Annotated in this window: 48 protein-coding genes and 1 pseudogene (1 of these 49 running past the window's edge); 24 read left to right on the forward strand and 25 right to left on the reverse strand. The window is 74.1% G+C overall.

Annotated elements, in window-relative coordinates:
* The 4 genes from C2142_RS32390 to C2142_RS32405 all read right to left on the reverse strand — a co-directional run.
* Positions 1-437: the 5' portion of a DinB family protein gene (locus C2142_RS32390; RefSeq protein ID WP_148646369.1), read on the reverse strand. Its footprint begins 70 nt before the window's first position; the window shows 437 of its 507 coding nt (coding positions 1-437); it begins with the start codon at positions 435-437; the stop codon falls past the left edge of the window.
* A gap of 197 nt (positions 438-634) precedes the next feature.
* Positions 635-2,038, reverse strand: a complete 1,404-nt coding sequence (locus C2142_RS32395) for a DUF692 family multinuclear iron-containing protein (protein ID WP_148646370.1) — start codon at positions 2,036-2,038, stop codon at positions 635-637.
* Between the two features lie 6 nt (positions 2,039-2,044).
* Positions 2,045-2,299 (reverse strand): hypothetical protein, encoded by a 255-nt coding sequence (locus C2142_RS32400; RefSeq protein ID WP_148646371.1) that lies wholly within the window; start codon positions 2,297-2,299, stop codon positions 2,045-2,047.
* A 311-nt stretch (positions 2,300-2,610) separates the two neighbouring features.
* Entirely contained in the window at positions 2,611-3,294 is a 684-nt protein-coding gene (locus C2142_RS32405) for a Tat pathway signal sequence domain protein (protein WP_148646372.1), read from the reverse strand.
* Positions 3,295-3,583: 289 nt separating this feature from the next.
* Here C2142_RS32405 and C2142_RS32410 point away from each other — a divergent pair, with 289 nt between their 5' ends.
* The gene (locus C2142_RS32410) at positions 3,584-4,393 is read left to right on the forward strand and encodes a class I SAM-dependent methyltransferase (protein ID WP_148646373.1); all 810 of its coding nucleotides are present in this window, start codon (positions 3,584-3,586) and stop codon (positions 4,391-4,393) included.
* 189 nt (positions 4,394-4,582) lie between these two features.
* On the opposite strand, the gene C2142_RS32415 is transcribed toward C2142_RS32410, so the two are convergent.
* The 5 genes from C2142_RS32415 to C2142_RS32435 form a co-directional block, all read right to left on the reverse strand.
* Entirely contained in the window at positions 4,583-5,230 is a 648-nt protein-coding gene (locus C2142_RS32415; RefSeq protein ID WP_148646374.1) for a hypothetical protein, read from the reverse strand.
* Positions 5,231-5,258: 28 nt separating this feature from the next.
* Positions 5,259-5,654: a hypothetical protein gene (locus C2142_RS32420; RefSeq protein WP_148646375.1), complete on the reverse strand. Its 396-nt coding sequence runs from the start codon at positions 5,652-5,654 to the stop codon at positions 5,259-5,261.
* A 212-nt stretch (positions 5,655-5,866) separates the two neighbouring features.
* Positions 5,867-6,985 carry an alpha/beta hydrolase-fold protein gene (locus C2142_RS32425; protein ID WP_148646376.1) on the reverse strand — a complete coding sequence of 373 codons (1,119 nt, stop codon included), beginning with the start codon at positions 6,983-6,985 and terminating at the stop codon, positions 5,867-5,869.
* 142 nt (positions 6,986-7,127) lie between these two features.
* Positions 7,128-7,949 carry a trypsin-like peptidase domain-containing protein gene (locus tag C2142_RS32430; RefSeq protein ID WP_194235826.1) on the reverse strand — a complete coding sequence of 274 codons (822 nt, stop codon included), beginning with the start codon at positions 7,947-7,949 and terminating at the stop codon, positions 7,128-7,130.
* 103 nt (positions 7,950-8,052) lie between these two features.
* Positions 8,053-8,280 (reverse strand): hypothetical protein, encoded by a 228-nt coding sequence (locus tag C2142_RS32435; RefSeq protein WP_148646377.1) that lies wholly within the window; start codon positions 8,278-8,280, stop codon positions 8,053-8,055.
* Between the two features lie 154 nt (positions 8,281-8,434).
* Between C2142_RS32435 and C2142_RS32440 the strand changes: the two genes are divergently transcribed.
* The 5 genes from C2142_RS32440 (at position 8,435) to C2142_RS32460 (ending at position 16,305) form a co-directional block, all read left to right on the forward strand.
* Positions 8,435-11,302, forward strand: a complete 2,868-nt coding sequence (locus C2142_RS32440) for a helix-turn-helix domain-containing protein (protein ID WP_148646378.1) — start codon at positions 8,435-8,437, stop codon at positions 11,300-11,302.
* Between the two features lie 413 nt (positions 11,303-11,715).
* Positions 11,716-12,162, forward strand: a complete 447-nt coding sequence (locus C2142_RS32445) for an NUDIX domain-containing protein (protein ID WP_148646379.1) — start codon at positions 11,716-11,718, stop codon at positions 12,160-12,162.
* Between the two features lie 310 nt (positions 12,163-12,472).
* Entirely contained in the window at positions 12,473-13,384 is a 912-nt protein-coding gene (locus C2142_RS32450; RefSeq protein ID WP_148646380.1) for an NUDIX hydrolase, read from the forward strand.
* 221 nt (positions 13,385-13,605) lie between these two features.
* Positions 13,606-15,015, forward strand: a complete 1,410-nt coding sequence (locus C2142_RS32455; protein ID WP_148646381.1) for a condensation domain-containing protein — start codon at positions 13,606-13,608, stop codon at positions 15,013-15,015.
* Positions 15,016-15,471: 456 nt separating this feature from the next.
* Positions 15,472-16,305 (forward strand): AAC(3) family N-acetyltransferase, encoded by an 834-nt coding sequence (locus C2142_RS32460; RefSeq protein WP_174315801.1) that lies wholly within the window; start codon positions 15,472-15,474, stop codon positions 16,303-16,305.
* A gap of 56 nt (positions 16,306-16,361) precedes the next feature.
* Here the strand turns inward: C2142_RS32460 and C2142_RS32465 are convergent, their stop codons facing one another.
* The 7 genes from C2142_RS32465 to C2142_RS32495 form a co-directional block, all read right to left on the reverse strand.
* Positions 16,362-17,888: a M1 family metallopeptidase gene (locus C2142_RS32465; protein WP_148646383.1), complete on the reverse strand. Its 1,527-nt coding sequence runs from the start codon at positions 17,886-17,888 to the stop codon at positions 16,362-16,364.
* A gap of 226 nt (positions 17,889-18,114) precedes the next feature.
* Entirely contained in the window at positions 18,115-18,987 is an 873-nt protein-coding gene (locus tag C2142_RS32470) for a sulfurtransferase (RefSeq protein WP_148646384.1), read from the reverse strand.
* Between the two features lie 185 nt (positions 18,988-19,172).
* Entirely contained in the window at positions 19,173-20,252 is a 1,080-nt protein-coding gene (locus C2142_RS32475) for a methyltransferase domain-containing protein (RefSeq protein WP_148646385.1), read from the reverse strand.
* Between the two features lie 94 nt (positions 20,253-20,346).
* Positions 20,347-20,718: a family 20 glycosylhydrolase gene (locus C2142_RS32480; protein WP_148646683.1), complete on the reverse strand. Its 372-nt coding sequence runs from the start codon at positions 20,716-20,718 to the stop codon at positions 20,347-20,349.
* Positions 20,719-20,720: 2 nt separating this feature from the next.
* Complete coding sequence (locus C2142_RS32485) at positions 20,721-21,044, reverse strand: hypothetical protein (protein WP_148646386.1); 324 nt, start codon at positions 21,042-21,044, stop codon at positions 20,721-20,723.
* Between the two features lie 80 nt (positions 21,045-21,124).
* Positions 21,125-21,451 carry a hypothetical protein gene (locus C2142_RS32490; RefSeq protein WP_148646387.1) on the reverse strand — a complete coding sequence of 109 codons (327 nt, stop codon included), beginning with the start codon at positions 21,449-21,451 and terminating at the stop codon, positions 21,125-21,127.
* A 159-nt stretch (positions 21,452-21,610) separates the two neighbouring features.
* Positions 21,611-22,480 carry a polysaccharide deacetylase family protein gene (locus C2142_RS32495; RefSeq protein ID WP_148646388.1) on the reverse strand — a complete coding sequence of 290 codons (870 nt, stop codon included), beginning with the start codon at positions 22,478-22,480 and terminating at the stop codon, positions 21,611-21,613.
* A gap of 227 nt (positions 22,481-22,707) precedes the next feature.
* Between C2142_RS32495 and C2142_RS32500 the strand changes: the two genes are divergently transcribed.
* Positions 22,708-23,562 (forward strand): SAM-dependent methyltransferase, encoded by an 855-nt coding sequence (locus C2142_RS32500; RefSeq protein WP_148646389.1) that lies wholly within the window; start codon positions 22,708-22,710, stop codon positions 23,560-23,562.
* 95 nt (positions 23,563-23,657) lie between these two features.
* Here the strand turns inward: C2142_RS32500 and C2142_RS32505 are convergent, their stop codons facing one another.
* Positions 23,658-24,527 (reverse strand): DNA-formamidopyrimidine glycosylase family protein, encoded by an 870-nt coding sequence (locus C2142_RS32505; RefSeq protein WP_148646390.1) that lies wholly within the window; start codon positions 24,525-24,527, stop codon positions 23,658-23,660.
* Between the two features lie 184 nt (positions 24,528-24,711).
* On the opposite strand from C2142_RS32505, the gene C2142_RS32510 reads away from it, so the two are divergent.
* From C2142_RS32510 to C2142_RS32530, 5 genes are all read left to right on the forward strand, one after another.
* Positions 24,712-25,185 carry an SRPBCC family protein gene (locus tag C2142_RS32510; RefSeq protein ID WP_148646391.1) on the forward strand — a complete coding sequence of 158 codons (474 nt, stop codon included), beginning with the start codon at positions 24,712-24,714 and terminating at the stop codon, positions 25,183-25,185.
* 87 nt (positions 25,186-25,272) lie between these two features.
* Positions 25,273-25,932, forward strand: coding sequence for a hypothetical protein (locus C2142_RS32515; protein ID WP_148646392.1), 660 nt, complete (start codon positions 25,273-25,275; stop codon positions 25,930-25,932).
* 109 nt (positions 25,933-26,041) lie between these two features.
* Positions 26,042-26,914 (forward strand): thioredoxin domain-containing protein, encoded by an 873-nt coding sequence (locus C2142_RS32520; RefSeq protein ID WP_148646393.1) that lies wholly within the window; start codon positions 26,042-26,044, stop codon positions 26,912-26,914.
* Complete coding sequence (locus C2142_RS32525) at positions 26,911-27,525, forward strand: vitamin K epoxide reductase family protein (RefSeq protein WP_148646394.1); 615 nt, start codon at positions 26,911-26,913, stop codon at positions 27,523-27,525. Before C2142_RS32520 ends, C2142_RS32525 begins: the two co-directional genes overlap by 4 nt.
* Before the next feature lie 62 nt (positions 27,526-27,587).
* Positions 27,588-28,196: a dihydrofolate reductase family protein gene (locus tag C2142_RS32530; protein WP_148646395.1), complete on the forward strand. Its 609-nt coding sequence runs from the start codon at positions 27,588-27,590 to the stop codon at positions 28,194-28,196.
* On the opposite strand, the gene C2142_RS32535 is transcribed toward C2142_RS32530, so the two are convergent.
* The 3 genes and pseudogenes from C2142_RS32535 to C2142_RS32545 all read right to left on the reverse strand — a co-directional run bounded on the left by C2142_RS32535 (position 28,169) and on the right by C2142_RS32545 (position 30,689).
* Positions 28,169-29,170, reverse strand: coding sequence for an adenosine deaminase (locus C2142_RS32535; RefSeq protein WP_148646396.1), 1,002 nt, complete (start codon positions 29,168-29,170; stop codon positions 28,169-28,171). The genes C2142_RS32530 and C2142_RS32535 overlap by 28 nt on opposite strands.
* A gap of 514 nt (positions 29,171-29,684) precedes the next feature.
* Positions 29,685-30,023, reverse strand: a pseudogene (locus C2142_RS42055) (MFS transporter); the annotation flags it as partial.
* Positions 30,024-30,083: 60 nt separating this feature from the next.
* A complete protein-coding gene (locus C2142_RS32545; RefSeq protein ID WP_148646397.1) occupies positions 30,084-30,689 on the reverse strand; it encodes a metalloregulator ArsR/SmtB family transcription factor in 606 nt (201 codons plus the stop codon).
* Between the two features lie 146 nt (positions 30,690-30,835).
* On the opposite strand from C2142_RS32545, the gene C2142_RS32550 reads away from it, so the two are divergent.
* Positions 30,836-31,117 carry a DUF6158 family protein gene (locus C2142_RS32550; RefSeq protein ID WP_241002909.1) on the forward strand — a complete coding sequence of 94 codons (282 nt, stop codon included), beginning with the start codon at positions 30,836-30,838 and terminating at the stop codon, positions 31,115-31,117.
* 123 nt (positions 31,118-31,240) lie between these two features.
* Positions 31,241-32,629, forward strand: a complete 1,389-nt coding sequence (locus C2142_RS32555) for an NADP-dependent succinic semialdehyde dehydrogenase (RefSeq protein ID WP_148646398.1) — start codon at positions 31,241-31,243, stop codon at positions 32,627-32,629.
* Positions 32,630-32,712: 83 nt separating this feature from the next.
* Here C2142_RS32555 and C2142_RS32560 read toward each other — a convergent pair whose 3' ends face one another.
* Together C2142_RS32560 and C2142_RS32565 are read right to left on the reverse strand one after the other, a co-directional pair.
* A complete protein-coding gene (locus C2142_RS32560) occupies positions 32,713-32,991 on the reverse strand; it encodes a hypothetical protein (protein ID WP_148646399.1) in 279 nt (92 codons plus the stop codon).
* A gap of 43 nt (positions 32,992-33,034) precedes the next feature.
* Complete coding sequence (locus C2142_RS32565) at positions 33,035-34,102, reverse strand: Ku protein (protein ID WP_148646400.1); 1,068 nt, start codon at positions 34,100-34,102, stop codon at positions 33,035-33,037.
* 210 nt (positions 34,103-34,312) lie between these two features.
* Between C2142_RS32565 and C2142_RS32570 the strand changes: the two genes are divergently transcribed.
* Both C2142_RS32570 and C2142_RS32575 read left to right on the forward strand, forming a co-directional pair.
* On the forward strand, positions 34,313-34,582 hold the full coding sequence (locus tag C2142_RS32570) for a hypothetical protein (protein ID WP_148646401.1): 270 nt from the start codon (positions 34,313-34,315) through the stop codon (positions 34,580-34,582).
* Positions 34,583-34,670: 88 nt separating this feature from the next.
* On the forward strand, positions 34,671-36,902 hold the full coding sequence (locus C2142_RS32575; protein ID WP_148646402.1) for an MMPL family transporter: 2,232 nt from the start codon (positions 34,671-34,673) through the stop codon (positions 36,900-36,902).
* A gap of 12 nt (positions 36,903-36,914) precedes the next feature.
* Here C2142_RS32575 and C2142_RS32580 read toward each other — a convergent pair whose 3' ends face one another.
* The gene (locus C2142_RS32580; RefSeq protein ID WP_174315802.1) at positions 36,915-38,114 is read right to left on the reverse strand and encodes a metallophosphoesterase; all 1,200 of its coding nucleotides are present in this window, start codon (positions 38,112-38,114) and stop codon (positions 36,915-36,917) included.
* A 277-nt stretch (positions 38,115-38,391) separates the two neighbouring features.
* Here C2142_RS32580 and C2142_RS32585 point away from each other — a divergent pair, with 277 nt between their 5' ends.
* The 3 genes from C2142_RS32585 to C2142_RS32595 all read left to right on the forward strand — a co-directional run bounded on the left by C2142_RS32585 (position 38,392) and on the right by C2142_RS32595 (position 42,362).
* Positions 38,392-39,867, forward strand: coding sequence for an amino acid permease (locus tag C2142_RS32585; RefSeq protein WP_148646404.1), 1,476 nt, complete (start codon positions 38,392-38,394; stop codon positions 39,865-39,867).
* Positions 39,868-40,061: 194 nt separating this feature from the next.
* Complete coding sequence (locus tag C2142_RS32590; protein WP_148646405.1) at positions 40,062-41,060, forward strand: EI24 domain-containing protein; 999 nt, start codon at positions 40,062-40,064, stop codon at positions 41,058-41,060.
* A 564-nt stretch (positions 41,061-41,624) separates the two neighbouring features.
* A complete protein-coding gene (locus C2142_RS32595) occupies positions 41,625-42,362 on the forward strand; it encodes a transglycosylase SLT domain-containing protein (RefSeq protein WP_148646406.1) in 738 nt (245 codons plus the stop codon).
* A gap of 95 nt (positions 42,363-42,457) precedes the next feature.
* On the opposite strand, the gene C2142_RS32600 is transcribed toward C2142_RS32595, so the two are convergent.
* Positions 42,458-43,072 (reverse strand): TetR family transcriptional regulator, encoded by a 615-nt coding sequence (locus C2142_RS32600; RefSeq protein ID WP_148646685.1) that lies wholly within the window; start codon positions 43,070-43,072, stop codon positions 42,458-42,460.
* Between the two features lie 107 nt (positions 43,073-43,179).
* Here C2142_RS32600 and C2142_RS32605 point away from each other — a divergent pair, with 107 nt between their 5' ends.
* The gene (locus C2142_RS32605) at positions 43,180-44,730 is read left to right on the forward strand and encodes an MFS transporter (RefSeq protein ID WP_148646407.1); all 1,551 of its coding nucleotides are present in this window, start codon (positions 43,180-43,182) and stop codon (positions 44,728-44,730) included.
* A 284-nt stretch (positions 44,731-45,014) separates the two neighbouring features.
* Entirely contained in the window at positions 45,015-46,037 is a 1,023-nt protein-coding gene (locus C2142_RS32610) for a glycosyltransferase family A protein (protein WP_148646408.1), read from the forward strand.
* A gap of 53 nt (positions 46,038-46,090) precedes the next feature.
* Here C2142_RS32610 and C2142_RS32615 read toward each other — a convergent pair whose 3' ends face one another.
* Positions 46,091-46,735, reverse strand: coding sequence for a hypothetical protein (locus C2142_RS32615; protein WP_148646409.1), 645 nt, complete (start codon positions 46,733-46,735; stop codon positions 46,091-46,093).
* A 123-nt stretch (positions 46,736-46,858) separates the two neighbouring features.
* Between C2142_RS32615 and C2142_RS32620 the strand changes: the two genes are divergently transcribed.
* From C2142_RS32620 to fxsT, 3 genes are all read left to right on the forward strand, one after another.
* Positions 46,859-49,747 carry an FAD-binding and (Fe-S)-binding domain-containing protein gene (locus C2142_RS32620; protein WP_148646410.1) on the forward strand — a complete coding sequence of 963 codons (2,889 nt, stop codon included), beginning with the start codon at positions 46,859-46,861 and terminating at the stop codon, positions 49,745-49,747.
* A 111-nt stretch (positions 49,748-49,858) separates the two neighbouring features.
* Positions 49,859-50,344, forward strand: a complete 486-nt coding sequence (locus C2142_RS32625; RefSeq protein ID WP_148646411.1) for a hypothetical protein — start codon at positions 49,859-49,861, stop codon at positions 50,342-50,344.
* Positions 50,345-50,388: 44 nt separating this feature from the next.
* On the forward strand, positions 50,389-53,053 hold a 2,665-nt coding region (gene fxsT, locus C2142_RS32630; protein ID WP_241002910.1), incomplete at its 3' end, for an FxSxx-COOH system tetratricopeptide repeat protein.

The raw sequence follows: 53,053 nt of genomic DNA on the forward strand, positions 1-53,053 counted from the left end.
TGGATCAGGTGCAGCATCACCAGGCGCAGCGACACGTCGGCCTCCCACTTCGGCATGTAGCCCGTCACGTCCAGCGACTCCGCCTCCCGCTCGATCCGGCGGGCGTGCTCGACCTCCTCCTCCCAGGCCGCGAACGCCTGCGCCCGGTCGGCGTCGCGCGCGTCGTAGGCGGCCTGGAAGTCGCGCTCCGGGGACCAGACGAACGCGATGTCCTCCTTGTTGATCACCCGGCGGAACCACGTCCGCTCGACCTCGGCCATGTGGCGGACCAGCCCGAGCAGGGAGAGCGTGGACGGCGGGCTCGACTGCCGCCGCAGCTCGTCGTCGGTCAGCCCGTCGCACTTCATCGCCAGCGTCGCCCGGTGGTAGTCCAGGAAGGCGCGCAGCATCTCCCGCTCGCCCCCGGTCAGCGGCGGCGCGATCCGTTCGGTGGCCATGGTGGTCTCCCCTGTTCATGGTCGGCGGGCCCGCTCCGGCCCCGCCGCCCCGTCGGAGCCCCAGTCTCCCGCAGCCCCGGACGGCACCCTCCACGGGGAGCGGCCACGCGGCGGGCCCGCCGGCGGCCGCCGGCCGGTGGTCCGCCTCCCCGGCGGACCGTCAGGCGGACCACCCGGAACGACCGTCAGGCGGACCGTCAGGCCGTCAGCCGGACCAGGAAACTGCCCCGGCCGGGGTCGACGGGCAGCCGGCCGGCGCCGAGCGCGGCCAGCAGGTCGTTCGGGTCGGTGCCGAGACGGACCGTCCGCGGGGTGTCGTCGAGCCGCACCCGGACGAGGCCGAGGTCCAGCTCCAGCACGTCGGCCAGCCAGGGGACGCGCGGACGGGTGCGCCGCAGGTGGCCGGCGAACGCCGCCGCCTCGTCCGTGGCGAACAGCTCCGGCGGGTGGGAGCGGGTGTAGTCGTCCAGCAGGTCGCGCACCCCGGCCTCGCCGAGGGTGAGCAACAGCAGCCGGACGGTGTGCACGAGCGTGCCGGCCAGCGCGCTCGCCCGGGACTCCGTGACCAGCTCCCGCAGCAGCGCGACCGCCGGGTCCGCCGCCAGCTCGCGGGCGAACGGGCTGTCCACCACCCGGCCGATCGTCAGCGCACCCAGCACGTGCTCCCACTCCTCGGGGCCCGGTCCGGTGTCCGGGCCGGCGGGAGGCGCACCGGCGGCAGGCCGCTCCCGCGGCACCGGCGCCATCGGCTCCTGCGGCCGCCACTGCTCGCGGACGCGGACCAGCAGGTCCCGGACGGCCTGCGGGTCGAGACCCGGCACGGCGGAGCCCGTCACCTCGAACAGGACCGCCCGCAGGGCCGGCAGCCTCGGCAGCACCCGTTCCGCCAGGGCGAGCAACTCCTCGTCCGGCAGCCCGCTGTGCGCGTCCAGCCAGTAGCCGCGGTGCTCGAAGCCGCCGGCCAGGTGCACCTCCCAGACCCGGTCCAGCGGGAGTTCGTCGAGCAGCCGGGCGACCGGTGCCCTGCCGTTGCGTTCGTTCGCGAGGACGTTGTGCAGGTCGAGCAGCAGCCCGCAGCCCGCGCCCTCGGCCACGCCCGCGGCGAACCGGCCGTCGGACAGCTCGTCGGCGCGCGGCCGCAGGTAGTTGGCGCCGATCTCCACGGCGAGCGGGACCGGCACAGCGTCGGCCATGGCCCGGACGGAGGCGACGCTGCGCCGCACACCCTCGGGGGTCTGCCGCGGCGGGAGCATGAAGCCGGTGCGGAAGCCCTCGTCGCCGCGGCCGGTGTGGTTGAACGCCAGGTGTTCGCTGACCCAGGGCGCCCGCAGCCGCCCGGCCAGCTCGCCGACGAGGGCGGTGTGCCGGGGGTCGGGTGGCCGGCAGCCGCCGACCGGGTTGCCGACGCCGTGCAGCAGCCGGGCCCCGGGAAGGTCCGCGAGGCGCCGCAGCGCCTCCTCGTCGCAGCCGGTCGTGCCGTCCGGCCGCGCGCGCCAGAGCGCCTGCGGTTCGATCTCGACGACCTCCAGCAGGTCCGCGCAGGCCTCAAGGATCGGCTCGGCGCCGGGGACGTGGGTGAGGCCGACGCCGAGCCCGGTCACGTCGGTCTAACCCACGAACGGCTGGGCGATGCCCGGGGCGACGTCGCCCTTGGGGGAGACCACGAAGTCCAGCGACTGCCGGAACCTCAGGTCGAACCCGGAGTGACAGGTCGGACAGCCGAGCTGGGTCAGCACGCTCCTGAGCACCCCGCTCATCCGGTCGAGGTCACCCGCCACCGTCGCGGGCACGGTGACGTTGACCTCGCGCCCGGTCAGCCACGGGTCCGGCACCGGTCCCCTCGTGGTCCCGTTGTTCGACATCGCGCCTCCTCGCTCCACGCCGCGGCCCCGTACCGGCGGTCACCGGCACGTCCTGAGCCCCGGACGGGGCACAGCATTCCGCCCCGCCGAGCGGGCCGAGGAGGTACGCGCCCGAACTGTCACCCGGACTGGCTAGACCGGGGCCGGCACCGTCCCCGCCGCTCCGCAGCCCCCCGCCACGAGCCGCCCGCCCGGCCGCGCGGGGCGGTCCCGTCCGCCACTGCGCGCGCCCGCCCGACCGGGCCGGGTACCAGGGCTCGGTACCAGGGCTCGGTGCCGCGCTCGGTGCGTGACCGGGCCTGCCGGGTCGGTCAGTTGACGTCGACCACGGGGCTGCCCGCCCGGCTGGTGTCGGCGACGGGCCCGTAGGTGGCGGAGAAGTAGCCGTCGGCGGGGCACAGGCCCGATCCGCCGCTCTTGACGAAGTGCTCGTTGCGGAAGACCAGGCTGTGGGCGGCGTTGTCGGCATTCCCCGTGAAGGCGCCGCTGAGCTGGTAGCTGCAGGTGAGGGTGCCGAACCACGAGTTCAGCACGGCCGTGGCCTGGATCGGCCCGGCCGTCCCGGAGGTGAGCGTGACCGGGTTGCCGGCCGAGTCACCGACGGAGACGGTGTAGGGGAGGTTGCCGACGGTGAGGCTCCGGACCGAGGTGACACCGGTGACGTTGCTGGTGCACGAGCTGAAGGTGTGCCCGGTCAGTGACTCCGTCGCCGTCCCGGGCGCGGCGGGGTTGTCGAGCACCCGCGCGGTGAGCTGCGAGACGCCGCACGTCACCCCGGTCGATCCGGCGGCGGTCGAGTAGAACGTGGCGCGCGTGTTGGAGGCCAGCGGCGCGGCGAGTACGTCGCCGACCGCGACCGGGGCGCCGCCGGCCCCGCCGGTGGTCAGCACCGCCGCGGTGGCCACGGTGCCGCCGGGGGACGCGGATGCGGGGGCGGCGCCGACGGCCAGCGTCACGGCGACCGCGGCCAATGCCAGACAGGTGCGAGTCTGCATGGGGAGCCTCTTTCTCGGCAGGGGGGCGAGAAGACGAACGTCCGGGGCTGTCCGAACAGTTGGGGGAATCGGTCAGCCCACTACGTTGTAGAGCCGTGTCCATGCACCGTCAATCCATCGCGCAGCACTTGCTGACAATTCGTCAACAAAAAGGCCCGGCGGCCCCGCCCGTACTGCCGTCCCGAACCCGCACAATCCACCCGCACGTGGCGTTCGGCCACGATCCCGTTTGGGTACGTACTGCGGCGCCCCCGGAGCCGGGGCAACGACCCGCGAGGAGACCGCGACCATGAACCACGACCGCATTCCCGCAACCGTGCGACAGACCTACGGCGCCGGCGATCTCGCCATGGCGGCCAGCTTCGCCGGCGGCTTCATCAACTTCGGCGACTGGCACGGGATCGACACCAGGTCACCGGGCCCGGAGGACCGGGTGCGCAGCCAGGAGCAGCTGTACCGGCGGGTGCTGGGTGCCTTCCCGGCGCCGGCCGAGGGGCTGCGGCTGGCCGAGGTGGGCTGCGGGCGCGGGCTGGGCGCGGCACTGGCCCTGCGCGAGTTCCGGTTCGCCGGGGTGACCGGGGTGGACATCCATCCGGACCAGGTCGAGCGCGCCCGTGCGGTCAACGCCAAGGCGCTGGCGACGTTCCCGGACCGGCTGGCCTACACCCTCGGCGCGGCCGACGAACTACCCTTCCCCGACGGCTCGCTGGACGGCGTGTACTCCGTCGAGGCGGCCCAGCACTTCCGCGAGCTGACCGGGTTCGCGCGCGAGGCGGCGCGGGTGCTGCGGCCCGGCGGACGGCTGGTGGTGACCACGTTCTTCAGCTCCGGACCGGAGGTCGCCGAGCGGCTGAGCATCCTGCTCGCCAGCTTCGCCGACGGCCTGGACGTGGCGCACCCGCTCAAGGACTTCACCGCCGATCTCGCGGACGCCGGCTTCGGGAACGTCTCCGCCGAGTCGATCGGCGAGCACGTCTGGCCCGGCCTGGACCGCTACCTGGAGGACACCGTCCCGCCGGGCCACTGGGCGCGCAACTTCCTCACCGCCTGGCAGAGCGGCCTGCTCGACTACCACGTCGTCACCGCCGACCGCACGTGAGCCTGCCGGGCGTGGACACCCTGCCCGGCGTGGACACTCTGCCGGGCGTGGACCGGCCGGGCGGCCCGCAGCGGCGACGGCCCGGGGCGGCTGCGGGGCGTCGGCCCAGCCCCCGCCGCCCCCACAGCCCCTGCGGCCCTCGTCGCCCCCGCAGCTCCGTAGCCCCGCCGCCGCGCCGCCCCGCACGGCTCAGCCGAGGACGGCCTCGATGCGGGCGGCCAGGTTCAGCACGGCGTCGGCGCGGAGCGACCACCCGTGAGCGGCGGCGCGGTGGAGGGTGCGCAGGAGGAGGACCGACCCCTGCTCCCCAGGCAGCGGCTCGACCGCCAGCAACCGCTCGACCGACCAGGTGTGCGAGGCGTCCGGCCCGGCCTCCAGCGGGGTGAGCGCGTTCGCGTCGGCGACCAGTTCGCGGTCCGCGTTCAGGCGGCCCGCGACCCCGGCGTCGCCTTCGAAGGACGACGGACCGAAACGCCGGGGCGCACTCAGGGCGGTACGGGCGGGCACCGAGCGGGTCAGCGGCACGGCGTAGAAGAGCTGTCCCAGCCCCAGGCTGCGGCGGACCAACGCCCGCCCGGCCATGAGCGAGGCGCGCAGTTCGAACGGTCTCGGCGCCCGGGCGTCCACGTAGACGTAGCAGAGCGTCGGCGCGGGCATCCCGCTGAACCGCTCGCGCGGCGGCAGCAGGCTGCCGGCCGGGACGCCGGTGCTGTCGGGCGGGAGTGTGACGGCCACGGGCGGCCGGGCGAGGCCGAGTTCGCGGCCGAGCACCCCGGTGAGGTCGGCGGTCACGCGGTCCGGGTGTGCCTCTCGGCCGGTCCAGAGGGCGGCGGGCATGGTGGTCTCCTCGCTCCGGTCGGACTCGTCAGCCGAGCCCGACGATCTCCTGACGGACGCGCGCCGCTTCGTCCGGCCGGCCCGCGGCGGCGAGCAGTTCGCCGAGACGGGCCAGGGCGGCCTGCCGCTCGGCCAGGAACCGGCCCTGCCGCACCTCGGTGAGCCGGCGCCAGAGCTCGGCGGCCGCCCTGGCCGGGTCGAGGGCCTCGGCCGGCCTGCCCTGGCCGGCGAGCTCGTCACGGCTGCGGTCGGCCTCCCGGGCCTGTCGCAGCAGGGTCTGCGAAAGGTCCTCGACCGGCGCCGGCGCGGCGGCCTCGGCCCTGGCGACCCGCCTGCGGCGGACCAGGACGCTGAGCCCCCCGACCAGTGCGATCAGCCCACCGCTGAGGGCAGCCGAAACCAGCTTGTGCATCAGATCGTCCATGGAGTCCTCGCTTGCTCGTGCGGGCCGGAGCCCTGGAAGGAAGTGCAGTTCGGGAGGGATGGGCGGTTCGGGAGCGAAGGGCGGTTCAGGAGGGAAGCGCAGTTCAGGAAGGAAGGGCGGAAGGAAGTGCGGTTCGAGAGGGAGTGGGAGCCGCTCCGGCCGGGCCCCGGCAGTCGGTCAGGCCGGGGCCCTGGCCGGATCCGCTGCCGCGGTCAGCCCGCCGCGGCGAACGAGGCCTGGAGCCGCGGGATGTAGTCCGCCAGGACGGGCGCCCAGCAGCCGTAGTTGTGGCCGCCGTCGCACCCGGGGGCCAGCGACGTCCCGTTGCCGTAGTCGACGAACCGGCTCGGCAGCCCGAGCTGGTCGAGGCGCGCCTTGACGTTGTTGGCGGCCATCTCGGTGAAGTGGTCGATCGGCCCCTGGTTGCCGGTGTAGAGCGTGACCTCCGTGCCGGCGAGCTTCGCCAGGTTGGCCTTGGCGGCGGGGTTGACCTCGTTCCAGACGTGGTCCGCGTTGAAGACGGGGTACGGGGAGCCGAAGATCGCGTCACTGTCGGTGTAGGGGCCGTAGCCGGTGCACCGACCGGTGCCGGCCGGGCTGGAGGTGCTCACCGCGCACCAGGCACCCGTGACGTTGAGTTCGGTGGCCAGGACGGCCGCGCGGATCTCGGCCATCCCGAAGTCGATGCCGCCGGACAACGAGGCGGTGTGGCCGAACAGGTCCGGGCGGGCCTCGGCGTAGTGCAGGGCGCCGTAGCCGCCCATCGACAGGCCGACGACGGCCCGGTGGCCCCGGTCGGCGACGGTACGCAGGTTGGCGTCGATGAAGGGGACGACCTGGGTGAGGTGGAACGCCTCCCAGTTCGCCGTGCCCAGGGCGGTGTTCTGCATGAGCCAGTTCGCGTACCAGCCCTTGAGGCCGCCGTCCGGCACGACGGTGATCATCGAGTCCGAGTGCAGGGCCGGCGCCGCCGCCGCGTCGTCCACGTTGCCGCCACCGCCGTGCAGGAAGTACGCCACCGGCCACCGCTTCCCGGGCTCCGCGGCGTAGCCGTTGGGCAGCAGGATGCGGATCCTGTGCCGGCCGGGCAGCTGCGGGGTCGTCACGGTGATCGTGAAGTCGGTGCCGGAGTGGACCTCGGTGGCGCCGACGACCTGGGTCAGGCCGTAGCCGTCGGTGAAGGCCGGGACGGCAGGCGCGTCGGCGTGTGCGTCGGCGTGTGCGACCGGCCCGCCGAGGGCGACCACCGTCGCCGCCAGCGCCGTCGCGGCGGCGGTCGCAGTGGCGCGCATCGCGGCGCGCACGCGCGCACCGGACAGTATGGATGTCATGAGGGGTCTCTCCGTCGAGGGTGGGTCGGGCGTGTCGGCCGGGTGGTGACCCGGGCACGTGCCCGCGTGCCCGGGTCACCACCCGGCCGGGTGCTCAGGTGGCCGGATACTCCAGCGGCCAGGTACTCAGGTGGCCAGTAGCTCAGGTGGCCAGGTGGAAGCCGGCCCCGACGCCGCCGTTGGCGGTCAGCTCGTCGATGATGCTCAGGATCGACGAACTGTGCTGGGCGCCCCAGGCGTTGCCGACCAGTGCCGTCCCCGACACGACCGGGGAGCCGGAGTCGCCGCCGTCGGTCCAGATCAGGTGGGTGAACCACATGCCGTCGGTACCGATCCTCATCCCGCAGGTCAGCCCGGTCCGGTGGCCCTGCTTGCACATGCGGGTCCCCACCGCGGGCGGGGCGCCGATAGACCTGATCGTCACGCCGCCGACGGTGTCGGTCGGTACCACCCGGCTCTCGTCCAGCTTGATCACCGCGTAGTCGAGCCCCTTGGGCCCGCTGTTGAGCAGGTTGTTGGGCGTGCTGACGTACGTCACCTCACCGATCGCCCCCGTCGCCAGGTCGGGCCGGCTGGCGGTGAGCGGCGCCGGGGAGAACGCGCTGCCGGCGGGCGAGGTGTCCCGGTACACCTGCGAGCCGACGAGCTTGTTGCCCTGGTCGTCGATGAAACAGTGGGCGTTGGTCAGGGCCACCAGGTTGCCCGCGGCGTCGCGGCCGACGGCGGTGAGGGTGCAGACGTAGTAGCTCTGGGGGTTCTCCGGGCTCGGAGCCATGCGGAAGATGATGCCGGTGCCGCCGCCGATGGGCGTGCGCGTGTCCGTGACACCGGCGGTTCCCGCGGACGCGGTGGTACCCGCGGGGGCGGTGGAGGCGGGCGCCGTCGCACCGGCGGACGGCGCGGCGGCGAGCGTCAGGCCCGCCAGGACGGCGGCGACACCGAGAGCACGTATTTTGCGAAGCATGCGGTCACTTTCCTTTACGAGGCCGAAAGCGGGCGGAACACCGGTCGCGGAGCCACCCGAACACCTGGTCCGGCAGGACGAATTCACTCGGGGAGATCCGGAACTAACGGCGGCACGACGCCGCGAGAATCAGCAGCAGGACCACGAATCCCAGCGCCGGCAGACATCCCGGTCCGCGGTTCGGGTCACTTCGATTGACCTCCACGCTGCCGCCCGGGGGAATTCCCGGGTGATGTTTGGCGTAGTGCTGGATCTGCTGTTCCTCGCTCTCCGGCTGGGGGAGCCAGGCGGTCTTGTAACCGCACTCTCCGCACCAGTGGCGGTACGCCATATCGGCTCCTCTCTCCGGGTTCGGGGGCGACCGGACACCACTGATGCTGGCGTTCGCGCCGGCCGGCGAACAGGCCATGGCACCGGCCATCCGTGGCCGGTGGTCACGGTAGGCTCGCCGCAGGCCGTACTCGTGGGGGAAAGAGGGAGCCGGCATGGCGGATCGACTCGGCACACTGTTGCGCCGGCTGCGCAAACAGTCGGGGCTGACCCAGGAACAGGTGGCGGAGCGGTCGGGGGTGAGTGTCCGCACGATCCGCAGGCTGGAGACCGGGAAGTCCACCGATCACCGTGTGGGAACGGTCAATCTCCTCGCGGACGCGCTGGGAGCCGGGCCGGAGGACCGCCTGCGCCTGGCCGCCACCCTTGCGAAGGCACCACCGGAGGAGGCTCCCGGAAAGGCCTCTGAATTCCTTTCCGATTCCGCACCTACTGCTGTTCCCGATTCCCTCCCACCCGCAGGTTCCGATTCCCTCCCCACACCGTCGGCGACACCGTCGGTGACTCCGCCTGCGGCACCGGTCGCTGGTCCGGCTGCGGCACCGTTCGCCGTGCCGGCGGCGTTACCGGCCGCGGCGCCGGCCCCGGTGCGGCCGCCGGCGCCTCGGATTCCGGACGCACTGGCCGGGGCGACCGCGGAACTCGCGCAGGAGGTCAGGCGTCGCTGGCAGATCGAGGAGGAGCAGCGCCGGGTCCACGATCCCTTTCCGCTGCCGGTGCGATGGCGGCAGGCGCCCTCGGGCCTGACGGACCACTGGGAGAACATCCAGCGCCTCCCGCCCGGCTCCGCGGCGGACCGGGTGGACATGAGCGGCGACCTCCGCGACGTGGCCGAGGTCTACCGGCGGATCCCGTCCGGCCGGCTCGTGATCCTCGGCCGGGGCGGGTCCGGGAAGTCCGTCCTGACGATCAGGTTCCTCCTGGACCTCCTGGCCGCCCCGGCCGCTGACGACCGGGTACCGGTGATCTTCAGCCTCGGATCGTGGGATCCGACGGCCACCGCGTTGCGCGACTGGCTGATCGACCTGCTGTTGCGCGACCACCCCCACCTGGTCCAGCGGGTGTCCAGCGGGTCGACGCTGGCCGCCGCGCTGGTCGACGCGGACCTGGTGCTGCCGGTCCTCGACGGCTTCGACGAGATCGCGGAAGGCCTGCGGCCCGACGCGCTGGAGGCGCTCAACGCCACCTCGATGCCGCTCGTGCTGACCAGCCGCCGTGAGGAGTTCGCCGAGGCGGTCCACACGGCGGGGACCCCGCTCGTCTGGGCCGCCGGCGTCGAACTCGCCGACCTCACTCCCGGCGACCTCGCCGACTACCTGCCCCGCACCTCCCGCCCCGTCAACGCCCGGGGAGACAGCCCTGGAGACGCCCACCGAGTCGCCCGGGAAGGCACCCGGGAGGCCACCCGCGGAACCGCCGGGGGGCACGCCGGGGGGCACGGCGCCGAGACCGGCCGAACCGGGGACCGGAACACCTGGGACGCCGTCCTGGAGGCGCTGCACACCCAGGACACCCCGGCCGGCCGGAACCTCGCCGAGGTCCTGAGCACCCCGCTGATGGTCATCCTGGCGCGGACGATCTACAGCGAGAACCCCGCCGCCGATCCGGCGGAACTCCTGGACACCACCCGCTTCCCCACCGGACACGCCCTCGAAGAGCATCTGCTGGCGGGCTTCGTGCCCACGGTCTACCGCCGCCTCGCCCCCGCGCGGGCCGTCAGCGGTCCCCCGCGCCGCCGCGGCGGCCACGGCTCCGACCCCGGCTCCGAACGGGTCCGGCACTGGCTGGGCTACCTCGCACACCACCTGGCCCGGTTCGACGACCTCGACCAGCAGGACCTCGCCTGGTGGAAGATCGGCGACTCCCTGCGGGCGTCGACCCGTCTCCTCACCGTCATGCTGGTCTGTGCGCTGTCCATCACCCTGTCCGAGTGGTCGGTCGGCCTGATCGTCCACCAACTCGGCGCCGGCGGCCCCGCGGCGGACCTCGACGAGATCCTCCTGGAGGGCGCCCTGATGGGGCCGATCGCGGGCCTGGCCTTCGGATCGGTCTACTGGCTCATCGCGAGGTTCGGCACCACGGCCTTCGCGCCGACCCAGGTCCGGCTGCGGCTGCCCGGCAACCGCACCCGCATCGGCCGCGGGCCGGTGCACACCTTCGCCTCCCGGTTCGGGACGGTCCTGCTGGGCGGCTTCGTGATGGGCGTCGGCTGCGCGTGCGCCGTCACGCTGGAGCGCGTCCTGTACGACAGGGTCCCGCTCGCCGACAGCGCGGTGATCCAGGGCACACTGATCAACATGCTGGCCTTCGGTCTGATCTTCGGCTCGGCCGCCGGTCTGGTCTTCGGGTTGATGGCCGCGCTCGAAGCACCCCTGGACATCGCCTCCGCCGCCACCCCCGTCGGCCTGCTGTCCGCCAACCGCACGACGGTGGGCCGGCAGGTCCTCGTGCTCGTGCCGGCGCTCACCCTGGCGATCGCGCTCGGCGGCCGCCTGGTCGTCGACCTGCTCCAGGTCTTCCTCGGACCGATGAAGTGGCAGCTGCCGGACGCCCTCTTCATCGGAGTGGTGGGCGGGCTCGGCGGCACGTTCTCCTACGCCCTCGGGTTCACCGCCTGGGGGCAGTGGGTGATCTTCTCCCGCATCTGGCTGCCGATGACCGGCAACCTCCCCTGGGACACGGTCGCCTTCCTCGACGACGCCTACCGGCGGGGAGTGCTGCGCCAGACCGGTGCGGTCTACCAGTTCCGCCACAGCCGGCTCCAGCACCACCTCGGCGACTCCTACCGCCTGCGGCACGCCGGCTACGCGGCCGCCACCTTCGCCGCATCCACAACTGCAGCTGCGCCCGCGCCTGCGCCTGCGCCTGCGCCTGCGATCGCACCCTCATCCGCACCCACTGCCCCAACCGCAAGCGCAGCCACTGCCACAGCCGTTCCGCCCCGGGCGGAGACGCCCCGGCCACCGGCCCGAACGGCGGACCGGCCGAAACCCGCTGAGCCCCCTGATCAACCGGACGAGTGATTCCGGCGGCGAATCCGCGCGACGCACCCGCCACGCCCGGCCCGCCACCGGTGGACGGGCCGCCCCGGCCGAACGGCCTGCCTCGAACGGGCGCTCGCCGCCTGCCCGCTGGCCTCCGGGCTCCTCGCCGGTGCTGTCCACGGCCGGCCGGAGGGCGCCGCACCCCGGTTTCGGAGTGCTCGAAAACACCCCGTTCGACCCGGGCGCGCCCGGACCGAAAACACTTGAACACCACAATCGAACAGCACCATCATCAGCCTCCTCCCGGTCCGCGAGCCCCCGCCAACTGCACCTCCGCCACGCCCACTTAATCCCGCCGCTCGCACCGGGCCGCCCACCCGCCCCAGGCCGCCCGCACCAGGCCGCCCGCCCGCCGTTCGAACGCCCGCCACCACCCGCCCGGAGGCCCATCCATGGCACACCCGACCACTCTCGTCGTCGGCGTCCACCTCGTCCTCCTGGACGCAGGCCGGGTGCTGCTCGGCCGCCGCAGGAACACCTCGTTCGCCGACGGCCTCTGGCACCTCCCCGCGGGCCACATGGAGCCCGGCGAGAGCGTCACCGCCGCCATGGCACGCGAGGCCGCCGAGGAGCTCGACATCACCGTTGCCGAGGACCACCTCGGCCTCGTCCACACGCTGCACCACTTCGACGCCGAGGACGGCCGGGACCGTCTCCAGCTCTTCTTCCGCCCGGCCCGCTTCGACGGCCACGTCGTCAACAGGGAGCCGGACAAGTGCGAGCAGCTCTTCTGGTGGCCCCTGGACCGCCTGCCGGAGGACACTGTCCCCTACACCGCCCACACGCTCGCCGAGATCGGCCGGGGCAACACCCTGTCCGTCCTCGGTTGGGCCGCCTGACCCCCCGAAGTCCCCGCCCGCCGAGAGCTCCTGGAGGTGCTGCCGTGGAGTCGCCACCCCTGCCGACGCTCCCCCGCCTCCCCCACCTCGTCCCCCGCCCACGCCGCCCACACGTCCCACACCTCCCTGGCCTCCCACGCCGCCCTGCCCTCCTACCTGTCCAACGGGCCACCCGCCCTGCGGACCACCCGTCCGGCGGGCGCGGCCGCCCGACCCACGGGTGGCGCACCGACGCCAACCCCCGCTCCCTGACCGAGGGGTGGCCGGGTCCACCGGTCCGCCACCCCCAACACCGCCGGAGGAAGACAGCTTGGACACCACCGAACCCACCACCGGCGCCCTCGTCGCCGACCGCATCGGCCGGATCCTGCTCCTGCGCCGCTCCGACGGCTGCTGGGAACTGCCCGCCGTCGCCCCGCTGCCCGGTGAGGAGCCGGCGGACGCCGCGGCCCGCGCGCTGTATGAGACCTGCGGGCGGCCCGGCACCGCCGGCGAGACCGTGGGCGGGCTCGACGGCGGCAACGGCCACGCGCGGCAGCTCGTGGTCCGGGTGACACCGGACGACCCGGGCGACCTCGACCGGCTCGTCCTGACCCGCCACGCCACCCACGGCTGGTTCTTCGCCGACAGCCTGCCCGGTGTCAACCCGGCCGCCGTCGCCTTCCTCCGCACCCACGCCCCGGCCCGCCCGCACCTGCCGCGCGAGCACTGGCTCGCCACCGTCTCGCGGTCGTGGACGTGCACCGCCGCCATCGTCACCACGCCGGACGGGCGCCTGCTGATGGTCAAGGGGGACGACGTCGACAGGTGGGGCTTCCCCGGCGGGGTCCTGGACAACCACGAGCACTCCCGCACGGGCGCGTCACGAGAGCTGCGCGAGGAGACCGGCCTCGACCTGCCGGCCGGGCCGCTGCTGGCCGTGTTCTGGCAGCATCCGGCTCCCGGGCTGGACCACCCGATCGTCCAGTTCGTCCACGACTTCGGCACCGTCGACCCCGACGCCGTCCAACTGTCCTGCACGGACGGCGAGATCACCCGGTGGGCCTGGTTCCGGCCGGACGAGCTGGACGCGGCCGCCGGCCCCTCCCGCAGTGAGCGGGCCCGGCTGGCCCTGCGGGCCCGCGACACCGGCCACACCGTCACCGAAACGTACCCGGGCGCCTTCGGCGGCGCCGCCCTCACACCCGACACCGCCGCCAGGGCCGGAAGGGGGCTCGGCTAGGGCCCGCGCAGCGGGCCGGTCCACCCGCCACCGGTCACCCGGCGGCGGCCCGACGACGGTGGCTGGCAGCCGCGTTCCGAGGCTCGACGGGGCCTGGGCAGTGCGCCACACTCTTGCCCTGGCAGCACACGCGTTCCCACCGCACCTCCCGCCCCGCCCGGAAGCGCGACGCATCACGCGGCACGCACCGGGCCCAGAGCCACACATCGGAGAGCCACACGGTGACCACGAGTCAGCAGCTGGAGATCACCTTCTCGTCCGGCCGGTCCGGGACCGGTCCGGCCACCTGGGGCCAGCAGGCCATCTGGGACGCCGTCGGCCGGCTGTCACCCGCCGACGCGCCTCGGTACAACATCACGACGGCGGCTCCACTGGAACCGGGCCTGCCGGTGCCCGTCGTCCTCGACGCGCTCACCGACCTGCTCCACCTGCACGATTCCCTCCACACCAGGCTCCACCCCGACGGCGAGGGCCGGCTGCGGCAAACCGTCGACCCGGAAGGACGGCTGCCCGTCCACACCCGCCACGGCGACGGTGACTCCGCCGAACTCGCGCGTACCGGCGCGGCGTTCCACGACGAGCTGGCCGCGCTACCGTTCGACTGCGCCACGGAGTGGCCGGTCCGGGTGGGTCTGGTCGTGGCGGGCGGCCTGGTCCGGCACATCTCCCTCGTCCTGTCGCACACCGCACTGGACGGCGCGGGGATGGGCCGGCTGGCGATGGACCTCACCGAGCTCTCCCTGGGCTCCTCCGCCGAGGCGATCCGCGCCCGTCGGCCGGCCCAACAGCCCCTGGAGGAAGCCGCGTTCCAGCAGTCCGAGCGCGGCCGGCGACGTGACGCCAACGCCCGAGCGCACGTCCTGCGCAAGCTCCGCTCGGGGCCGCCGCGGCTCTTCCCCGCCGCCCGGCACGACGAGCCGCAGCCGTTCCCGAACGCCGTCCTCAGCTCCCCGGCGCTGCTGCGGGCGGTCGAGCTGGTCGCGGCCGGACACCGGGCGAGCACGTCCTCGGTGCTGCTCGCGGCAACGGCGGTGATGACGGCGCGACTCGCCGGCTCGTCCGATGCGGTGCTCCAGGTCGTCGTCAACAACCGCTTCCTGCCCGGGCTGACGGCTGCGGTGAGCGTGGTGGCGGGCGACGGCCTGCTCCATCTGCCGGATGCGGACGGCGAGTTCGCCGCCGTCGTCCGCCGAACCCATGCCGCGTCGATCGCCACCTACCGGCACGCGTACTACGACAAGCGCCTGCTGGACGAGGAGATCGCCCGGCTGACCGCCGAGCACGGCCCGCTGGCCGACCGCTCGTGCATCTTCAACGACACCCGCGACCTGGTCCCGCCGTCACTCGGCGAGCCCGCCACCCCGTCCCCTGGTGATGCCGCAGGCACCGCCTCCGGGGAGCCCCTGGACCCGGCCCGCACCACCCTCGGCTGGCCCAAGGAGTTCGAGCCGCGCCCCGGCCTCACCTACGCCCTGGACGCCCTCCGGACCCCGGACGCGCTCCAGCTCGCGATGACCGCCGACGGCTCGGTGCTCCCCCGCCCCCGGATGGAACGTTTCCTCTACGGCATCGAGGAGCTGGTCGTCACCGAGGCCCAGGCCCTGGCCCTGGCCCTGGCCGCCACCCCGTAGACCCCGCACCGCCCCTGCGTACCGCCCACCCCCGCCCAGGAGGGACCCCACCGGGCCATTGAACTTGACATCAGTGTCAGGTTCCACCGTTCCGGCATGACCACGACCCAGCTCCTCACGCCCTACCGCCTCGGCCCACTCGACCTGCCGAACCGCGTCGTCGTGGCCCCGATGACGCGGTTCCGGGCGGCCGAGGACGGCACCCCGCTGCCGGTCGTCGCCGAGCACTACGCCCAGCGCGCCTGCACCGGACTGATCATCACCGAGGGCGTCTGGCCCAGCCGTCGGGGCCGGCCGGCTGGGCCTGCGGCTACACCGACTACCCGCCGCTCACCGCAACCCCTTCCCCTTCCCCGGCCCCGGTGCCCGCCGCCGCAACCGCAACCTGACCGGTTGTCAGTGGCTGCGGCTAGGTTCGATCCGACACGCCGAACCCTGACGACGGGAACCCCGCCCATGCCCCGCAGCGACGGCCCCGACACCGGTCGGAGCACCCGCCGCCCCGCACCTCTCACCGCCGCCCGGCTCGCCGAGGGCTGGCGCGCAGCCGGGGTGGAGGAGGGCATGGCCGTCATCGTGCACTCCTCGCTCTCCTCCCTCGGCCCGGTCGCCGGCGGTGCGGCCACCGTGGTGGAGAGCCTGCGGGCGGCCGTCGGCCGGGCGGGGACGCTCGCGGTGCCGGCCTTCACCGGCCAGGTCGCCGACCCGGCCCCGGACCACACCGGTGCCCCGACTCCCGGAGTCGCCCGGCGGCGGGCCGCCGTGCCTCTGTTCCACCCCGGCCTGCCGTCCACCGTGGGCGCCGTGCCGGAGGCCCTGCGCGCTCTGCCCGGCAGCGTGCGCAGCCGGCATCCGCAGGCCTCGGTGGCCGCCGTCGGCGCGCAGGCAGAGGAGGTCACCGCACGGCAGACGCTCGGCTTCGCCGTCGGCCGCACCTCGCCCTTCGGCGCGCTGCACGACCTCGACGGGTACGTCCTGCTGGTCGGCGTCGGGCACAACCGCAACACCTTCCTGCACTACGCCGAGACGCTCGCCCCGGTCCGCCGGCTGAAGACCCGGCGCTTCCCGATGGCGGTGGACGGCGAGCGCGTCTGGATCGAGACGCCGGACGTCGGCAACGACAACGACACCCACTTCCCCACCGTGGGGCGCGAGTTCGAGGAGCACGCGGGCATCCGGGAGGTCGTGGTCGGCAACGCCCCCTGCCGCCTGCTCCCGGTCCGCCTGCTCATACCCTTCGCCACCCGCCGCCTCACCGAGCTCCTCACCGCGGACGGGCTCACGGCCTGACCCGGCCGCCCGCACACGCGGGCGGCCGGGGCGCGACGGGCGGCCGGGGGCGGTCCTCAGTGCGCGTGCTCGTGGAGCGAGTTGGTCTCCTGGATCTTCTTCCAGGACTTCGGCTCCTGCGGCGCGCCCTTGCCGCCAGGCGCCAGGGCCGCCACGCCCGCAGGGGCCGCCGCCGGGACGCCCGCCGACGACAGCGCCGGCTTCGAGGCCGTGAACAGCCAGGTGTTGAAGAGGTCCGCGAGCGGCTTCCCGGAGATCCGCTCGGCGTACGCCTGGAACTGCTGGATGGTCGCGTTGCCGTACTTGCGCTCGGCCGGCCACCCCTTCAGGATCTGGAAGAACTTCTCGTCCCCGACGGTGTTGCGCAGCGCCTGGATGGCCACCGCCCCGCGGTCGTAGACGGCGCTGGCGAACTGGTGGTCCGCCCCCGGGTCGCCGGGCTTGACGGACCAGAAGGCGTTGTCGGCCGGGTAGGAGGAGTAGACGTAGTCGGCGAGCTCCTGTGCCGTGCCCTCGTTCTCGTGCTCGGACCAGAGCCACTGCGAGTAGCGGGCGAAGCCCTCGTTGAGCCAGATGTCGCTCCACCGCTGGACGGAGACGCTGTCGCCGTACCACTGGTGGGCGAGCTCGTGGACGACGACGGACGTGTTGGAGCCGCGGGAGAACTGGGCGGGGCTGTAGAAGATCTGGGTCTGGGTCTCCAGGGCGTACCCGGTGGGCACGTTGGGCACGTAGCCGCCGATCGAGCCGAACGGGTACTCGCCGAAGTAGCCGCTCAGCCAGTCGACCAGTTCGCCGGTGCGCTCGACGCTGGCGCGCGCCGCACCGTCGTTGTCCCCGAGGTCCTTGCTGTAGGCGGTGACGACCGGCAGCCCACCCGGGGTGGTGTCGGTCCGGATGTCGAACCTGCCGATCGCGAGGGTGGCCAGATAGGTCGCCTGAGGCTTGGTCTGGCGCCAGTTGTAGCGGGTCCAGCCGGCCCGGGAGCTCTGGCCGGTGAGGAGGCCGTTGCTGATCGCCTGGGTGCCGTCGGGCACGAGGACGGAGACGTCGTAGGTGGCCTTGTCGGTGGGGTGGTCGTTGCTGGGGAACCACCAGGCGGAGCCCTCGGGCTCGTTGGCCGCGACGCCGCCGTCGGGGGTGCGCAGCCAGGCGGAGTAGCCGCCTCGTTCCACCTCGCCGGGCTTGTCGGCGTAGCGGACGACGACGGTCACGGGGCTGCCCTTGGTGAGCGGCCGCGCCGGGGTGATTTCCAGCTCCGACTCGCCGGTGCTCGCGAACTTCGCGGTCCGGCCGTTGACCAGCACCTCCTTGACGCCGAGCACGAAGTCCAGGTTGAACCGCGAGAGGTCCTGGGTGGCAGTGGCCAGGATGGTGGCGGTGCCTTCCAGTTCATCGGTGGCGGGCTGGTACTTGAGCCGGATGTCGTAGTGCGAGACGTCGTATCCGCCGTTGCCGGCGTTGGGGTAGTACGGGTCTCCGATGCCGGCCGCGCCGGGGCCGATCTGGGCCGCCGAGGCGGGGACGGTCAGGAGCAGGGCGAGCGCGCCTGCGGCGGCAGAGACGATCAGCCTCTTGCGCACGGTGGTCCTCCAGGATCACTGGGACGGATGGGTCGCATCGATCCTTGTCCCGGTGAGCCGTGGCCCACTCCTATCGGATGAAATGTTCATGAGAAGAAACAGGCCGAAATGGGCCCGCCGCGCTCCCGTCACGGCGGTCCTCACTCCGCCCCGACGGCGGGCCTCACCCGGTCCCGACCGCGGGCCTCACCCGGTCCCGACGGCGGGCCTCACGCGGTCCGGCACGTCATGCGCCCAGTGCCACCGGCGCCCGCACCAGTGAGCCGTACTCCGTCCACGACCCGTCGTAGTTCTTCACGTGCGGGTACCCGAGCAGCTCGGTCAGCGCGAACCAGGTGTGCGCCGAGCGCTCGCCGATCCGGCAGTACGCGATCACCTCGCGCTCGGCCTCCACACCCTGCCCGCCGTAGAGCGCCCGCAGCTCCTCCGCCGAGCGGAAGGTGCCGTCGTCGTTGGCCGCCTGGGACCAGGGGATGTTCACCGCGCCGGGGATGTGGCCGGGCACCTGCGCCTGCTCCTGCGGCAGGTGTGCCGGCGCCAGCGCCTCGCCCCGGTACTCGGCCGGCGAGCGCACGTCGACCAGCACGGCGTCGGACCCGGGTTTGGCGAAGACCTCCGCCTTGGCCAGCACCTCGTCGCGCAGCGCCCGTACCTCGGGGTGCTCGGGTCCGGCCAGCCGGTAGCCGCTGTGCTGGTAGTCCATCACCTCCTGGGTGAGCTCGCGCTCCTCCAGCTCCCACTTCTTCCGCCCGCCGTCGAGCAGCTTCACCGGCCCGTAGCCACGCAGGCGCAGCAGCCAGTAGGCGTAGGCGGCGAACCAGTTGTTGTTGCCGCCGTACAGCACCACGGTGGTGTCCTCCTCCACCCCGGCCGCGCGCAGCAGGTGCTCCACGCCGTCGCGGTCGGTGTAGTCACGGCCCACCCGGCTGTGCAGGTCGGTGGTCCAGTTCCAGCCGACCGCGCCGGGAATGTGGCCCTCCTCGTACGCGGTGGTGTCCTCGTCCACCTCGACGACGCGGATCGTGCCGTCGTCCAGGTGCTGGGCCAGCCAGTCGGTGGGGACCAGCGCCTCGGGGTGTGCGTAGCCGTTGCCGGTCATCGCAGCCCTCCTTCACTCGGACCTCTTCGAACCTACGTCCGACCGCCCGCTCCGGCCACCCGCACGGCCCAACCCGGGACCCCCGCCCCGGGCCGCCACCCCACCGGCACCCCACCGGCACCCCACCGGCGCACCCCCGGCAGCGCGCCACCGAGGCCCGCGCCGCCGGGGCCCGCACCGCCCGGCTACGCCGCGGCGCCGTCCGGCCGCGCGATGTAGTAGACGTTCAGGATGTCCCCCTCCACCTGCGCGGTCTCCACCGATCCGAACCCGGCCTCGGCCAGCATCCGCCGGGCCGTCTGCTCGCCCCAGACCGTCCCCAGCCCGGCGCCGCCCTCGCCGAGCGAGACCGTCATGCAGTAGAAGGTCGAGAAGGTGTAGAGCGCCGGCGCGAGCGGGTGCCCGACGTTCTCCTCCAGCCTGCTGCTGGCCGCGATGTCGCCCATCAGGAAAACGCCGTCGGGCCGCAGCACGCGGGCGACGGCGGCCAGCGTCTCGGCCGGGCGGGCCAGGTCGTGGACGACGTCGAAGGCGGTGACCAGGTCGTAGGAGCCGGTCAGCCCGGCCGAGTCGGCGACCTCGAAGTCCGCGTTGGACAGGCCGAGCGCGACGGCCTCGGCCCGGGCGGCCGCGACGCCGTTCTCCGCGATGTCGACACCGGTGAACCGGCTCGCCGGGTAGGCCCCCGCCAGCACGTTGACGGCGTGGCCCTGCCCGGTGCCGATGTCGAGCGCGTCGATCCCGGCGCCCAGCCGCTCCGGCAGCCCGGGGACGAGCGGCACGATCCCCTCGACCAGCGCCAGGTCGTAGACCCGGCCGGACTCCTCGGCCTGGAGCTCCTGGAACCGCGGGTACGCCGAGTACGGCATCCCGCCGCCGTTGCGGAAGCAGCCGATGAGCTGCTGCTCGACGTCGCCCATCAGCGCGAGGTACTGCATCATCCCGGCCAGGTTCTCGGGCCCGGCCGCCCTGGTGAGCGAGGCCGCGTGCTCCGGCGGCAGCCGATAGGTGCCGCGCCCGGGGTCGTACTCGACGATCCCGCCGACGACCATCGCGCCGAGCCACTCGCGGACGTAGCGTTCCTCCAGACCGGCGGCCCGCGCGATCTCCTCGCTGCTCGACGGGGCGAGGCCGGCCATGGTGTCGAACAGCCCGGTCTGGTGGCCGATGCTGGCCATGAATCCCAGACAGGAGTCGTTCAGCACCTGCACGATCCGGCCCGCGAACTCCTCCTGCTTCACCGGGTCCGGTTCCCGTACGGACATCGTTCCTCCTCCGCCTCCGGGACCAACGCGAGCCCTCCCCTCGTCACGCTACGCCGCTGTTCCCCGCCGCCCCAGCCGACCGGTGGCCGCGCTGTTACCGCCCGACCGGCCAGGGCACCTCCGGCCGCCTCTCGTACGCGTAGCCGGCCGCCTCCCAGCGCGGCCCCTCCTCGGCGAGCCGCTGCCGGAACCGCCCCCAGTCATGGCTCGACCCCGGCGACCAGCCGAGTTCCGCCAGGGCCGGCAGCCGGGGCAGCAGCATCACGTCCAGCTGGGCCGGGGTGTCCAGGGTCTCCGTCCACAGCGGCGCCTCGACTCCGGGCACGGCGCCGGCCGGCAGCCTGACCAGGGTGTCCGGGTCCCAGGAGTAGGCGGACCGGACGTCGACCGTCCCGGCCCAGGCCAGCCCGAGCGGGTAGGAGGAGTCGTACTTCATGTCGAGGTAACTCCGGCCCGCCGGGGACATGATCACCTTCGCTCCGCGCCCGGCGGCCTCCCGCAGCTCCGCGTCGCGCCCGCCGCCCGGACGACGGTCCGTCCGGTGAGCCGGTAGGCGGGGCCGGACCCGGTGGTGGCGGAGTACGGCGCCGGGACGATCCGGTCGCCGGTGCGCGGCCCGGCGGGAACGGGTACCACGGGAACGGCTACGGCGGGATCGGGTACGGCAGCGGTGGCGCCGCCGGTCCCGAGCGCACGGTGGACGCCGAAGCCGGCCGCGGCGAGCACCGGCACGGAGAGAAGGATCAGCAGTCCACGGGTCCGGGCGGACAGCCCGGCGATTCGTCTCGGCAAGGCCGCTCCCGGTGTCGATGTTCCGGAATGGTCTCAACCAATCGCCGGGCTGTCCCGCGCTTCGCAGGAATTCGTCCGTCTCAGGAGAAGACGACGGACCGCAGCTTCAGCCGGTCCCCGAGCTTCCTGCCCGGGTTCATCACGTAGAAGACGTCGCCGTCGCAGTCGAAGTCGAGGAAGACGGTGGCGGTCGACGTGGTGAAGTTCTCGGGCGCGAACGCCGGATGCTCCTCGGTCGCCCCGAACAGGTTGATGCACTCGCGGCTCTGCGGGTCGGCGATGCCGGCCGGGACGCCGGGGCCGACCTTGTAGAGGAAGTCACCGGTTGCCGCGTTCGCGGAGGTGGGAACGGCGAAGACGAGGGCGAGAGCGCTGGTGGCGGCGATCGCGGCGTTGCGGAGACGCATGGGGACGGGGCCTTTCAGGGCGGTACGCGCGGGTACCGGGGAAATTGATGCGCTATCACCCTAGAGGCCCCAAAATCGCAGAAACGGTTCTGCCAATCCACCCTTTCGAGTGGTTTAGCCCCACAACCGCTACCTGCCGAGCGTGCGCACCGCCCGCCGTCACCCCGGCGGCGCGGTGAAGTAGTAGCCCGCGTCGATCAGCACCGGCAGGTACGCCTTCAACGCGGCGACCGTCTGCGAACGGTCGCCGCCGCCGTCGTGGTTGAGCACGATCGCCCCCGGCCGCACGTCCTTGAGGATGCGGTCGGTGATCACCGACGTGCCGGGCCGGGCCCAGTCCCGGGGGTCCACCGACCAGGCCATGTTCCGCATCCCGAGGTCCGCGGCCACCGTGAGCGACGCCGTGGACCAGTCCCCGCCGGGTGCGCGGAACCAGGTCGGCAACTTCCCGGTGGTCCGGTTGAGCAGGTCCGAGGTCCGCGTCAGCTCGTCGCGCACCTGGGTCTCCGAGAGCCGTCGCAGGTCGGGGTGGGTCCAGGTGTGGTTGGCGATGTGGTGCCCCCGGGCGGCGATCTCCTTGACCAGGCCGGCGTGGTCGACGGCGTTCTCGCCGATCAGGAAGAAGGTGGCGCGGATGCCGTACTGCTCCAGCAGGGCCAGTACGGTCGGGGTGTACCGCGGGTCCGGACCGTCGTCGATGGTGAGCGCCACCACGCGCCGCGCGGCGTCCAGTTCGTACACCGGCCTGCTCTCGGCCGCCGTGAGCTTCCGCGGCGCGGCCACCGGCGAGCCGGAGGCGACGCCCGCGGCCGCGCCGGGCGCCGCCGGGGGCGTCGAGGAAGGCCCGGACGAAGGGGTGGCGGAAGGAACGCCGGAGGGCGACGGCGGCGCGGAGCCCGACGCGGAGGCGGACGGCGCCACGGCGCCCGGCGTCCCGGACGCCCCGCCGGCCGCCTCGGCACCCGATCCGCCACCGCCCTCGTCGGCTCCCTGGGAGCCCCGGCAACCGGCGACCCCGAGCAGTGACATTCCGGCTGCAACCAGCAGCAATCTACGCGAAGTAATCTGACGATCAGACAGCATGATCGATGCATCCCCCGCGGGCCCGCGCGCCTCCCACCAGCAACCCCGACGGCCCCCAGCACCACCCCGACGGCCCAAGCGGACCGTTCACCCCGGACGGCACACCCATGGCCCCATGCGGACCGCTACGCTGACCTCTCCAGTGTGATGATCTGTCTTCAGAGGACGTGGCCATGACGACAAGTCAGGACTTCTCCGACCAGCCCGAGAGCGACGAGGTCGAGCCGAGCCAGTGGGAGCGCTTCGGCGTCGACACCAGCGCCCCGCACTCCGCCCGCGTGTACGACTACTGGCTGGGCGGGAAGACCAACTTCCCGCCGGACCGCGCCATGGGCCAGGCCATCGAGGAGGCGGTGCCGAGCGTCAAGGCGATGGCCAAGGAGAACCGGGCGTTCCAGGGCCGCGCCGTCCGCTTCCTGGCCGAGCAGCAGGGCATCCGCCAGTTCCTCGACCTCGGCACCGGCATCCCCACGTCGCCCAACACCCACGAGATCGCCGAGGCGGTCAGCCCGGGCACCCGCGTGGTCTACGTCGACAACGACCCGATCGTGCTGGCCCACGCGCGGGCGCTGATGGTCTCCACCCCGGCCAGCCGCACCACCTACATCCACGCCGACCTGGGCAAGCCCGCCGAGCTGCTGAGCGACCCGTCACTCACCTCCACGCTGGACCTCGACCAGCCGGTCGGCCTGCTGATGATCGCCGTGCTGATGCTGGTCGCCGACGAGGACGACCCGTGGGCCAAGGTCGCCGCGCTGCGCGACGCGCTGCCCTCCGGCAGCTGCCTCGCCCTCACCCACCCGACCCAGGACTTCGACCCGGAGAGCGTCGCCAAGGTCGCCGAGGCCGCCCGGGCCGGCGGGATGACGCTGGTCCCGCGCACCCACGACGAGGTGGCCCGGTTCTTCGACGGCTGGGAGCTGATCGAGCCCGGTGTCGCCCCCGTCATGGCCTGGCGCCCCGACGGCGAGCCGCCGGCCGACCCGCACGCCGCGTACTACTGGGGCGGTGTCGCCATCAAGCGGTAGGCGTCGCCATCAAGCGGTGACGGGCACCGCCGGGGGCCGGGGAATCCCCAGCCCCCGCCCCGGCGCGTCTCCCCCGGGCGGCACGCGCCCCGCGGCTACTTCAGCAGCCGCGACATCCGGCGGTCCGCGAGCGGCTTGCCGCCGGTCTGGCAGGTGGGGCAGTACTGGAGCGAGGAGTCGGCGAACGACACCTCGCGCACGGTGTCCCCGCAGACCGGGCACGGCAGCCCGGCGCGGCCGTGGACCCGCAGGCCGAGCTTCTTCTCCGCCTTCAGCTCCCCCGCCGCCAGCCCGCGCGAGCGCTCCACCGCGTCCCGCAGGGTGGCGCCGAGTGCTTCGTGGAGCCGGGCCGTCTCGTCCTCGGTCAGGCTCGACGCCGGCTTGTAGGGCGACATCCGGGCGGCGTGCAGCACCTCGTCCGAGTAGGCGTTGCCGACGCCGGCCAGCACGGCCTGGTCCCGCAGCACGCCCTTCAGCCGGCGCCGCTCCCCGTGCAGCAGGGCGGCGAACGCGTCCAGGGTGAACGACGGGTCCAGCGGGTCCGGGCCGAGCCGGGCGACGCCGGGGACCTCGGCCGCGTCCTGCACCACGTACACCGCCAGGCCCTTCTTCGTGCCCGCCTCCGTCAGGTCGAAGCCGTCCCCGGCCTCGCCCTCCAGGCGCACCCGCAGGGCGAGGGGGTTCCGGCCGCCCGGGCGCGGGGGCTCGGCGGGCAGGCTCTCCTTCCAGCGCAGCCAGCCGGCCCGGGCCAGGTGGACGACGAGGTGGAGGCCGCCGGCCTCGATGTCGAGGAACTTGCCGTGCCGGGTGACCGGGCCGACCGTCCGGCCCTCCAGCGCCGTCACCGGCGGGTCGTAGGTCTTCAGCGCGCTGATCGCCACCGGCTGCACCCGGGCGATCACCCGCCCGGTCAGCCGCTCGGACAGGAAGGCGCTGAGGGCCTCGACCTCGGGCAGCTCCGGCATGCGCCCAGTCTCGCGCAGCCCGCCGCGCTTTGCCTGTCCGCCACCGGCGGGCGCACGCTGGAGGTGCCCGGCGCACGCGTGCCCGGCGCGACGGCGCCCCGTGCGGAGCTGCGCGGCGCCCGCCGGAACGACCGGGTCCCAGCAACCGGGTCCGGGTGACCGGGCCCAGGAGGTCCGACCCGCCATGAGCACGCTCGAAGAACAGATCGACATCGACGCCCCGGTGCTGGCGGCCTGGGAACAGCTTCACCGGGTCCACGACTACCCGCGCTTCCTCGGCGGCGTGCGCAGCGCCCATCCGCACGGCCGCAACCTCGCGCACCTCGGGGTGGAGATCGCCGGCACCGAGCGCGGCGTCGAGACCGAGATCACCGACCACGGCCGCGGCCGGGTGATGGCCTGGCGGACGCTGGACGGCCTGGACCTGCACGGCGCCTTCGCCCTGCTCCCGCTCGACCGCCAGCACACCCGGGTGCAGATCCGCGTCGAGTACGACCCGGAGGCGGTGCACGAGGTGTTCGGAGGGCCGCGCGGCTTCGCCCTGGCCGGGGCGGTCGAGCGCGCGGTCCGGGCCGACCTGGAGCTCTTCCGGCAGCTGGTCGAGGCCCGGGTCGCCGCCGCCCAGGGCCCGCCCACCGAACCCGTAAAGGACGCATAAGCCCAGCTCAGAGGCGGTGGTGAGGCTCCCCACAACGGACCTTCGGCCCGGTCGTCCACCGTTCGACCTGTGGCAGACTCGATTCCCATGAACAACGGCCCGGGCTTCAGGACGCTCCGCGCGGCGGTCTTCGCCGCGCTGGTCGTGCTGCTCGCCGGGCTCGGCCAGGTGCTGGTCACCGGCCGTCCGCTGCCACTCGGCACGCTGGCCCTGGCCGGTGGCGCCGTCTTCGCGGTGGCCTTCGCCCTCGCGGGCTCCGAACGCGGCTACCCGGCGATCGCGGCGGTCTTCCTGCCGCTGGAACTGGGCCTGAGCGCCCTGTTCGACCTCGCCCAGACGACCTGTCCCACGCTGCCGCCCGGCTCCGCCCGCGGCTTCGAGCCGCTGCTCTGCGGTGGCGGCTCGCTCGGCGGGTTCCTGCTGGGCCACGGAGTGGCCGAGTCCACCGGCATGCTGCTGCTCCTCGCGCTGCACACCGCGATCGCGCTGGCCGCCGCCTTCTGGCTGCGCCGCGCCGACTCCGCGCTGACCGGCCTCGCCCGCTCGGTGCACACCCTCGGCGAGTTCACCCGGCGGTTCCTCCCGACGGCCGGCCGCTGGCTGCTGCTGCTCGCCGCGCCCGTCCCGGCCCGCCCGTTGGCCCGGGCGCCCTTCCCGCGCGCCAGCCGGGTCCGCGTCCCGGCCGAGCCCGTCCTGCTCGGCCCGGCGGTCCGCCGCGGGCCGCCGGTGCCTGCTCCGGCCTGCTGAGGAACCGTTCCGTTCGGCTTCTCCGCCGGTCGCCGCGCCGCGCGCGTTCGCGCCTGCCCTGCTCCCCGACGCGGAGCACCGGACCGAGAGCACTGGACGACACCCCGCCATGAGCAAGAAGCCCCAGACCCCCCGCACCACCTCCGAGGCCACCGCCTCCGGGAGCCCGACTGCCGCGAGCCCCGCCGCCTCCGGGAAGCAGACCCGCAACGCCGCCCGCCGCGCCGCCACCGAGCGGATGCGCGAGGAGCGCGAGCGCGCCGAGCGGTCGGCGAGGATCCGCCGCCGGACGATCGTCGGCGCGGCCTCCGCGGCCGTGCTCGCCCTCGCCGCCGGTGCGGCCCTCGCCGTCGGCGGCTCCTCCGGTTCCGGGGACGCGGCCGCCAACGGCCCGCTGGTCACCCCCGCCAACGCGGGCGGCGCCGACGGCACCGTGATCACCTACGGCAAGGCCGACGCCCCGCACGCCCTGGAGATCTACGAGGACTTCCGCTGCCCGTACTGCGAGCAGCTGGAGACCACCAACGGCAAGACCATCCAGCAGCTCGCCGACGCCGGCACCTACAAGATCGAGTACCACCTGGCGACCTTCCTGGACCAGGGCCTCGGCGGCAAGGGCTCGCGCACCGCGCTGGCCGCCGCCGGCGCGGCGCTGAACGAGGGCGTCGACAAGTTCAAGCAGTTCCACGACGTGCTGTACGCCAACCAGCCGGACGAGCGCAACGACGGGTTCGCCGACGTCAACCGCCTGCTCGACCTGGCCGGGCAGGTCCCGGGCCTGAAGACGGACGCCTTCGTCAAGGCCGTCCAGGACGGCACCTACGCGCCGTGGGCCAACCAGGTGAACAAGGCCTTCGACAAGAGCGGCGTCACCGGCACCCCGACGGTGCGGCTGGACGGCCAGAAGCTGGACGTGTTCACCAACGGCGCGGCCGTCACGCCGGAGAAGTTCACCGCCATGGTCAAGCAGGTGACCGGGTGACCTCCCGCGCGCCCGCGCGCACCTACGGCGCCGGCCGGCCGTTCGCCCTCCTGCTGCTGATCGGCGGCGCGGTCGGGCTGTTCGCCTCGGCCGTCCTCACCCTGGACAAGATCCGGCTGCTGAAGGACCCGTCGTACGTCCCGAACTGCAACATCAACCCGATCATCAGCTGCGGCTCGATCATGCGCAGCGACCAGGCCGAGGCCTTCGGCTTCCCCAACTCGCTGCTGGGACTGGTCGGCTTCGGCGTCGTCGTCACCATCGGCGCCGGGCTTCTGGCCGGGGCGGCGTACCGGCGCTGGTTCTGGCTCGGCCTCCAGGCCGGGACGGTCTTCGGCATCGGCTTCGTGACCTGGCTGATGTACCAGGCGCTGTACCGGATCGGCGCGCTCTGCCCGTACTGCATGGTGGTGTGGGCGGCGATGATCACGCTGTTCTGGTACACCACGCTGCACAACCTGCGCTCCGGCGTGATCCCGGTGGGGCGCCGGCTGCGTCCGGCCGTCCGGGAGGCCGCGCGCTACCACTGGGTGGTGCCGGCGCTCTGGTACGCGGTGATCGTCCTGCTGATCCTCAACCGGTTCTGGTACTACTGGAGCACTCTGGTCTGAGTTCCCCGCCGCCCCCGGGCCCGCACCGGCCCGGGGGCGGCGACGACCCCGGCGAGGCCGCCATGCGCAAAGTCGTCCTCTTCATGTCGATCTCCCTCGACGGCTACATCGAGGGCCCCGGCCACGACATCGGCTGGCACCGCGTCGACGACGAACTGCACCGCCACCTCAACCGCGAGCTCGCCCCGATGGGCGGTTTCGTCAGCGGCCGGGTCACCCACGAGCTGATGGCGGGCTTCTGGCCGACCGCCGACCGTGACCCGGCCTGCAGCGCGCCGACGGCCGAGTTCGCCCGGATCTGGCGGGAGATGCCGAAGACCGTCTTCTCCCGCACCCTCGGCCACGCCGACTGGAACGCCACCGTCGTCCGCGAGGTCACCCCCGCCACCGTCGGCGCCCTCACCGCGGCACCCGGCGGCGACCTCGCGCTCAGCGGCGCCAACCTCGCCGCGTCGTTCCTGCGCCACGACCTGATCGACGAGTACCACCTCTACGTCCACCCCGTGCGGCTCGGCCGCGGCACCCCGCTCTTCCCCGTCACCGCCGGCAGCGACGACCTCACCCTCCTGGAGACCCGCCGTTTCCCGAACGGGGTGGTCCTCCTGCGCCACGCCCGGGAGGCCGCCGGGCGTAGGGGCGCCGGTCAGGCGGCGCCGGGCTCGAACTCGTAGGCGGCCACCTCGGCCAGCAGGGCCGCCCGGCGCTCCTCGTCCAGGAAGGACGCCCGGAAGGAGTTGGCGGCGAGCAGGCGCAGCTCCTCGCGGTCGAGCTTCAGGGCCTCCTCCACCGCGCGGAAGTTGTCGTCGGCGTAGCCGCCGAAGTAGGCCGGGTCGTCGGAGTTGACGGTGACCAGGAGGCCCGCGGCGAGCATGGCGGGGAGGGGGTGCTCGGCGAGGGTGTCGACGCAGCGGAGGCGGACGTTGGAGAGCGGGCAGAGGGTGAGCGGGACCTGCTCGCGGACCAGGCGGTCGACCAGGTCCGGGTCCTCCAGGCAGCGCAGGCCGTGGTCGATCCGCTCCACCCCGAGGACGTCGAGCGCCTCGGTGATGTAGCCGGCCGGGCCCTCCTCGCCGGCGTGGGCGACGCGGTGCAGGCCGGCGTCGGCCGCGAGCCGGTAGACCTCGCGGAACTTGGCCGGCGGGTGGCCGACCTCGGCCGAGTCGAGTCCGACGCCGGTGATCCGGGTGCCGAACCACGGCCGGGCGGCCTCGAAGGTCTCCAGCGCGGAGTCGGCGGACTCGTCGCGCAGGAAGCACATGATCAGCCGGGTGGAGACGCCGTACCGCTCCTCGCTGTGGTCCAGCGCGCGGCCGAGGCCCTCCACCACGACGCCCAGCGGCACGCCGCGGGCGGTGTGCGCCTGCGGGTCGAAGAAGATCTCGGCGTGCCGCACGCCCTGCTCCGCGGCCCGGGCCAGGTAGGCGTCGGCGAGGTCGGTGAAGTCCTGCTCGGTGCGCAGCACGGCCATCAGCGCGTAGTACAGGTCCAGGAAGGACTGCAGGTCGCTGAAGGAGTACGCGCGGCTCAGCTCCTCGGTGTCGGCGTACGGGAGGGTGACGCCGTTGCGCGCGGCGAGCGCGAAGGCGAGGTCGGGCTCCAGGGTGCCTTCGATGTGCAGGTGGAGTTCGGCCTTGGGGAGCGGCATGGGCGATCGTTCCGAGCTGTGGGAGGGAGAACCGACGGTGGACGAAGTAGTCATCGTACGATCCGCCCGGCGTCGGCCGGCCCGGAGGGCAAGTCCCGCTCCGTGCGCATCGGCGACGCCAGCAGCAGGGCGCCGCACGCCACCAGCAGGCCGGTCATGACCCACATCGTGGCCCTGAGCCCGAGCACCGCGCCGAGGCCGCCGCCGGCGACGGCGCCCAGCGGGATGGTGGCCTAGTTGGCGAACATCGAGGTCGCCACCACCCGGCCGAGCAGGGCCGGCGGGGCGTACGTCTGCCGGAAGCTGCCGAGCACGACGTTGCAGAGGACCGCCCCGGCAACCATGACGACCGACCCGACCACGTAGAGGGCGACCCGGGCACCGGGCCCGGCCGCCGGCAGCAGCAGGCCAAAGGGGGTGGCGACCAGCAGGGAGATTTGGCATTGCCCTCGATCAGGTCGTCCCGGTCGACGAGTTCCGGCAGGTACGCCTGGTAGGCCGCGCCGAAGAGGACGGCCGCGGTCCCGGTGAGCAGGGCGGTCAGCACCAGCTGGGCCATCGTCAGCACGCCGAGCCGGCCGGCCGCGGGCACGCTCGCGAACAGTGCCGCCGACGCGAGGTTGCAGCCGATCATCACGGACCGCCGGGGCAGCCGGCCGACCCAGACGCCGGCTGGCAGGCCGAACAGCAACCAGGGGAGCCAGACGGCGCCGCTCAGCAGTCCCACGGCCAACGGTCCGGCGTCGAGGGAGACCACGGCGACCAGCGGCAACGCCACCGAGGTGATGCTGCTGCCGAGCCGGCTGACGCTCTCGCCGGCCCAGAGCAGCCGGAAGTCGCGCCGGGCCAGCAGGCCCCACCGCGAGCGGCGCGGCGCGGCGGCCGGGGTGCCGGCCGGGGCGGGGGGCCGTCCTCACGGCCGGGCCGGGACGCTGTGGGCGAAGGCGAAGACGGACTCCCGCTCCCGCCCGTCCTCGGGCACCGACCGGGCGGCCCACCGTTCCAGGACCGCCACCAGGTCGGCCGCGAGCTCCCGGGCCTCCTCGGGGGTGAGCCGGAGCCAGGTCTCGGTGGCCACGGCGCAGCCCTCGTGCCACTGCGGGTCGTACTCCGACCGCACAGCCGGCCAAGCGCGCACCAGGCCGGCCTGGCGCTCCAGCTGAAGCGAGCCCGCGGCCTCGGCGACCGCCTCCGCGACCGGGTCGTTCTCGAAGTCGGCCCGCACCCAGCGCAGGTTCCCGGGGGTCAGGCGCCACCACCGCTCACGCCGGTCCCGGGCCAGCTCGGGCGCCTCCTCGATCAGGTCGGCGCCTGCCAGCACCTTGAGGTGGTGGCTGACGTTGCCGACGGCCTGGCCGGTGCGCTCGGCCAGCAGGCCGACGGTGGCGGCGCCGTCGGCCTTCAGCACGTCCAGCAGGCGGCGCCGGACCGGGTGGGTGAGGGCGGCCAGGACGCGGGAGTCGGAGATCTGGCGGACGTCGCTCCGCGCGGCGGCCGGGGCTTCTGATTCGTCGGTCATGCCGAGAGCATATAGACAAGAGTCCTTGTACGATAATAGTTGTACGAGAACTCTTGTCCATCTGCGAGCCGGTCCGCGCGGGTGTACCGGTGCCGGTCCCGGGGCACCGGGTAGTCGGGGGGCTTCCCGCCGAGGAGGTAGTGGACATGCGGCACCCCGAAGCTCCGCACACCAGGCCCGAGGGCATCTCCCCGCACGCCCTGGGCAACGACACGCTGCTGCACGAGCTGGAGCAGCTGCACCGCACCCGGCACGAGACCTTTCTCTACGGGTCGGAGGAGGCGCTGAAACGCCACACCCTGCGGACCGGGCAGCTGGAGGCGGAGTACCTGCACCGCTTCCCCGGCCGGCAGGTCACCGCCGCCCGCACCCGGGCCGGCGCACGGGCCCGGGAGGCGGCGGCCCGGGTGGAGTCGCTGCCGGAGTGACGGCGGGCGCCGCGCCGCCCGGCGGGACACGCCGGGCGGCGATGGCGTGCCCCGGGCCGGGGCGTCGGCGAGGGTGGAGGCAGACCCGGCACGACAACCCCGCGGACACCTGGGAGCCCACCCATGCCCATCGCAAGCGTCAACCCCGCGACCGGCGAGACCCTGGAGACCTTCGAACCGCTGGACACCGCCGGCCTCGAACAGCGGCTGGCCCGCGCCGAGGAGGCGTTCCGCACCTACCGCACCACCTCCTTCGCGCACCGCGCCGAACTGCTGCGCCGCGCCGCCGACCTGCTGGACGAGGACCGGGAGTCCGTCGCCCGCACGATGACCGAGGAGATGGGCAAGCCGCTGACCGCCGCCCGCGCCGAGGCCGCCAAGTGCGCGAAGGCCATGCGCTGGTACGCCGAGAACGCCGAGGCGCTGCTCGCCGACGAGCACCCCGACCCGGCCGACGTCGCCGACTCCGGCGCCGCCCGCGCCTACGTCCGCTACCGCCCGATCGGGGCGGTGCTCGCCGTGATGCCGTGGAACTTCCCGTTCTGGCAGGTGGTGCGGTTCGCGGCACCGGCCCTGATGGCGGGCAACGTGGGCCTGCTCAAGCACGCCTCGAACGTGCCGCGGACGGCGGTGGCGCTGGAGGAGCTGTTCCGCCGGGCCGGCTTCCCCGAGGGCTGCTTCCAGACCCTGCTGATCGGCTCCGGCGCGGTCGAGGGCGTGATCCGCGACCGCCGGGTGGCCGCGGTGACGCTGACCGGCAGCGAGCCGGCCGGCCGGGCGGTCGCCGCCACCGCCGCCGACGAGGTGAAGAAGGCCGTGCTGGAGCTGGGCGGCAGCGACCCGTTCGTCGTCCTCCCCAGCGCCGACCTGGACGCCGCCGTCAGCACCGCCGTCCGGGCCCGGGCCCAGAACAACGGCCAGTCCTGCATCGCCGCCAAGCGCTTCATCGTGCACGCGGACGTGTACGAGCCGTTCACCGCCGCCTTCACCGCGGCGATGCGGGCCCTGGCCGTCGGCGACCCGATGGACGAGGCGACCGAGGTCGGCCCGCTGGCCAGCCCGCAGGGGCGGACCGACCTGGAGGAGCTGGTCGAGGACGCGCGGGCGCACGGCGCCCGGGTGGAGTGCGGCGGCCGGCGCCCCGAGGGCCTGGACGCCGGCTGGTTCTACGAGCCGACCGTGCTGACCGGCATCACCCCGGCGATGCGGATCCACCTGGAGGAGACCTTCGGGCCGGTCGCCACCGTCTACCGGGCCGCCGACGTGGACGAGGCGGTGGCGCTCGCCAACGACACGCCGTTCGGGCTCAGCTCCAACGTCTGGACCAACGACCCGGCGGAGCAGGAGCGCTTCGTCCGCGACATCCAGGCCGGCGGGGTGTTCTTCAACGGCATGACGGCCTCGCACCCGGCGCTGCCGTTCGGCGGGGTCAAGCGCTCGGGCTTCGGGCGGGAGCTGTCGGGCCACGGGATCCGGGAGTTCTGCAACGTGACCACGGTCTGGGTCGCGTAACGGCGGTACCCCCGCGGACGCGGTACCGGTGCCCGCTCCCCGCGGTGCCCGTCCGGCCGGGAGCCGGGCGGGCACCGGAGGAGTCAGCCGGCCGTCCGGTGCCTTCCCGGTCCGGGCGTCATCCAGCGCGCGATCATGCCGACGAGGGCGATCACGGTCACCCCCCAGACGATGCTGAAGAGGACCAGCCATCGCCACGAGGTCTGGGACCCGATCGCTCCCAGGCCGAACGAGAGCGCGACCAGGAGGACCACGGCGGTCGGGGTGAGGCTGAGCAGGGCGTGCCAGGCGCGGTGCGCCCAGCCCGGGTTCTGGGGCGCGTCGGGACCGTTGTCGAGGTCCTTGTAGGTCAGCAGGTCCATCTGGGTTCGCCTCCGGACGTCGGGGGGACTGCCGGTACGCAGCTCACGAGGCCTTGCGGGGAGCTGCGGACTTCCTGGTGGTGGCCTTCTTCGCGGTGGTCGTGTCCGTGGCCGCCGTGTTCGCGGCGGTCTTCTTCGCGGCCGTGGTCTTCGCGCTGTTCTTCTGCGCCGTGGTGGTCTTCGTGGCCGCCGCCTTCCCGGTGCCGGCCGTGCTCCTCCCGGCCGGCTTCGCGGCGGCGGCGCGCTTGCGGGGCGCCGGCTTCTCCCCCGGCTCCTCCGCCGCCCCCGGCTCCGCGGAGCCGGGGGCGGCGGACCCGGCGTGGCCGCGCCGGTGCCCGCCCTTGGCCTCCTTGAGGCTGCTGCGCAGCGCCTCCATCAGGTCGATGACGTTGTCCGGGGCCTCGCCCGACTCCTCCTCGTGCGGCACCTCGACGCCCTGCAACCGCGCCTCGATGACCTGCTGCAGCGCCTGCTGGTAGTCGTCGTGGAGCTGGGAGAGGTCGAAGTCCTCGGAGAGGGTGTCCATCAGCGAGCGCGCCATCTTCAGCTCCTGCGGCCGCGCGGTCACCTCCTCCTCGGGTGCGATCCCGGCCGCCGGCCGCACCTCGTCGGGCCAGATGCAGGTCTGCAGCACCAGGGTCCCGTCGTGGACCCGCAGCACCGCCGGGGACTCCCTGCTGCGCAGCGCGATCTTGGTGACGGCGATCCGGCCGGAGTCGGTGAGCGCGTCGCGCAGCAGCGCGTACGGCTTGGCCGCGGCCTTGTCGGCCACGCCGACGTAGTACGCCTTGGAGAACATCAGCGGGTCGATCTCGCCGGCGTCCACGAAGGCCAGCACGTCGATGATCTTCTTGCTGGGCAGCGGCAGGTCGGCGAGGTCCTCGTCGCTCAGCGTGACGGTGCGGCCGTCGGGGGACTCGTAGCCCTTGGCGATCTCCGCGTACGGGACCTCCTTCTCCTCCTGCTCGCAGTAGCGCTTCGTCCGCACCCGTCCGCCGTCCTTGGCGTGCACCTGGTGCAGCGGGACGTCGTGCTCCTGGGTGGCGGAGTACAGGTGCACGGGGATGCTGACCAGCCCGAAGCTGATCGTCCCCTTCCAGGTGGTCTGCATGGGGTCGCCCCTTCCCGGAGTTCCCCCTACCGGAGATTTCCCACTCTGCCCGGATTCACCCCGATCGGCCACACGATCCCGCGCCCGCCCCGCCCCGCCCCGGCGGGTCAGGCAGGGCGGGGCGGCCGGCGCGACAATGGGCGAGCGGAGCAGCGGGCCGGCGGAGCAATCGGCGGGCGGAGCAATCGGCGGGCGGAGCGAGGAGGTGCCATGCCGACGACTCGGGTGCCCCCGCCCCCGGACCGGACCACCTACGCCGTGACCTACGCCGTGGCCGGGGAGCCCGGGGTGCGGCGGGCGGAGGTGACCGTGGTGCCCGGGTACTCGCAGGAGAGCGACATCCCGCGCCTGCTGGCCGCCCGCCTCACCGGCCGGCCGGCGGACGCCCGGCGGATCGTCCTGCTGGCGCTGCGGGAGACCGGAACCGCCGCGCGCCGTCCGCGCCGCCGAACGGGGCACCGGGGCGTGTCCCCGGCCTGATCGGCGCCGCCCGCTCCTTAGCATCGGGGCTCGACCGTGCTGCCCGGCCGTGGGTGAATCCGCGTGGCCACCTCCCCCAGGAGCCCTCATGGCGTCGCCCCCCGGTGTCACCGACCAGGCCACGCGCCCCGCCCGGCGCAGTTCCCTGCGCGCCCTCGGCGAGTGGTGCGCACGCCGCCCCGTCCTCGTCCTCGTGCTCTGGCTGGTCGCGCTGGCCGGTGTCCAGGTGATCGACCGCGCGGTCGGCGGGACGTTCTCGGACGACTTCTCGCTCTCGAAGACCCAGGCCCAGCAGGGCCGCGACGTCCTCCAGGCCCACGAGCCGACGGTGGGCGGCACCAGCGCCCAGGTGGTGCTCCACGACGCCCAGCCGCTGACCGGCTTCCAGAGCCAGGTCGACCAGGCGGTCGGCTCCCTGGGCCGGCTGCCGCACGTGCAGTCCGTGCAGAGCCCGCTGCCCCCGGCCGGCCAGCCGGCCCCGCCCGGCGGCCCGCTCGCCGCGGACGGCCTCACCGGCTACATCACGCTCCGCTTCGACGTGAACCCCACCACCCTCGGTGACGAGTACCTCGACGGGGTGGACGCCGCCGTCGCCCCGCTGCGGGACGCCGGGGTGCAGGTGGAGTACGGCGGCCCGCTCGGCGAGCTGGCGCGCCCGGCGGCCGACGACCGGGTCAGCGAGCTCATCGGCTTCGGGGTCGCCGTCATCGTGCTGCTGATCGGTTTCGGCAGTGTCATCGCGGCCGGCCTGCCCCTGGTCACCGCCCTGATCGGCGCCGTCGTCGGGCTCGGACTGCTGGGCCTGCTGGCCGCGGCCACCACCTTCGCCACCGTGGCCCCGACCCTGGCGACCATGATCGGCATCGGGGTCGGCATCGACTACGCCCTCTTCCTGCTCACCCGGCACCGGCAGAGCCTGATGGACGGCAGGGACCCGGTGACCGCCGCCGGGCACGCCGTGGCCACCAGCGGCCGGGCGGTGCTGGTCTCCGGCTGCACGGTGGTCATCGCCCTGGCCGGCCTGACCGTCTCGCGGGTGAACTTCATCGCCAAACTGGGCGCCGCCGCCGGCGTGACCGTGGTCTCCGCCGTGCTCGCCGCACTGACCCTGCTCCCCGCGCTGATGGGACTGATCGGCCGCCGGATGGACCGCTGGACCGTGCACCGGCCGGTCGCCGAGACCGGGGCCGCGCCCGGGGAGGAGATCACCGGCACCTGGCACCGCTACGCCCAGCGGGTGGAGCGCCGCCCCTGGTGGTTCCTGACGGCCGGGGTGATCGTCGTCGGCGTCCTCGCCGTCCCGCTGTTCTCCATCCAGCTCGGCCACATCGACGACGGCGCCGACCCGGTCTCGTTCACCGACCGGCGCGCCTTCGACCTGATGTCCGACGCCTTCGGCCCCGGCTCGAACGGCCCGATCACCGTGGTCGTCGACCAGAGCGCCGTCCCGGCCGGCTCCCGGCCCGCCGTGCAGAGCGCCGTCCAGCAGTCGCTCACCGGCCTGCCCGACGCGGCGGGCTCCACCCCGCTCCAGACCAGCTCCGACGGCGACGTGCTCTTCAACACCGTCACCCCCGCCCAGCGGCCGCAGGACGAGAAGACCACCGACCTGGTCGGCGACCTCGCCGACACCGTCCTGCCGAAGGCCGTGGCGGGCACCGGCGCGAAGACCTACGTCACCGGCACGACCGCCGCCCAGGTCGAGTTCGGCGACATCGTCGCCGAACGCCTGCTGCCGATCATCGCCGTGGTGGTCGGCCTGGCCTTCCTGATCATCCTGGTGGTCTTCCGGGGCCTGCTGATCGCGGTGAAGGCCGCCGTGCTCAACCTGATCTCCATCGCCGCCTCGTACGGCGTGCTGGTGGCGGTCTTCCAGTGGGGCTGGGGCGGGCCCGCCCTCGGGGTCTCCGGCACCGTGCCGATCGAGAGCTACGTGCCGATGATGATGTTCGCCATCGTCTTCGGCCTCAGCATGGACTACGAGATCTTCCTGCTGTCCCGGGTGCACGAGGCGTGGCTGCGCACCGGGGACAGCCGGGGCAGCGTCGCCCACGCCCTGGAGATCACCGCCCGGGTGATCAGCTGCGCGGCGCTCATCATGGTCAGCGTCTTCGCCGCCTTCATCGTCAGCGACAACATCGTCATCAAGATGATGGGCCTCGGGCTGGCCGTCAGTGTGCTGATCGACGCCACCGTGGTGCGGCTGCTCCTGGTGCCGGCCGTGATGACCCTGCTCGGTCCCGCCGCCTGGTGGACGCCCCGGTGGCTGGACAGGGTGCTGCCGCACATCGACACCGAGGGCGAGGGCGAGCAGGTCTGAGCCCGGGCGCGCTCAGGCCCGCAGCGAGGCCAGCGTGACGATGGTGATGTCGGACGGCGCCCCGACCCGGACGGGCGGGCCCCAGGCCCCGGCGCCGCGGGTCACGTACAGCTGGGTGTCGCCGTACCGCTCCAGCCCGGCGACGGTGGGGTTGGCCAGTTCGACGAGGTAGTTGCCGGGCCAGAGCTGGCCGCCGTGGGTGTGGCCGGAGAGCTGGAGGTCGACGCCGTGCCGCACGGCGTCGTGGATGGTCACCGGCTGGTGCGAGAGCAGCACCGAGGTGCGGGCGCGGTCGCGGTCGCCGAGCGCCTTGGCGAAGTCCGGGCCGTCGCCCTCGGAGCGCCCGGCGAGGTCGTTGACCCCGGCCAGGTCGAATCCGGGCAGCTCGACGCGCGCGTTCTGCAGCGGGTGGACGCCCAGTTCGCGGACGAAGTCGACCCAGGGCGCGGCGCCGGAGAAGTACTCGTGGTTGCCGGTGACGAAGTACGCGCCGTCGCGCGCCCGCAGCTGCGCCAACGGCTCGGCGGCCCGCCCGAGCTCGGGCACGGTGCCGTCGACCAGGTCGCCCACGATGGCGATCAGGTCGGGCCGGGCGCCGTTGATCGTGTCGACGATCCGCTGGGTGTGGCCGCGGCCGAGGATCGGCCCGAGGTGGATGTCGCTCACCACGGCGATCCGGTAGCCGTGCGCACCGGCGGGCAGCTTGGCCAGTGGCACCGTGACCTGCTTCAGCCGCGGCCCGCGCAGCACCCCGTACGCGCCGTTGCCGACCACGGCCGCGGCCGCGCCGGAGGCGCCGATCGCGACCGTACGGGCGACGAAGAGCCGGCGCTCGGGCGAGGGGGCGGTGTCCGTCGGCGCGCCGGCCGCCGGGGCCTCCTGCGACGCCGGGGACCGCCGGCGCGGGAGGCGGAGCAGGAGCAGCCGGGCGGCCTCGCCGACGGCGAGCGCCATCAGCAGGTAGAGCAGCACCGCCAGCCAGAGGTAGCCCGGCCAGGCCAGCCAGCGCTCGGCGGACATCGGCAGCTTCCGTCCGCCGGCCAGCGCGCCCACCGCGAGCAGCGGCAGGACGACGGCGAGGACCGTCCCGGCCCGGCGCCACGGGCCGCCGGGCGCGGAGACGTCCCGCACCAGGCGCCGCCAGAGGTACCAGTGCGCGAGGGCCAGGACGGCGAGGACGGCGAGCAGGCCGAGCAGCACGAGGACGATCATCACGCGGACAGTATGGACGGCCCGCCGCCCGGCTCCCGCGGCGGGCCCCGAGGGGCCCCGAAGGGCCTGACGATGCCTCAGATTTGAGCTTTCCGCGACATCTTTTCACCTGCCCTGACCTGGTACTTTGCGTCCGCTGAGCGAACAATTGCGCGACCCTTGTTCCGATACTCGTAGGTAGAAGTTAGGTTGCACCGCATTGCGCGGGTACGTCCCCCACCCTCCGGTGCACGAGCCGAGGGTCAGCCGCGCTGGAAAGGCACAGGGCTCACCCTCCATGAGTGCGGAAACCACCACTACGGCCGGATCGCCGCCGGCCGACGCCGTCCCCCCGCAGCACGGCCAGGCCGGCCGGGGCGGTCACGGCGCACCCGGCCACGGCGCCGACGGGCACCTGAAGGCCGGGCTCAAGAACCGCCACCTGTCGATGATCGCGATCGGCGGCGTGATCGGCGCCGGCCTCTTCGTCGGCTCCGGCGCGGGCATCGCGTCCACCGGCCCCGGCATCCTGCTCTCCTACACGCTGGCCGGTGTGCTGGTCGTGCTGGTGATGCGGATGCTCGGCGAGATGGCGGCGGCCGACCCGCAGAGCGGCTCGTTCTCCGCGTACGCGGACCGGGCGCTCGGCCGCTGGGCCGGGTTCACCATCGGCTGGCTGTACTGGTTCTTCTGGGTCGTGGTGCTGGCCGTCGAGGCCACCGCCGGTGCGAAGATCCTCAACAACTGGGTGCCCGGGGTGCCGCAGTGGGGTTGGGCGCTGATCGTGATGGCGGTGCTCACCGCCACCAACCTGTTCTCGGTCGCCTCCTACGGCGAGTTCGAGTTCTGGTTCGCCGGGATCAAGGTGGTGGCGATCGCCGCCTTCCTGGTGATCGGCGTCCTGGCCGCGTTCGGGCTGCTGCCCGGCACCCACGCGGTCGGCACGACGAACCTGGTCGGCCACGGCGGCTTCCTGCCGCACGGCGTGGGGGCGGTCTTCACCGGCATGCTCACCGTCGTCTTCGCCTTCATGGGCAGCGAGATCGTCACCCTGGCCGCCGGCGAGTCCGAGGACCCGGAGAAGGCGGTCAGCAAGGCCACCAACAGCGTGATCTGGCGGATCGGCGTCTTCTACCTGGGCTCCATCCTGCTCGTGGTCACCCTGCTGCCGTGGGACTCCGACGCGGTCAAGGGCAGCCCGTACGTCGCCGTACTGGAGCACGTCGGCATCCCGGGCGCCGGCCAGGTGATGGACGTGATCGTGCTGACGGCCGTGCTCTCCTGCCTCAACTCGGGCATGTACACCGCCTCGCGGATGGCGTTCTCGCTCGGCCGGCGGGGCGACGCCCCCAAGGCCTTCGCGACCGTGAACCGGCGCGGTGTGCCGATGGTCGCGATCCTGTCCTCGGTGGTCTTCGGCTTCGTCGCCGTCTTCTTCAACTACACCTCCCCCAACACCGTCTTCTCCTTCCTGCTCAACTCCTCCGGTGCGGTCGCGCTCTTCGTCTGGCTGGTGATCTGCTTCTCCCAGCTGAAGATGCGCAAGATCATCGAGAACGAGATGCCGGAGCGCCTGACCGTCCGGATGTGGCTGTACCCCTACCTCACCTGGGCCGCCATCGGCATGATCGGGTTCGTGGTGGCGTACATGTTCACCGACGCCGACGGGCGCAAGCAGATGTACCTGTCGCTGGTCGCCGCAGCCATCGTGCTGACGGCGTCGGCCGTGGTGGGCCGCCGGCGACGGGCTGCGGCGGTGGCGCCGGCCGCCTGAGCCGGACCGCGCCGCCCGCGAACGCCGGGCCCGGAAGCCGTTGCGGAGGCTCCCGGGCCCGGTGCCGTTTTCCCCCGGCACCGCGCCGGCGGGCCCTGGTGCCGCAGCGCCGCAGGGCGCCGGCGGGGCCGTTGGCACCGGACCTCGACGGGACGGATATGACCCGCCGACGGCCAGCCCCTACCCTTCCCCCTATGCGAGATCTTGTGGCGGGGATGGGGTACCTGGCCAAGGGCCAGAAGTGGGTGGGGCGGCACGGCCGCTGGTGGGCGTTCGGGATGATCCCCGCGCTGCTCACCCTGATCGGGTACGCGGTGGCACTGGGGTTCCTCGGCGGATGGTCGGACGACCTCGCCACCTGGGCCACCCCGTTCGCGGACGACTGGGGCTCGCCCTGGCAGGGCCTGCTGCGCGGCGCACTCGCCCTGATCGTCTTCGGCGGCGGGCTGCTGATCTCGCTGATCACCTTCACCGCCGTCACGCTGCTGGTCGGCCAGCCCTTCTACGAGTCGCTCTGCGCGAAGGTGGACGAGACCGAGGGCGGGGCGCCCACCCCGCCGGACGTGCCGCTCTGGCGCGAGCTGGTGGTCTCCGCGCGGGACAGCCTCCACGTCCTGGTGCGGGTGGCCGGGTTCGGCATCCTGCTGTTCGCCTGCGGGTTCATCCCCGTGGTCGGGCAGACCCTGGTACCGGTCGCCGGCTTCCTCGTCACCGGCTTCTTCATGGCGGTCGAGCTGACCGCGGTCGCCCTCCAGCGGCGCGGGGTGCCGCAGCGTGAGCGGATCCGGCTGCTGCGCGCCCGCCTCGGACTGACGCTCGGCTTCGGCGTCCCCCTGATCCTGGCGTTCCTGATCCCCTTCGTCACCGTTCTCGCCATGCCGGGTGCGGTGGCCGGCGCCACACTGCTGGCCCGGGACCTGGTGCCGGTCGAGGAGGCCGCGGGCGAGGAGGAGGACGAGGACGCCCCCGCCGACGACGACGCCCCGGGCGCCCCCTCCTACCCGGTGTACGGGGAGCAGCAGCCGGTGCCCGGCAACCCGTACGCGAACGCCCCGGCCGCCGGACAGAACCCGTACACGAACGCTCCGGCGGCGCCCGGGCCGAACCCGTACACGAACGCTCCGGCCGCCGGGCACCACCCGTATGCGAACGCTCCGGTGACCCCCGAGCACAACCCGTACCGGGGCCACTGACCCGGTGACCGGCCGGTCACCCTGCGCCCACCCCCGGCAGGCCGGGGTGTGAGGCCTCCCACACGGCCTTTCGCGTCTACTGCCGCCGATAGTGGCAGGCCGGCCACGGGGGCGGCCGGGGCGGCCCGGAGTGCACCGTCGGGACCGGTCCGGACCGGCTGTGGAGCCGGCCCGGACCCGGAAGAACGCAGGCGGCGGGCCGGTTGGCACCAATCGTTCGTCGACGACGCAGGCAAGCCACCCTCCATTTGAACAAAACGGACAAATCACCCAGAGGCGCCCGGCTCCGGCCGGGCGCCTCGCCGTTTCCGCCGCCCTGGCCACTACCGCACGTAGTAGCAGGCAGCTTTGCCGCCCCCGCCGCGCTCTGCCAAGAATGGCCCGTCGCCAGGCAGCGCGGACCGGCCCCGGCCGCCGCGCAACCCGCCCGCCCCGCCCTCACCGCCGGGGTGCCATGGCCGTCCCGGACGGCATTGCGGGCCCTGCTCACCCGAGCCCCGCCCCGCGTGCCGGATGCCCCCGCACTCCCGACACGGCCCCCGACGGAAAAGGATCGACCGCTCCATGCAGCTCAGCCATGCCCGCCGAAACTCGCTGATCACCGGTATCACCACCCTCGTGGTGGCGAGCGCGGCCACCGCCGCCCTCGCCATCCCGCAGAGCGGCGGCAACGTCGCCGAGGCCGCCGCCCCGGTGGCCGGGGTCGCCGGCGTCTCCGTGGACGGGCAGCCGGCTGCCGAGCAGGCCCAGGTGCCGCAGGCCGACGCCGCGGCCGCGCAGGCCCAGGCCCAGGCCCAGGCCCAGGCCGACGCCGCTGCCGCTGCCGCTGCCGCCGCAGCGCAGGCCCAGGCCGACGCCGCTGCCGCCGCCGCGCAGGCCCAGGCCCAGGCCGCCGCCCAGACCCAGGCCGCCGCCGAGGCGAAGGCCCAGGCGGACGCCAAGGCCAAGGCCGACGCCGACGCCGCCGCCTCCCGCTCGCAGGAGCGTGCCAAGCTCAACGCCAAGCCGAGCTACTCCGGCAGCCCGCGTGAGATCGCCGCCCAGATCGTCCCGGCCGGCCAGCTGCAGTGCTTCAGCAACATCGTGTCCCACGAGAGCACCTGGAACCCGCTCGCCGTCAACGCCTCCTCCGGCGCCTACGGCCTGGTCCAGGCCCTGCCCGGCTCCAAGATGGCCTCCGCCGGCTCCGACTGGCGCACCAACCCGGCCACCCAGATCAAGTGGGGCCTGGACTACATGAACTCCCGCTACGGCAGCCCCTGCGCCGCCTGGTCGTTCTGGCAGGCGCACCACTGGTACTAGGCCGGCCCCGGCACCCCGGCACCCCGGCACCCCGGGCCCCGCGCAGAGCTCCGCGCGGGGCCTTCGGCTTTCTCCCCGCGAGCCCGCTGTGCCTCCTACCGTCCCGCGCGGGACGCTGCGGGCCGCACGCGCAGGGCGTGGCGCATGGCCGGGAGGTAGCTGCGGGCGATTTCATCAGCCGGGAGCGAAGCAACCGGTTCGAGGTGCAGCACGTACCGGGCCATGATCAGGCCGCCCAGGTGGGAGGCGAACTCGCAGGCGCGTCGGCGGGCGTCCGCGCCGCCGATCCGGGCGGCGATCCGGTCGATCATCTCGCGTTGGACCACCTCGCTGACCAGCACCCCGGCGGCCGGGTCCTGGGCGGCGCCGCCCAGCATGGCGCGTAGCGGGGCGGCGTTCTCCGGGTCGTCCCACACGTGCAGCAGCTGGGTCAGCACCCGCTCCGGCAAGGTCTCCACCTCGCCTTCGAGGACGAGGGCGAGACTCTCGGCGGGGTTGGTCGCCAGCGCGAGCGCGGCACCGAACAGGCCCTTCTTGGAACCGAAGAAGTAGCTGACCAGGGCGAGGTCGACGCCCGCCTCGGCGGCCACCGAACGCAGCGTAACGGCCTCGTACCCCTCGGCGAGGAACCGCCGGCGCGCGACGTCGAGGATCTGGGCGCGGGTGTCGGGGCTGCCCGTCCGCCGGCCCCGGCGCGGCGATTTATTCATCACGGTTGAAATCCTAGCCGCGGCGCGCCCACTCTGGCCGCACCGAGCCGGCCCGCCCCGAACCTCCGGGGGGCCGGCGCCCGTTCGCCAGGGAGAGAAGGACCGTCATGACCGTCACCGAGCCCGGGACAGGCCTCGGGGCCGCCCGACCGGACGCCGCCTCCGGCGGGCCGGCCGTCCGCCACAACCTGGTCCTGCTCGTCACCTGCCTCGCGCTGGCCACCGTGGTCGCCGCGATGGCCTCGCTCAACGTGGCGCTGCCCGACATCGCCCGGGCGACGCGCGGCAGCCAGACCCAGCTCTCGTGGATCATCGACGCCTACAGCCTGGTGTTCGCCGCGCTCCTGCTGCCCGCGGGGGCGCTCGGCGACCGGTTCGGCCGCCGGCGCGCACTGCTCGTCGGCCTCGCACTGTTCGGCAGCGGGTCCGGACTGGCCGCGCTGACCACCGACCCGACCATGCTCATCGCGCTGCGCGGCCTGCTGGGCGTGGGCGCGGCCCTGGTCATGCCGGCCACCCTCTCCACCATCACCGGCACCTTCCCGCGTGCCCAGCGGGCCCGGGCCGTCAGCGTCTGGGCCGCCGTGGCCGGCGCCAGTGCGGTGGTCGGCCTGCTCGCCTCGGGGACGCTGCTGGAGCTCTGGTCCTGGCGCTCGGTGTTCCTGCTGAACGTGCTGCTCGCGCTGGTGGCGCTCGCCGGGACGCTGCTCTTCGTGCCCGAGTCGGCCGACCCGGACGCCCCGCGGCTGGACGTCGTCGGCGCCCTGTTGGTCATGGCCGGCCTGGGCACGCTGGTCTACTCCGTCATCGAGGCGCCGACCCGCGGCTGGGGCGAGCCGGTGACCCTGGGCGGCATCGCCGCCGGGCTGGCCGTGCTGGCCGGGTTCGTCGCCTGGGAGCTGCGGCGCCGCCACCCGCTGCTGGACCCGCGGCTCTTCCGCAACCGCCGGTTCGCGGCCGGCTCGTTGTCGATCACGTGCCAGTTCTTCGCCTTCTTCGGCTACATCTTCGTGATCATGCAGTACCTCCAGCTGGTGCGCGGCGACACCGCCCTGGTGGCGGCGGTCAGCGTGCTGCCGATGGCCGTGACGATGGTGCCGCTCTCCCGCCTCTCCCCTCGGCTGACCGCCCGCTTCGGCGACCGCGGCCCCTGGGTGACCGGGCTGGTGCTGATCGCCGCCGCGATGGCGGCGATCGGAGGGCTCGGCGCCGACAGCCCGTACTGGCTGCTCGCGGCCGCCCTGCTGCTGCTCGGCGCCGGTTCGGGGCTGGCGATGACGCCCGCGACCACGGCCATCACGGACGCGCTGCCCCGCTCGCTCCAGAACGTCGGCTCGGCGGTGAACGACCTCTCCCGCGAACTGGGCGGCGCCCTCGGCATCGCCGTCCTCGGCAGCATCCTCAGCGCCGGCTACCGGAGCAACCTCGACGTCACCGGCCTGCCGCCGCAGCCGGCCGACGCGGCCCGCTCCTCGCTGGCCGCCGCCGCCCGCATCGGCGGACCGGTCGGCGAGCACGCCCGGACGGCGTTCGTCGACGGCATGCACCTCACCCTGCTCACCGGGGCGGGTGTGGCGGCGCTGGCCGGCGTCGCGGTGGCGCTTCTGCTGCGACGGCCGGACCGGCGGGCGGACGGGCCGGCGGCCACCCAGCACTGACACGCCGTCCCGGGGACCGGCCGCGGTGGCCCACCGCGGCCGGTCCGCCGTTGCCGCTCGGGTCCGTTCGGGCTCGATCGGGTGAGATCCTGGCTGGTCCGGCCGTGCCCGGACGAGCCGGATCCGGGCGGCCCGGGTCGGGCCGTATCCGGCCCTGTCGTGGACGCGACCGGCATGACGAGTGAAGATATCGCGCACGCTCGTACGATTTGACGGGTATTGATCAGACTTACGGGGTGTCAGGCCTTTGCCACCTCCCGCATCCGCTCCTACGCTCCGGCCTCATGCCCTCACCTCTGATCAGCGTCGTAATCCCCGCCTACGACCAGCAGAAACAGCTGCCGGAGTGCCTGGACTCGCTGCTCGCCCAGTCCTTCCACGACTTCGAGGTCATCGTGGTCGCGGACCGCTCCCCCGACTCCCCGGCCGGGCTCGCCGACGCCTACGCGGCCCGGCACCCGCAGGTGTCGGCGCTCCACCTGGACGCCGCCGTCGGTGTGGGTGTCAGCCGCAACGCGGGAGCCGCCCGGGCCCGGGGCGAGTACCTGCTCTTCCTGGACGCCGACCACCTGCTGCCCCGGGACGCCCTCCGGGCCCTGGCCGACCGGCTGGCACAGACCGGGCCGGTGGACGTCCTGCTCTTCGGGCACACCCGGCGGCACGGCGGGCGTGACTGGCCGGGCGGCGCGGAGACGCTGCTGGCCGAGGCCGGGCCGGAGGTGTTCGGGCCGCTGGACCACCCCGAGCTGGTCGGCGCACCGGCGCTGGCCTGGGACCGGCTGCTCCGCCGGGAGCACTGGCAGCGCCGTGCGCTGTCCTTCCCCGACGGCCGGTACGAGGAGATCCCGCCGGTCCACGCGGCGATGCTGACCGCCGGACGGGTCGCCGTCCTGCCGCGCGCCTGCGTCCAGCTGCGCCGGCGGGAGACCGTCCACCCCACCGGCTCGCCGGGCAGCAGCCAGTTCGACATCTTCGAGCAGTACGAGCGGACCTTCGCGCTGCTGGAGGAGGTGACCGTCCCGGACGCCGTCCGGGACGCGCTCTTCATCCGGATGATCCGGCACTACCTCTTCGTCTTCGACCTCGCCGGGTGCGTGTCGCGCGCCGAGCGCCCGCAGTTCTTCCACCGCGCCGCCGACCACCACCGCCGGTTCCTGCCGGCCGTGCACCGGCGGCCCGCCGGCCGCGAGGGCGTGAAGTTCTCCCTGTTGGCCGGCGGCGCCTACCCGGCGTTCGAGATGGCCAAGCTCTCCCACATCGCCAAGGGCACCCTCACCGGTGCGTCGCGACGGCGGGCCTCGGTCTGAGGCCGTCGGGCCCGTCCTCGGACTCCCGCCCGGCGGCGGTCCGACGACGGGCCCTACGCGTGGGCCGTGCCGCCGCCGGCGGCCATCGCGGCGGCGATCCGGCCGACGGTCGCGGCCCCCGCCTCTGCGGACAGCGGCGGCAGGACGTCCATCCAGAGCGGCAGGGTGGAGCCGCGCAGCTGCATCATGCCCGCGGGCCGGGCGATCAGCCAGAGGTGCAGGTGCGCGGCGCCGTCGCCCCAGCGGTTCACGTGCACGCGGCCGATGCCGCCGAGCGAGAGCAGGGCCGCCTCCACCCTCCCCCAGCCTTCGGCTGGGAGGTGCCCCCATCCGCATCGGGCCCAGCTCGGCGGAACGCCCGGGCGGCAGGTCGAGCAGGTCGTGGTGGTCGCGCGGCTGGAGCAGGACGACGGCGGCAGGCCGGAGGGCTCGTCGGTGGTGCTCAGCCGCCAGTGCTCGTCCGTCCAGAGGAAGTCCTCGTCCGGGCGGGCGCACTGCTTGCAGCTCTCCGGCCCCTCCTCGCCCTGGCGTGGCGGCTCGGGCAGCTCGGGCGCGACCAGCGCCTTGACCCTGAGCTCGCCCTCGTACGGGAAGATGTCCCAGGACGGGGCGCCGTCGACGGGAAAGGGCAGGGGCTCGCCGATCGGCAGGCCGGCCAGGTAGGCGTCGGGCCCGTCGGCCCGGTTCTCATCGATCATGACAGTCGAGGTGTCAGATGACACCCCGTCGGCGGAACCCCGGGGTTTCCGCACCCCGGGCCGCGGCCCGGCTGGGATGATCGGCGGCGGTACGCCAGCCCGCCCAACCCCGGGAGGACCACCGTGAGCCGACCGTCCGCCACCCCAGGCGCCGACCTCGCCCGGGAGCTGGCCGCCACGCTGCGCGGCGAGGTCCGCTTCGGCGCCGCCGAGCGCACCGTCTACAGCCACGACGCCTCCAACTACCGGCATCTGCCGCTCGGCGTGGTCAAGCCGGCCGACCTGGACGACGTGCGCACCGCGCTCGCGCTCTGCCGCCAGTACCGCGTCCCGGTGGTGCCGCGCGGGGCGGGGACCAGCATCGGCGGGCAGGCGATCGGCCCGGGCGCCGTCGTCCTGGACTTCCGGCGCCACCTGGGCGCGGTACTCGGGGTGGACCAGGAGCGGCGCACCGCCCGGGTCGAACCCGGCGCCGTGCTGGACGACCTCCAGCGGGCCGCCCGCCCGTACGGGCTGCGATTCGGGCCGGACCCGTCCACCCACAGCCGGTGCACGCTCGGCGGCATGATCGGCAACGACTCGTGCGGCGCCCACTCGGTGGCCTGGGGGCGGACCGCCGACAACGTCGAATCACTGGACCTGCTGCTCGCCGACGGCACCGAGCTGACCGTCGGCGGCCCGCTCGGGCCCGAAGGGCGCGCGGAGCTGCTCGGCCGGCCCGGCCGGGCCGGCCAACTCCACCGCGAGCTCCACGAGTTCACCGAACGACACCTCGCGCTGATCCGCCAGGGCATGCCGGACCTGCCGCGCCGCACCTCCGGCTACCCTCTCGACGCACTGCTGCCCGAGCGCGGGTTCGACCTCGCCCGGGCGCTCACCGGCACCGAGGGCACCTGCGCGCTGCTGCTCGGCGCGACCGTGCGGCTGGTCGAGGACCCGCCGGCCCGCGCCCTGGTGGTGGCCGGCTACCCCGACGAGACCGCCGCCGCCGACGCCGTCCCCGCGCTGCTGCCGCTGCGCCCGCTGACCGTCGAGGGGATGGCCGCCGACCTGATCGCCGCGCTGCTCGCCGCCGGGCCCCGCCCGCCCGCACTGGACCGGCTGCCCGCGGGCTCCTGCTGGCTCTTCCTGGAGGTCGGCGGCGCCACCGCGCTGGAGGCCTACCAGGCCGCCCGAGGGCTCGCGGACGCGGTGCGCCGCGAGTCCTCGGCCGCCGTCTCCCTGGTCACCGACGCGGACGAGCAGCGCCAGCTCTGGGGGGTGCGCGAGGCCGGCGCCGGGATCGTCACCCGGCTGCCCGGCGGCGGCGAGGCCTGGCCCGGCTGGGAGGACTCGGCCGTCCCCCCGGAACGCCTCGGCGACTACCTGCGCGACCTGCGGGCCCTGCTGCGCCGGCACAGCCTGCACGGCGTCCCGTACGGGCACTTCGGCGAGGGCTGTGTCCACCTGCGGATCGACTTCCCGCTCACCGAGCCCCAAGGGGTGCTGGTCTTCCGGGAGTTCATGGAGCAGGCGGCCGACCTCGCGGTGTCCCACGGGGGTTCGCTCTCGGGCGAGCACGGTGACGGACAGGCGCGGGCCGAACTCCTGCCGCGCATGTACCGGCCGGAGATCATCGACCTGTTCGGCGGGTTCAAGCGGATCTGGGATCCGGAGAACCTGCTCAACCCGGGTGCCATCGTCGACCCCCGCCCGCTCGACTCCGATTTGCGCCACGCCGGGCCGGTACGCGAGCTGCCGCTCGCCCTCCCCTACGAGCGGGACGACGGCAGCCTCGCCAAGGCCGTGCGCCGCTGCGTCGGCGTGGCCAAGTGCGTGGACCCGAACACCGGGGTGATGTGCCCGAGTTACATGGCCACCGGAGAGGAGCGGCACTCCACCCGCGGCCGTGCCCGGCTGCTCGCCGAGATGCTGCGCGGCGGGGCGATCCCGGACGGCTGGCGCTCGCCGGAGGTCCGGGAGGCCCTGGACCTGTGCCTCGGCTGCAAGGGCTGCGCGAGCGACTGCCCGGTCCACGTCGACATGGCCACCTACCGGGCCGAGTTCCTGTACCAGCACTACCGGCACCGGCCCCGGCCCGTCCCCCACTACTCGATGGGCTGGCTGCCGCTCTGGCTGCGGGCCGTCGCCCTCGCCCCCGGCGCGGCCAACCTGGTCGCCTGCTCCCCCGCGGCCGGCCTGCTGAAACGGCTCGGCGGGGTGGACCCGCGCCGGGTGGTCCCGGTCTTCCCGCCCGAGACCTTCACCCGCTGGTACCGCCGCCACCGCGCCGCCCACCCGGCCCCGGCGGGCGCGCGGCCCGTCCTGCTCTGGCCGGACACCTTCTCCGACCACCTCCAGCCCAACGTGCTGCGCGCCGCCGTCGAGGTGCTGGAACACCTGGGCTTCGACGTCCGGCTGCCGTCCGGCCCGGTCTGCTGCGGCCTCACCTGGTACTCGACCGGCCAGCTCGGTACCGCCCGGCGGGTGATGCGCCGCAGCCTGCGCACGCTGGCCGCCACCGGCCTGCCCGCGGACACGCCGGTGGTCGGCATGGACCCGAGCTGCACCGCCACCCTGCGCGAGGACCTGCCCCGCCTGCTCGGGTCCGACGGCCGCCCGCTCGCCGAACGGACCCGCACCTTCGCCGAGTTCGTCGACGAGTACGCGCCGGAGGCCGAACTCCCCCAGGCTCCGGTCGACGCGATCACCCAGACCCACTGCCACCAGCACGCCGTACTCGGCACCGCCGCCGACCGCCGGGTCGAGGCCCGGATGGGCCTGCGCAACCGGGTGCTGGACTCCGGCTGCTGCGGCCTGGCCGGCAACTTCGGCTTCGAGCAGGGCCACTTCGAGGTGTCGGAGTCGATCGCCGAACGCGTCCTGCTCCCGGAGGTCCGGTCCGCCGACCCGTCCACCGTGATCCTGGCCGACGGCTTCAGCTGCCGCACCCAGATCTCCCAACTCGCCGAGGGCCGGCAGTCCCTGCACCTGGCGGAGCTGATGCAGCAGGCACTGCACCGGAGTCGCTGACGGATCGGACGCGTTGCCTCGACACCCTTTCCCCAGGGGGACCAGTGGAGTTGAATGGCCGTCACCTGATCCGGAACGCGAAGCCGAACGGCGTTGAGGGGGTTGCGGGGGATGCTGGTGGAGGGAATGACGGCGCTGGCGGCGGCAGGAGGCGCGGGGATCGTCCAGGCGGCGGGGACGGACGTCTGGACCGCCCTGCGGGAACGCGTGGCCCGGCTGCTGGGCCGCGGCCGCCCGGAGGGCGAACGGGCCGCCCTGGAACGCCTCGACCGGACGCAGGAGGCCCTGGCGGCCGCCGCGCCCGGCGAGCTGGACCAGGTATCCGGCCGGCAAGCGGCCTCCTGGCAGACCCGACTGGAGGACTTCCTGGACGAACTCGCGCCGGAGGAACGGGCGCAGGCCGCCGGACAGCTCCGCGCACTGCTCGACGAGGCGGCCGCCCCCGAGGCGGCGGCCTCCGTCCGGGCCGAGAACAGCGGCGTGACCGCCGGCCGGGACATCGGCAACCACGGCGGCGCCATCGGCCGCGACTTCGCCGGCCCGGTCACCATCGGCACGCCCGACCGCCCTACCCCGCCGGGAGCGGCCCCGCGCTGACCGCCCCCGGGGCTCGTCCCGGCCCCGCCGCCTTGCACGGCGGCGTGTACAGCCAGCGTGACCTCCTCAACTCGGGTGGTGTGGTGGCAGAATCCGTCCGCGACATCCACCTCCACGACCACCGGACCGCCCCCGCCCCCGCCCCCACCGCCGTGGGCTGGCCGGTCCAGGTCGGCGCCCTCCCGGCGCTCGCCGACTGCTTCCGCCACCGGCCGTCCGTCGACGGCGCGCTCGCCCTCCCCGGCAGGCCCGCCCCGAGCGGTACGGCCGGTGTGCACGGTGCAACCGGCACGCACGGTGCATCCGGCACGGCCGGTGTGCACGGCGTACCCGGCACGCTCCGGTCGGTGGTGCTCAGCGGCCCGGCCGACACCGGGAAGACCCAGGCCGCCGCCCACCACGCCCAACTCGCCCTCCGGACAGGCACGGTGGACCTGGTGGTGTGGGCCGCCGCGGACAGCGCCGCGTCGATCCGGCACGCCTACGCGACGGCCGCCGACCGGCTGGGCCTCGGGGGCGGGCCGGCGACGGCGGAGCACCTGTTGTCCTGGCTGAACACCACCGGCCGCCGCTGGCTGATCGTGCTCGACGGCCTGGCCGACCCCGCCGACCTGCCAGGCCTCTGGCCCGCCCCGAGTGCCACCGGCCGGGTCGTCGTCACCACCCGTCGGACAGACCAGGACCTGCGCACCAGCCGGCGCCGGCTGGTCCGGGTCGGGGCCTTCACTCCCGAGGAGGCCGCCGGCCACCTGGCGGACCTGCTGGCCGTACACGACCTGGCCCTGCCCGAAGGAGAGTTGGCCGGACTCACGGCCGGATCCGGCAGCCTCCCCGCCGCCCTGGCACGGACGGCCGCCCGGATCGTCACCGGCCCCGGCGCCCGGGCCGGGCTCCACCCGCGCCGGGGAACCGTCAGCCCCGGCCGGCCCGGCGACTGCGACCTGTGCCGGCTCCCGCCCGAGAGCGCCACCGTCGCCCTCCTCCACGCCCCCGAGGACTCCCTCTGGGCACACTGGGCCGAGGCCGTCCTGCGCCGGGCCGGCCTGCACGTCGTCCCGGCGGCGGCCGAGCAGACGGTCACCCTGCTCTCCCCCGCGCTCCTGCGCGAACACCCGACGCCGGGCGGCCGGGCTCCGGGCTCACCCGACCCCCTCGGGCCGCCCGGCGGCGGACCCGCCGCGGACCCCGGCCGGGCCGTTGCCGTCCGGATCCAGCCGGTGCCCGTCGACGGCCCGGTGACCGACCTCGTCGGACTCGGCCCCGAACAGGCCGCGACGGCGCTGCTCGCCGCGCTGGGCATCGCCGACCGGGCGCCCGACCTGACGGGCCTGCGTCACCCCGGCTCCGTCCCGGCCCACTTCAAGGTGCCGCCCCGCCACCCGTCCTTCACCGGCCGCCAGGCGGTGCTGGAGCACCTGCACCGGCAGCTCGGCGCCGGTGTGGCAGCCGTCCTGCCCACCTCGCAGACCCTCTACGGACTCGGCGGGATCGGCAAGACCCAGCTCGCCCTGGAGTACGCCCACCGCTACCGGGCGGAGTACGACCTGGTCTGGTGGATCGACGCCGAGCAGACCGAGTCGGTGGCCCTCGCCCTGGCCGGGCTCGCCCGGCGGCTCGGCCTGCCCGTCGGCGACTCGGTCGCCGAGGGCGCCGAGGCCGCCCGGGAGGCGCTGGGCCGCGGCAACCCGTCCACGCGCTGGCTGCTGGTCTTCGACAACGCCGACGAACCGGCCGACCTGCGGCCGTACTTCCCCGACGGGCCGGGCCGGATCCTGGTCACCTCCCGCAACCTCGCGTGGACCAGGGCCGCCAGCGCGCTGGAGGTCGACGTCTTCACCCGCCGGGAGAGCACCGAGCACCTGCGCCGCCGGGTCCGCGCACTCCCGGCCGACGACGCCGACGCGGTGGCCGAGGCACTCGGCGACCTGCCGCTGGCCGTCGAGGTCGCCGCGGCCTGGCTGGACGCCACCGCGATGCCCGTCACCACCTACCTCGCCAAACTCCGGTACGCGCTGTCCGCCGAGGGCGCCTTCGACTACCCGCGGTCGGTGGCCGCCGCCTGGGGCGTCTCGATCGGCCGGCTGCGCGAGCAGTCGCCGGCCGCCGCCCGACTCCTGCAACTCTGCGCCTACTTCGCACCCGAGCCGATCTCGACCCGGCTGCTCTACAGCGACCGGATGGTCGAGGCCCTCGCCGAGTCCGACCCCGCGGTGGAGGACGCCTTCGCGGTCGCCGCCGCCGTCCGCGCACTCGGCCGCTACTCGCTCGCCCGGGTGGACCCCGAGGCGGGCGGACTCCAACTGCACCGGCTGGTCCAGGCCGTGGTGCAGGACTCGGTGACCGGGATCGACGCGCAGCTCGACACCAAGCACAGGGTGCACCGCGTCCTCACCGGCGCCCGGCCCCTCGTCGGCGACACCGACGACCCCGCCAACTGGCCCGCCTTCGAGGAGATCTGGCCGCACCTCTACCCGTCCCAGGCGCACGTCTGCGACGAGTGGGAGACCCGCACGCTGCTGATCGACCGCGTCCGCTACCTGTGGAAGCGCGGCGAGCTGGCGCAGGCCCTGGACCTCGGGCGGTCACTGGAGGAGCTCTGGATCGAGAAGCTCGGCGAGGACGACCGGCAGACCCTGCTGCTGCGCTTCCAACTCGCCAACGTACTGCGCGCGCAGGGCCACTACGCCGGGGCGTTGGCGCTCGATGAAG

Source organism: Streptomyces sp. CB01881 (genome assembly GCF_002953255.1).
Classification (GTDB): domain Bacteria; phylum Actinomycetota; class Actinomycetes; order Streptomycetales; family Streptomycetaceae; genus Kitasatospora.

Coding starts and splice junctions, on each gene's coding strand:
- C2142_RS32605 (WP_148646407.1), top strand. CDS start 43,180: ATGACCGTCACCGAGCCCGGGACAGGCCTCGGGGCCGCCCGACCGGAC.
- C2142_RS32460 (WP_174315801.1), top strand. CDS start 15,472: ATGCCCCGCAGCGACGGCCCCGACACCGGTCGGAGCACCCGCCGCCCC.
- C2142_RS32405 (WP_148646372.1), bottom strand. CDS start 3,294: ATGCAGACTCGCACCTGTCTGGCATTGGCCGCGGTCGCCGTGACGCTG.
- C2142_RS32600 (WP_148646685.1), bottom strand. CDS start 43,072: ATGAATAAATCGCCGCGCCGGGGCCGGCGGACGGGCAGCCCCGACACC.
- C2142_RS32575 (WP_148646402.1), top strand. CDS start 34,671: ATGGCGTCGCCCCCCGGTGTCACCGACCAGGCCACGCGCCCCGCCCGG.
- C2142_RS32610 (WP_148646408.1), top strand. CDS start 45,015: ATGCCCTCACCTCTGATCAGCGTCGTAATCCCCGCCTACGACCAGCAG.
- C2142_RS32515 (WP_148646392.1), top strand. CDS start 25,273: ATGAACAACGGCCCGGGCTTCAGGACGCTCCGCGCGGCGGTCTTCGCC.
- C2142_RS32530 (WP_148646395.1), top strand. CDS start 27,588: ATGCGCAAAGTCGTCCTCTTCATGTCGATCTCCCTCGACGGCTACATC.
- C2142_RS32585 (WP_148646404.1), top strand. CDS start 38,392: ATGAGTGCGGAAACCACCACTACGGCCGGATCGCCGCCGGCCGACGCC.
- C2142_RS32495 (WP_148646388.1), bottom strand. CDS start 22,480: ATGTCACTGCTCGGGGTCGCCGGTTGCCGGGGCTCCCAGGGAGCCGAC.
- C2142_RS32445 (WP_148646379.1), top strand. CDS start 11,716: ATGGCACACCCGACCACTCTCGTCGTCGGCGTCCACCTCGTCCTCCTG.
- C2142_RS32595 (WP_148646406.1), top strand. CDS start 41,625: ATGCAGCTCAGCCATGCCCGCCGAAACTCGCTGATCACCGGTATCACC.
- C2142_RS32545 (WP_148646397.1), bottom strand. CDS start 30,689: ATGACCGACGAATCAGAAGCCCCGGCCGCCGCGCGGAGCGACGTCCGC.
- C2142_RS32555 (WP_148646398.1), top strand. CDS start 31,241: ATGCCCATCGCAAGCGTCAACCCCGCGACCGGCGAGACCCTGGAGACC.
- C2142_RS32470 (WP_148646384.1), bottom strand. CDS start 18,987: ATGACCGGCAACGGCTACGCACACCCCGAGGCGCTGGTCCCCACCGAC.
- C2142_RS32565 (WP_148646400.1), bottom strand. CDS start 34,102: ATGCAGACCACCTGGAAGGGGACGATCAGCTTCGGGCTGGTCAGCATC.
- C2142_RS32475 (WP_148646385.1), bottom strand. CDS start 20,252: ATGTCCGTACGGGAACCGGACCCGGTGAAGCAGGAGGAGTTCGCGGGC.
- C2142_RS32580 (WP_174315802.1), bottom strand. CDS start 38,114: ATGATCGTCCTCGTGCTGCTCGGCCTGCTCGCCGTCCTCGCCGTCCTG.
- C2142_RS32505 (WP_148646390.1), bottom strand. CDS start 24,527: ATGCCGGAGCTGCCCGAGGTCGAGGCCCTCAGCGCCTTCCTGTCCGAG.
- C2142_RS32615 (WP_148646409.1), bottom strand. CDS start 46,735: ATGATCGATGAGAACCGGGCCGACGGGCCCGACGCCTACCTGGCCGGC.
- C2142_RS32560 (WP_148646399.1), bottom strand. CDS start 32,991: ATGGACCTGCTGACCTACAAGGACCTCGACAACGGTCCCGACGCGCCC.
- C2142_RS32415 (WP_148646374.1), bottom strand. CDS start 5,230: ATGCCCGCCGCCCTCTGGACCGGCCGAGAGGCACACCCGGACCGCGTG.
- C2142_RS32435 (WP_148646377.1), bottom strand. CDS start 8,280: ATGGCGTACCGCCACTGGTGCGGAGAGTGCGGTTACAAGACCGCCTGG.
- C2142_RS32480 (WP_148646683.1), bottom strand. CDS start 20,718: ATGTCCCCGGCGGGCCGGAGTTACCTCGACATGAAGTACGACTCCTCC.
- C2142_RS32520 (WP_148646393.1), top strand. CDS start 26,042: ATGAGCAAGAAGCCCCAGACCCCCCGCACCACCTCCGAGGCCACCGCC.
- C2142_RS32550 (WP_241002909.1), top strand. CDS start 30,836: ATGCGGCACCCCGAAGCTCCGCACACCAGGCCCGAGGGCATCTCCCCG.
- C2142_RS32500 (WP_148646389.1), top strand. CDS start 22,708: ATGACGACAAGTCAGGACTTCTCCGACCAGCCCGAGAGCGACGAGGTC.
- C2142_RS32440 (WP_148646378.1), top strand. CDS start 8,435: ATGGCGGATCGACTCGGCACACTGTTGCGCCGGCTGCGCAAACAGTCG.
- C2142_RS32425 (WP_148646376.1), bottom strand. CDS start 6,985: ATGACATCCATACTGTCCGGTGCGCGCGTGCGCGCCGCGATGCGCGCC.
- C2142_RS32490 (WP_148646387.1), bottom strand. CDS start 21,451: ATGCGTCTCCGCAACGCCGCGATCGCCGCCACCAGCGCTCTCGCCCTC.
- C2142_RS32420 (WP_148646375.1), bottom strand. CDS start 5,654: ATGGACGATCTGATGCACAAGCTGGTTTCGGCTGCCCTCAGCGGTGGG.
- C2142_RS32410 (WP_148646373.1), top strand. CDS start 3,584: ATGAACCACGACCGCATTCCCGCAACCGTGCGACAGACCTACGGCGCC.
- C2142_RS32570 (WP_148646401.1), top strand. CDS start 34,313: ATGCCGACGACTCGGGTGCCCCCGCCCCCGGACCGGACCACCTACGCC.
- C2142_RS32535 (WP_148646396.1), bottom strand. CDS start 29,170: ATGCCGCTCCCCAAGGCCGAACTCCACCTGCACATCGAAGGCACCCTG.
- C2142_RS32510 (WP_148646391.1), top strand. CDS start 24,712: ATGAGCACGCTCGAAGAACAGATCGACATCGACGCCCCGGTGCTGGCG.
- C2142_RS32400 (WP_148646371.1), bottom strand. CDS start 2,299: ATGTCGAACAACGGGACCACGAGGGGACCGGTGCCGGACCCGTGGCTG.
- C2142_RS32430 (WP_194235826.1), bottom strand. CDS start 7,949: ATGCTTCGCAAAATACGTGCTCTCGGTGTCGCCGCCGTCCTGGCGGGC.
- C2142_RS32625 (WP_148646411.1), top strand. CDS start 49,859: ATGCTGGTGGAGGGAATGACGGCGCTGGCGGCGGCAGGAGGCGCGGGG.
- C2142_RS32590 (WP_148646405.1), top strand. CDS start 40,062: ATGCGAGATCTTGTGGCGGGGATGGGGTACCTGGCCAAGGGCCAGAAG.